The following is a 40493-nucleotide window of genomic DNA, read 5'->3' on the forward strand; positions in this document are numbered from 1 at the left end:
AAGATGATGGGTGCGGTGACCGGCGCCTCGTTCAGCGAACAGGCCACGCCGTATTGAAATGTATGCATGTGAATTTGTTCCTCTTTTCTATTTAGTGTAAGCTGAGGGTTAGTGGATGAAAATGCTCACGGCCATGCACTCCGCCAGAATCACCAGGGAGCTGACGAACTCCGTCATGGTGACGGCTTTCAGGCCGCCCCGCACCGTCAATCCGCAGTTGCTGGTCATGATCCAGAAGCCGGAGTCGTTGACGTGGCCGATGGACATACCGCCGGCGCAGGCCGCCATGGTGATGAACAGCGGGTTGAAACCCATGGCCGCCACGGAGGCCGCCATGATGCTGCAGGAGGTGGTGCAGGCCACGGTGGCGGAGCCCTGGGCCACCCGCAGCACCAGCGCCACCAGATAGGCGATGACGCACATGCCCACGGCGCCCACGTCCATGCTGGTGAGGCCGCCGGTGATGGCGTCGGCCACGCCGCTGTAGCTGAGGACCTTACCGAAGGAGCTGCCGGCGCCGGTGATCAGCAGCACCAGGCCGGAGGAGGCCAGAGCCCGGAGGGCGGAGTCGGAGATGACGCTCCACTCCATGCGGCTCTTGCCGATGATCATGGCCACGAACACGCCCATCAGCATGGAGATGGTCTTGCTGCCCAAAAAGCCCACCAGGGCGGGCACGCCGTCCGGCGCGATCAGGGTCCACACGGTGTTCAGCAGCAGCAGGACCACGGGGGTCAGAATGGGCAGCATGGACACGAAGGCGCCGGGGGCCTTGCTTTCATCCGCCATCAGGGGCGGCACGAAGTCGCTCTCCTTCATCTCGCCGGTCTCGTCGGCGGCGGGATTCCAGTGGGAAACGCTGCCGTCGGCCCGCTCCTTGAAGAAGGCGAACATGACCTTCAAGGTGACCAGCATGGCGATGGCGCCCACCACCACGCCCACCAGGATCATCAGGCCCGTGTCCACGCCCATGATGCCCGCGCAGGCCAGAGGGCCGGAGGTGGGCGGCACGCAGGTGTGGGTGATGACGCCGCCGGCGGTCAGAGCCGTGACCACCAGGAAGATGGGCTTTTTCATCTCCCGGGCCATGGCGATGGCCAGCGGGGCCAGGAGGATGAAGGTCACGTCATAGAATACGGGGATGGAGATGATGAAGGCCGCCACAGCCAGGGCGTAAAACGCCTTCTGCTTGGAAAAGGCCCGCAGCACGGAGCGGGCGATGCTGTTGGCCCCGCCGTAGTCGTACAGCAGCTGGCCCATGATGATGCCCAGGCCGATGGAAAGGCCGGTGCTCTGCATAAAGCTGCCGAAGCCCTCGTCAATGGCGGCGGCCACGTCGGAGAGGCTCATGCCGGAGCCGATGCCCATCACCAGGCAGGCCACCAGCAGGCTCACCGCGGGGTTCATCTTCAGTTTCATGACCAGGACCAGAATGACGGCGATGGATGCTACCAGCAATACGATCAATCCTATGTTACTCATCATGTTCCCTCCATTTTTTGACTTAATCCGCCACGCTGATTGCTTGGATGCTTGTCATACAGGTTATGGGGTAAAAAAGCAACCTGCTTCTCAACAGGGCGGTCCGCTCCCTCCGCGGCCCCGCGGCGGCCACTTTGTGCTTTTACTATAGCAGTCCCATCTGGGGATTTCAAGAAAAATTTCCTAGGAGGCGTCAAACTGTCAAAAACCACCTTTCAGAATATATCCGCCGCATTTTTTCCAGATTTTCCCCTCTTTTTTCATATTTCTGCATTTTATTGAAAACCTCCCGCATTTTTTTGGCCAGTGCTTTTGGGGGAAACGCCGAAATCCGACACAATCTTTATGCAGTTTTAACAGGGACATTCTGCCGCCCCCGCTCTTGCAACCCGCCCCCTTCCGGCTTATACTATTCACAATGACTGCTTGTCATACCACCAACCCGTTCCGGAGAAAGCGAGGAGAACCGCCATGAGCCTGAAGCCCGTCCAGCGCGTCAAGCTGTCCGCCCAGATCGAGGAGCAGATGAAGCAGCAGATTCTGGAGGGAAAGTGGAGGGCCGGGGAGCGGCTGCCCTCCGAGCACGAGCTGTCCGACATCTTCCAGGTCAGCCGGGTCTCCATCCGGCAGGCCCTCCAGGCCCTTTCCGCCCAGGGGCTGATTGAAACCCGCAGCGGCGACGGCTCCTTCGTCAAGCAGCCGGGCCTCCGGGACCTGGTTCTGGGCTCCATTCCCGACATCTATCTGGCAGAGGACTCCCTCCGCTCCGTGATGGAGTTCCGGCGGCTGTTCGAGGGGCCGGTGGCGGAGCTGGCGGCCACCCGGGCCACCGACGCCCAGCTCCGCCAGATGGAGGCCCTGTACCGCCGGATGCAGGAGACCGCCGCCGGCAACATCAAGGAGCACTCCGGCTTCGACTTTGAATTTCACATGCTGATCGGAACCATGACCCAAAACCCCATGGTGGAGGCCATCTACCGCGTGCAGAACAGCGTCATGCGCAGCTGCTGGCACAACATCGGCACCACCAAGGGCACCGCCAGCGGCCTCTACTACCACGGGCTGCTGCTGGATGCCTTCCGCCGCCGGGACGCCGCCGCCTGCCGCCGGACGATGGAGGCGCACGTGGAGGCCACCTGGAACATGTTCTTTCAATAAATCCAAAAATCAAAGCGCCCGGATATCCTGACGGATATCCGGGCGCTGTTTGCTTGGGGGAATCAGGGGAGGTAGTTCAGCGGATTTTTGGCCACGCCGTTGTACCGCACCTCAAAGTGGCAGTGGTTGCCGGTGGAGTTGCCGGTGGAGCCCATCCGGGCCACCTGCTGGCCCTTGTAGACGTGCTGGCCCACGGAGACGATCAGGCTGCTGTTGTGGCCGTAATAAGTCACGTAGCCGTTGCCATGGTCGATCTGCACCAGGTAGCCGTAGCCGCCCATCCAGCCCGCGTAGGTGACGGTGCCGCCGTCCGCGGCGTAGATGGGGCTGCCGTACCGGCCGGCGATGTCGATGCCCTTGTGGTTGGTGGAGCCGATGCCGCCGGGGGACTTCCGCCCGCCGAAGGAGGAGGTGATGCGGCCGGTGGTGGGCCAGCGGAAGGTGCCGGTGGGATGCCAGGTGGGCCGCTCCTTGGTGCCCCGGAGCCGCTGCTCCGTCACGGGCTCCCGCAGCGTCACGGAGGAGAGAATGGTCCGCTCCGTCTCCTCGCCGTTGACGTAGGTGACGTTGGCCACCACGTCGGCGGCGCCGTACTGTCCGGCGGAGGTCACCTTCTCATCGCCCTTCCACATGTCGGCGCTGTCGGTGTACACGATGTCGAAGTTCACGTCGTCCACGTACCGCTCCCGCTCCACCACCGTCAGCGTCAGGTAGGGCACGGAGGCGGACAGGGTCAGCACTTCGCCGATTTGCAGCTTGTTGATGTTGTAGCCGGGGTTCAGGGCCAGCAGCTCCTTGGAGGTGAGGTCGTGGCTGTTGGCGATCTGGGACCAGGTGTCCCCCTTCTTCACCTCGTAGGTCACCTCGGCGGTCTTGGTGCTGTACAGCGTCTCCGCCAGATAGCCCAGGTTCATGATCTCGTCGGTGGGGACGTACTCCTGCTTGATCTCCACCGACTCGGCAAACTCGCAGGAGATGGTACCCTCGTTGGTGGAGGCGCTCTTGAGCTGCTTGAGCAGCTCCTCCAGCGCGCCCTCGTAGGGGGTGGCGCCGATGCGCTCCCCGTCCACATACAGGCAGTAGGCCGCGGTCACCAGGCCGATCTGCTGGGAGAGGTCCTCCTCGAAGGTGTCCTCATCCACCACCTCCTGCCGCCGCAGCAGGCCGGAGGAGTACTGGATGAGGGAATCGTCAATGGTGAATCGCTCCCCCAGCGTCCGGGTAGTCACCTGCTCCAGGTCGGAGCGGACCGTCTCCGCCGCGCTCTCGGAGCTGACGGCGGCGATCACCTCGCCGTTGTAGCGGACGGTGGTGCCCACGGTGTAGACGGAGCAGAACATGGCCACGGCGGCCAGGGCGCAGGCGCCGCCCAAAAAGGCGGCGGGGTGGAGCTTGTGGGCATCCAGCCAGAGCCGCGCCGCGGACTTCTGGTGGGCGGCCCGCCGGCGGCGGCCCCAGGTGTGCTCCCGCAGCACGCTGCCCAGCATGGGCAGCATGCACCAGCCGAACAGCAGCAGCTGAATGGGCAGCCGCTCCGACTCCGGGAAGTTGTGGGCCCGCTTCTCCCGGACGATGTGGCGCCAGCGGCGCTTGGCCCGGGTCATCTCGTGTTCCGCCGCCAGGTAGAGGGCCACCAGGGGGTGGAGCTCCTTCCGGGGCTTCCGCCGGGGGCGCTCCGGGCCGGTCCCGGCCAGTTCCGCCTCGGGCCGTTTCCGCCCCGCTGTCCGCTCCATGCCCCGGCTCTGTTCCGCCGGCCGCTCCTTGACGGCGGTCTGGGCGGCGGCGCGGGTCTTCTCCCGGCGCTCTTCCCGCCGGGCGGGGTCGGCCCGCGGGGGCTCCTGGGCGTGGCGGCCCTGTTCCTGGGCCAGCCGCTTGCCGCCCCGGGGGGGCGTCTCGTTTCGCTTCTTCAAATCCTGACTCATATGACTCCTATCAGATCATCAGACGACCAGAGGGTTTCCAAAATAGTTACAATTTGTTACCGTTTGTAATCATACCTCTTTTTCCCCGTTCCGTCAACCCTCTTTTCTATCAAAAAGTTCTCTATTTCTTGTGTTTTAAGGGGTTTCCCCCACACATTATCTAGGATGGGCTTGATGGCTTTTGCACATTTGCCCGAAGGAGCGGCCGGCAGATCGCAAATTTTTGTAAAGAAGCTCTCATTTTTAGATTGACCCCACACCCCAGTCGTGTATAATGAACATAGTATGAATTTTTCCCAATTTTGACACATTTGGAGGAAATGAAGCATGTTTGAGTTTCTCATCAAGAAGCTGAAGGCCCATCCCCGCAAGATCGTGTTCACCGAGGGCACCGATCCCCGCATCCTGGAGGCCTCCGCCCGCCTGCTGTCCGGAACCTTCCTGACCCCGGTTCTGGTGGGCAACGCGGAGGAGGTGCAGCGGATCGCCGAGGAGATCGGCTTCAACATCCGCGGCGCCGAGATCATCGACCCCGAGAACTTTGAGGGCATGGACGCCATGGTGGACACCATGGTGGCCCTGCGCAAGGGCAAGATGACCCCGGAGCAGTGCCGCGCCGCCCTGAAGCAGGGCAACTACTTCGGCACCATGCTGGTGAAGATGGGCTACGCCGACGCCCTGCTGGGCGGCGCCACCTACTCCACCGCCGACACCGTCCGCCCCGCCCTGCAGATCATCAAGACCAAGCCGGGCAGCAAGATCGTCTCCTCCTGCTTCATTCTGGTCCGTCCCTCCGCCACCGGCGACCGGGAGGTGCTGGCCATGGGCGACTGCGCCATCAACATCAAGCCCACCGACGATGAGCTGGTGGAGATCGCCCTGGAGACCGCCGCCACCGCCAAGCTCTTCGGCATCGACCCGAAGATCGCCTTCCTGAGCTACTCCACCCTGGGCTCCGGCAAGGGCGAGGACGTGGACAAGATGCGCAGCGCCTTCGAGAAGGCCCGCGCCGCCGCCCCCGACCTGGTGATGGAGGGCGAGCTGCAGTTCGACGCCGCCGTCTCCCCCACCGTGGCCCACACCAAGTGCCCCGACTCCGCCGTGGCCGGCCACGCCAACACCTTCATCTTCCCCGACATCAACGCCGGCAACATCGGCTATAAGATCTGCCAGCGCATGGGCGCGTTTGACGCCTACGGCCCCATCCTGCAGGGCCTGAACGCCCCCATCAACGACCTCTCCCGGGGCTGCAACGCCCAGGAGGTCTACTCCATGGCCATCATCACCGCCGGCCTGTGCGAGGACTGAGTACTTACATCAAACAGCGAGGGAGAACGCCCGGCGGGCGTTCTCCCTCGTCTTTTTTATCCCCGGCGCCGCCGGGGCGGCTCACTTCAGGTTTTCCGCCTCAATCGCCTGGAGGCGCTCAAAGAGGCCGCCCACAAAGCATGCCCGCTCCGGCGCAAACCCGCCGCAGAAGCTGGCGTCCAGCCACGCGTCCACCATCTCGCAGGCGTTTGCCGGCCCAATGGCCCGGCCGCCCATGGCCAGCACGTTGGCGTGATTCAAAACCGCCGATTTGGGCGCCGTGAAGAGGCTCTCGCAGGCCACGCAGTAAATCCCCTTGAATTTGTTGGCCAGGATGCTGACGCCGCCGCCGGTGCCGCACATCACGATGCCCCGCTCGCAGGCCCCGCTCTGCACGGCTCTGGCCAGGTTGGCCGCCGCGTCCACGTAGACCATCTCCTGGTCCGCCGTCTGCTGTCCCAGGTCCACCACCTCATGGCCCCTCTCCACCAGATGCGCCTTGACCGCCTCTTTGAGGGAGAAGCCCGCAAAATCCGAAGCAACTGCCAGTTTCATAGATTCCATTCCTTTCTCCAGGCGCCCGCAAGCAGCGGTTTTTTCAGGGGGAGGGGCCCTCGCGGCGGCGGGCGCAATCCGCCGGTCCGAGCCTCCCTCCCCGTCAGGCGAACATCGTCACCAGCGTGGGGCAGAACACCACCACCATCAAAACCACGAAGAAGCAGCCCAGGTAGGGCAGTTCGCCCTTGCTGATCTCCCCCATGGGCAGGCCGGTGAAGGTGCTGCAGGCAAAGATGTTGTTCGCCACCGGCGGCGTCATGCAGCCCATGACGTTGGTCATGGTCACGATCATGCCCAGGTGCAGCGCGTCGATGCCCACGGCGGTGGCAATCGGCAAAAACAGCGGAATCAGCATGGTCACCGTGGCGATGCCCTCCAGGAAGAAGCCGAAGATCAGCAGCACAACGGTGATGATCAGCAGCACGGGGTAGTACCCGAGGCCCGCCTCCTGCACCGTGGAGACGATCCAGCCGGAAATGCCGCTGACCGTAAACAGCCAGGAGAACACGGTGGAGGTCCCCATGATGAAGAGGATGACGGAGCAGGAGACCGCAGAGGTCTTGAAGATCTTCAGCAGATCCCGCCACGTCAGCGTCCGGTACACGAACACGGCCACCCCCAGGGAGTAGAACACGGAAACCGCGCCGGCCTCCGTGGCGGTGAACAGTCCGGAGTAGATGCCGCCCAGGACGATGACCGGCATCATCAGCGCCAGGATGGAGTGGCGGAAGGACCGCCACACCTTTTGGACGGAGAAGGTGTCCCCGCTGATGGGCCAGTTGTGCTTCTTGGACATGAACCCGGAGATCAGGCACATGGCGAGAATCAGCAGGGCGCCCACCACAAAGCCGGCGGAGAACAGGCTGGCGATGTTGGTCTGGGTGATCGTGCAGTAGACCACCATGATGATGCTGGGCGGGATAATGGGCCCCAGGCCCCCGGCCACCGACACCAGTCCGGCCACCTGGTACTTGGGATAGCCCCGCTTCACCATCTCAGGATACATCATGCTGCCGATGGCCACCACGGTGGCGGGGCCGGAGCCGGACAGCGCGGCGAAGAACGCACAGGCCAGAATGACCACAAAGGCCAACCCGCCCCGGATATTGCCCACCAGGGACTCGCAGAATTCAATGAGCCGTTTGGAGATGCCGCCCTCGGACATGATGTTTCCGCCCAGGATAAAAAGCGGAATCGCCATGATGGAAAACGAGTTTAGCGCGTTGAAAATTTTCTGGCTGACCACCGTCAGCGGATAGCCCAGCACAAGCAGGCAGACGGTGCTGGCAATGCCCAGGCAGTAGGAGACCGGCACCTTCATCACCATCAGCAGGGCAAACAGGCCGAACAGCAGCAGCGCAAGCGTTCCTGTCGACATTTACAGACCGCCTCCCTCTTCCGTCGTCTCCTGCCGGGGCGGGTCCTCCCGCCTGCGCAGCAGCGTGCGGCCAAAGTCCCACACCTCAAAGGCAGCCATCAGGATCAGGCTCACCGGCAGGATCAGGTAGACCGCCCACATGGGCCAGTTCATGGCGCTGGAGAGCTGCCCGTTTTGGTACGTGGTGATGACAAACTGAATGGCATAGTAGCCGGAGACGCCGGCAAACGCGGCGCTGATGAGGCAGCCGAAGCACTCCACGATCTTTTTGGGCAGAAACGGCAGGTGGGCCACCACGGCGTCCACGCTCATCTGCTTGCCCATCCGCAGGCCGATCTCCGAGCCCAGCAGCGCCATCCAGATCATGGCAAAGCGGGAGAGCTCCTCCGTCCAGCTCAGGGGAATCTTGAAGATGTTGCGGTTGAGCACCTGGAAAAAGCACCCGCAGGCCATGACGATGAAGCAGATGACGCAGATCATCGACTCAAAGTCCGACAAGAATTTCATGATTTTTTTCATTGGCAAAGCTCCTATCCCGGCACCGCAGGGTACCCGCCGCGGGGCGGGCACCCTGCCGCACGTTTTACGCCTGTGTATCCTCGATGGACTGCATGATGGCCGGATCCAGCTTGTCGCCATAGCTGCTGTACACGTTCTGAACGGCCTCCCGCAGGGCGTCGCGGTCCAGGTCGATGAACTCCACGCCCTTGCCCTCCAGCGTTGCAACCGCATCGGTGTTCTGCTGCTCCATCAGCTCTCTCTGGAACACCACGCTGTTCTCCGCCGCGGTGGTCACCACCGCCTGCTGCTCCGGCGTCATGGACTGGTACACGCTGTCGGAGATCATGATGACGCAGAAGGCGAAGAAGTGGCCAGTGTTGATGATGTAGGGGCAGACCTCGTACATGGACTGGTTGACCACGTAGGAGTAGCAGTTCTCGGCGGCGTCAATGGTCTTCTGGGACAGCGCCGTGTAGACCTCGGAGGAGGACATGGGGGTGGGCAGGCAGCCCAGGGCCTCAAAGGTGGCGGTGTGCAGGTCGGATTGCATGGTGCGGATCTTCAGGCCCTTGAGATCGTCGATGGACCGGATTTCCTTCGTGGTGTAGATGTTGCGGAAGCCCGTGTCGTACCAGCCCAGCACCCGGATGCCCTGCTGGTCCAGGCAGGCCTGGGCAATCGTGTCGCCGATCTCCCCGTCCACCACGGCGTGGGCGTGGTCCGCATCCCGGAAGATGAAGGGGGCGTCCACATAGTAGAACTCCGGCACAAACGCGGAGACGGCGGCGGTGGAGGCGAACACGCACTCAATCGTCCCCAACTGCATGCCCTCGATGGTGTCCGTGGCGTTGCCCAGCGCCGCGTCACCGTACAGCTCCACGGCAATCGAACCGCCGGACTTCTCCTCCACCTCTTTCTTGAACTCCTCCAGCGCGATGTAGTAAGAGGAGGTGGTCGTGTCGTCGCAGGCAAATTTCAGCACAATCTGCTCACCGCTCGGTTCGGAAGTGCCCGCGTTGCCGGAGTCTGCGGGGGCCGAGGGGCCGCCGCCGGATTTTCCGCAGGACGCCAGGCTGAGCGCCATCCCCAAAGCCAGCAGCAAAGAGACCAGTTTTTTCATGTTGATTCCTCCATTTTTTATTGATCAGGCCTTCCACGGCCCAATTCACACAAAGTTGTCCGTCATCCAACGGCGGCGTCCAGGGACAGGCCCCGCAGCAGCGCCACCCGCTCCGCCAGTTCCTCCTCCGTCAGGGGCATCCGCTCCCGGGGCGTCCGGCCCAGGAAGCACTTGGCGTACTTGGGAACGCCCAGCTTGTGGAAGTTCAGAACCTCCACCCGCCGAATGCCGCAGGATGCGAGAAACCGCCCGATCTCCAGGACCTCTTCCCGGTCCGTATTGAAGCCCGGAATCATGGGGACCCGGGCGACGATCGTCCCGCCGCTCTCCGCCAGGCGCCGGATGTTGCCCAGCAGCACCTGGGCGTCGCCCCCCGTCTCCGCCCGCAGCTTCTCCGGGTCGGTGTGCTTGACGTCGCACAAATAGGTGTCCACATAGGGCAGCGTGCGCCGGATGCTCTCCCAGCCGCAGGCGCTGCACGTCTCCAGCGCAGTGTCAATGCCCGTCTCCTTGCACCGGCGCAGCAGCTCCACCAAAAATTCGCCCTGCATCACCGCCTCGCCGCCGGAGATGGTGATGCCGCCGCCGGAGCGGCTGAAAAACACGGCGTCCCGCTGGACGAGGCGGACAATCTCCTCGGCGGAGTACGCCCTTCCCGCCATGGTCAGCGCCGTGGAGCAGCACGCCGCGGCGCAGGCCCGGGTCTGGCAGCGGGCGCAGCGGGCGCTGTCGATGCGGTAGGCCGGCTCCAGGAAGACGGCCCCCTCCGGGCAGGCGGCGGCGCAGCGCCCGCAGTGCAGGCACTTCTTCTCGTCGTACATCGGCTGGGGATACGGGCTCTGGGACTCCGGGTTGCTGCACCACTCGCAATGGAGGGGGCAGCCCTTAAAGAACACGTTGGTCCGGATTCCCCGGCCGTCGTGTACGGAAAAGCGCTGGATGTCAAAGATGATGCCTTCCATGTCCGCACCTTGTCCTCAGCAGCAGGTGTGCTGGGTCCTCTCGATGATGTCGTTTTGCAGCACCACGTCCAGCGCGGTGAAAAGCACGCTGAATCCCGCCACCCGCACCACCAGGTCCCCGTACTTCTCCGGGTGCTTCTGGGCGTCCCGCAGCACCTCGCTGTCCACCACGTTGTACTGGACGTGCTGGGCCCCCAGCGTGAAGAAGGCGTCGGTCAGGGCGCACAGGTTTTCCAGCCCCGCCTCTCCCCGCACCGCCGTGGGGTGGAATTTGACGTTGAGCAGCGCCCCGTTGGTGGCCTCAAAGTGGTTCAGCTTCGCCACGGACAGCATCTCCGCCGTGGGTCCGCAGAGGTCGCGTCCCTGGGCCGGGGACACGCCGCCGTCGGAGACCAGCATCTCCTTTGTGCGGCCGTCTGGGGTGGCCCCCAGGCTGCCCACAAACAGCGCGTGGGCGGAGATGCTCTGTAGGCCCGGCTGGAAGGAGGCGCCGCGGTAGCCGGTGTACTGCTTAAAATCCCGGCAGTAGTCCTCCCCGCACCGCCGGGCCATGGCGTCCGCCTCGTCGTTGTCGTTGCCGTACTTGGGCACGTCGTGCAATAACTCCTGCCGCACGGTCTCATACCCCGCAAAGTTGCAGCGCAGCATGGTCCGCAGCTCGTCCATGGAGTACTTCCGCTCCTGGAAGACCTTGCGCTGGATGACCAGCATGGAGTCCCCCAGATTGGCCAGGCCCACGGCGTTGGGGGAGGTGTAGTTGTAGTGGGCGCCGCCGTGGCGGATGTCCTTTCCCCGCTCGATGCAGTCCTCCACAAAGCAGGACACCAGCGGCGTGGGGCACATGGCGCTGTGGGCGTACTCCACGGCGTTCACGCACAGTGCGTGCAGGTCCATGAAGTGGCGCTGCTGCCGCCGGTAGGCGTTGTAGAAGTCGTGAAAGTCCTCGAACGCCTCCCCCGTGGGAATGCCGATCCGTTTGCCGCTGACGGGGTCCTCCCCGTTGAAAATCGTCAACTCCAGGATTTTGCACAGGTTGGTGAAGCCGGTGGAGTACATCCCCTCCATTTTCCCGGCCACGTGAGGCTCCACGCAGCCCACCTCACAGTAGTCCCGGGCCTCCTCCAGCGAGCAGCCGATGTTCCGCAGGATGGGGATGATGGCCTCGTCGTTGAAGTACGCCGGCATCCCGATGCCCGACCGGGCCACCTCCGCCGCCGCCCGCTTCAGGGCCTCCGACCCGTTTTTGTGCCACCGGACGGACAGGGACGGCTGGGCCAGCTTCAGCTCCGCCGTGACTTTGCAGCAAAGCAGGGAGACGGGGTTGGCCGCGTCCCGCCCCTGGGCGTCCACGCCGCCCACAATCAGATTCTGAAACATGGGATAGCCGCCGAAGGCCAGGGAGCCGGTGTAGTCGCGCAGCTTGCTGATCTCCGCAAATTTGATCCACAGGCATCCCAGCAGCTCCTCCGCACGGGCCTCGGAGCCGCCGTGGGTCAGGTCGTACTGATAGCAGCGCAGGGTGTACTGGTCGAACCGCCCGGGGGACATGCTGTGCCCGTTGGACTCCAATTGCAGGCAGAGGTGCAGAAACCAGAAGCTCTGCAGCGCCTCCTGAAACGTCTCCGCCCGCCTGGCCGGCACCTTCCGGCAGACCCGGGCGATTTCCAGCAGCTCCGCCTGTCTCTCCGGCGCCGCCTGCCGGGCCTGCTCCTCCGCCAGCGCCGCAAAGCGCCCGGCAAAGGCGATCATCGCCCGGCAGACCACCAGGCAGGCGTCGTAAAAGACGCTCCGCTCCAGATCCGCCGCGTTCTGCGGCAGGCAGTGGGCCCTCCGCTCCTCCAGCTCGTCGATGATGGCGTCCAGCCCCCGGTCGATGAGAGTCTCATAGCTGACGCTGATGTGCCCCAGCCCGCAGGAGAGGGGGGAGAGCAAGAACGCCTGGCAGGCCATGGCCTCCTTTGCCTCCTGGGGAATGACGCTCAGCGCCCGGTCCTTCACCGTTCTCCCCGCCCACTTGGGCAGGAGCTCCCGCAGCACTGCCTTGTTCTCCTCCGACAGGCGGTAGCGGTTGGAGGGGCGCTGCTCAAATTCGTCCAATTCGCGGAGGATCCAGTCCACGGAAAACTCCGGGAAGATGGGCGTGCCCTTGGCCATGGCGGCCTGGTTGCCCACAATCAGCTCGTCCTCCGCAATCCAGATGGACATCTCCGCCAGAAGCTTTTCCAGGGTCCTGGCCCGCAGCAGCGGCGCCGGGAGGTCCCGAAATGCCTCGTAGGCCTCCGTCACAATAGCCGCCCGCTGGCTGCAAATCTCCGGGGTCTGGGCCAAATTTTTGCTCCGCAGGCGCTGTACTCTCTGGTTCATCCCTCGCTCACTCCTTTTCCTTTGGATCGGCCCCGCCGGAGCGCCGGGCCTGCCGGCAGGCGGCCCACTGCTTTTCGGCGGCGTCGGTGATTTTCAAAGAGCGCATGGCGGCGGCCAGGGTGCTGGTGCAGGCGCCGCAGCCCCGCAGCTCGTCCACGATGTCCTGAATCTGCTCGGTGCCCACGTTGGGGTGAACAAAGGGGGTGATCCGCCGGACGCCCGCCGCCGTCTCCAGGGTGATGGGGTCCGTGTTCTTCCCGTACGAAAACTGGACCGTGCCGCCGTCGCCGAAAATCACCACCCGGTCCAGCGCCTCCCAGGCGGCATAGCACCAGAGGCCCGAGACCATGACCCCCGTCTCCGTCAGCATGGAGAGGGAGACCACGTCCTCCCCCCGGTAATACCCGGTCTCGTTGGAGACCTGGAGCTGAAACGTCTTGGCCGGCCCCACCAGGTAGTCCGCCAGGTCCAGCATGTGGATGTCCCCTTCAAAGAAGTGGCTGCCGCCGGACACCCCGCTGCGCACCCGCCAGGGCTTCTCCGCCTCCGGGAGGCGCTCCTCCGGCGTCTGCACCTGGGTGCGGAGGATCTGCATTCCCCGTACCTTGCCGACGGCCCCCTCCGCCAGCAGCCGCCGCAGCTCCTTGTAGCGGCTCATGCCCCGGCGGTAATGGGCCACAAAAATCCGCGTGCCGCTGGCCTCAAAGGCCCTCCGGATGTCCTCCGCCTCCTCATAGGACAATGCCACCGGCTTTTCCAGATAGCAGTGCTTGCCCGCCTCCGCGCAGGCGATGGCGTACTGCCTGTGGGTGTCCGGCGTGGTGGCCACATAGACAATGTCGATCCGGGGCTCCCGCAGCAGCGCCTCCACGCTCTCGTACACGCTGCCCGCCCCGTGGCGCCGCACCCAGTCCTCCGCCCGGGAGCGGGTCCGGTTGGTCACCCCCACCAGGCGGGAGTGGGCCGCCTGGTAGAGCCCCGGGCCGTTTTTCTCCTCCGTGACATCCCCGCAGCCGATCATTCCCCAGCCAATCACATCATCCGCCATGGCGGCAGCCTCCTTTATCTCCGTCGTTTTCCATCGGATTCCGGGCCGGAATCCCCGTCTTGCCTGTGCGCCGTTGTAAAACTGTACAACCATCTGCGCGTTTTTGTTTTTCGGATTGTGCTTTTAGCATAGTGTCGTGTTTAGATTTTGCAAAGAGTCTAATTCTTCGATTCTGCGCATTTTTTACGTTTTTCGACCGGCGCGGCCCCTTTCAGAAAATATTTTTCAGTCCCGATTGAAAGATTTGTTCACTCCGCTCCGCCGGAGGGTGGGCAAAAACCCACAACGGCAGCGGAAAACCGCCGCCGTTGTGAATTTGTAAAAGCAACCAGCCTATGCTATAATGAAGAACGCAATTTCGACATACGCCTATGATTTTCATCCGCGCCACGCGGGACAGATAGACGGAGGCAGCCCTATGAAGCGGTGGTATTTGGACACAATCCATACGATCAGGCAGTTCAAGCTCAAAAGCGTCTTTTTCCTGTTCTACTTTTTGCTGATTCTCTTCGCCATGCTGTTCATCGGCATCTTCTCCGCCTACATCTACCGCATGTACTTTCAGAACTTTTCAAAGACCCAGGAGCTGACCCTGAACTCCTACCTGTCGCAGGTCTCGGAAAAGCTGGACAACTCCATCTACTTCCTCAGCGAATCGGTGATCACCCTGTCCCGAAACGACAATGTGGTGAACGCCATCGTGGTCCCCACCCTCAGCGACGTGACCCGGAATTTTGAGATCATGTCCCTGCTGCGCTCCACCGTGGACAGCTCCGCCTACCTGGATTACATCTGCCTCTACGAGACCACCAACCAGGGCCTGCTGACCTCCCGCTACACCCTTCCCAACAAAGCGGACTCCTACTACGCGGATGTGCTGGCCTACTGTCTGGACGAGGACAACTGGACGCTGCTCAGCGACGTCAAAAACCGCCAGCGCTCCGGGCTGGTGGTCTACCAAGACGCCATCTTCCTGACCCACGGCTTCATCTCCGGCAACGGCCAGTTTCTGGGAATTCTGATTGCCCAGGTGAACGCGGAGCAGCTGTTCTCCCGGCTGGGGGAGACCATCGCCGACACGCCCTACGCGGTGGAGATCCAAACCGCCCAGGGCGCCCGCCTCTACCGCAGCGGCGCGGAGGGCAGCGGCCTGGGGACGGTGCGCCTGCGCTCCGGCTACTCCCAGTGGAGCTATCTCCTCTCCTTCCCCCAGGCCATGCGCTTCTCCGTGGGCACCTATTTCAAGAGCATCCTGCCCTTCCTGCTGATTCTGCTGGCGGTGGGCTTCGTCTGCTCCCTGCTGATCGCCCAGCAGTTCTACAAGCCCATCAACCAGCTCCTGCTGTCGGTCACCCGGGACCGCCTGCCCTCCCGGGCCAGCGCGCCGGCGGACCGGGCAGGGCGCAGCGAGGTGGAGATGCTGACCCTCACCTACCAGCAGATGCAAAACGACCAGCGGGCCGCCCGGGACTTCATCTTACAGGCGCGGCCGGAGCTGGAATCCAATCTGCTGCTGGATCTGATCGCGGGCCGGGCCCCCCAGGGCGCCGCGCTGGACCAGCAGCTCCACGCCATGCAGAGCGCGCTGGTCTCCCAAGGCGCCTACCAGTGCTTCATCATGAAATCCCTCCACACGCTGGAGAGCGGAAATTTGGTGAACTACATTTTCTTCCGGCAGGTGCAGGCGGTGTTGCTGCAGACCATCCGGCCGGAGTGGGGCACCCTGTACTTCCTGCGGCCGGACAGCGACCGGAACATCTTCGTGCTGCAATACGCCCCGAACTTCTCCGCCGCCAAGATGAACCAGATCAAAAAGCAGTTTCTCTCCGAGGCCCAGCAGCAATTGCGCACCGTCAGCGAGGGGATTCTCCTCTCCTGCGGGGAGATCTGCCAGACATTGAGCGATCTCAGCCTCTCCTATCACGAGGCCAAGGAGACCCTCCGGAAGACCCTCTACTACGCAGCCGAGGGCGGCCCGGAGGGCCACGGGGAGCCCGCGGGCGAGGAGGACGGCGACAGCCAGGCCGCCTACTTCGCCTCCCAGGCGGAGCGGTTCGACGCCTATCTCTCCCGGCACGACTTTGTGCTGGCCCAGACCCTGCTGACCCAGATGCTGAAGGAGGTGTGCGTCCCCTCCCGGGAGCTGCCCTTCATCCGGCAGACCTGCGTCCGCATCCTGGACCTTCTGGTGGAGCGGACGCTGAACATGCCCGCGGCCCTCGTCCCCAAAAGCGGCGCGGGCAGCGGCGCCACCTTCCGCCAGCTGGACGGCCTGTCGGACCCCGGCGACATCTACCGCTTCATGACGGAGCAGACCTCCGGCCTGCTGGACACCATCCAGAAGGGGCTGAAAAACCGGCAGCTGCGGCTGTCTCTCCAGGCCAAGGAGTACATGCAGCAAAATTACAGCGACAGCAGCCTCTCCATCCGCCAGATCGCAGACGCCATCGGCATCAGCGAAACGTACCTCAGCAGCATCTTCGCCGAGTGCACGGGGGAGAATCTCATCACCTATCTGAACATCTACCGCATCCAGATCGCAAAGGACCTGCTGATCCGCACCCGCATCATGATCAAGGAGATCGGCTTCAAAACGGGCTTCAACACCATCCAAAACTTCAACCGTGTGTTCAAAAAGGTGGTGGGCCTCACCCCCGGCGAGTACCGCAAGCAGTACCGGACCCCCGACGAGCAGGACTTCGACTGACCGGCCTCCCGCCGCGCAAAACACCCCCCTGATGCAGAGGAGGACCTTGCATCAGGGGGGTGCTGCGCTGTCTGCCGCCGGTTCGGCGTACGCCGGCCGTCTCCCGGCGGGGACTTACTTCTTGCTCTCGGCCACGGCGACGGCCACCGCCACGGTGGCGCCCACCATGGGGTTGTTGCCCATGCCCAGGAAGCCCATCATCTCCACGTGGGCGGGGACGGAGGAGGACCCGGCAAACTGGGCGTCGGAGTGCATCCGGCCCATGGTGTCGGTCATGCCGTAGCTGGCGGGGCCGGCGGCCATGTTGTCGGGGTGCAGGGTGCGGCCGGTGCCGCCGCCGGAGGCCACGGAGAAGTACCTCTTCCCCTGCTCGATGCACTCCTTCTTATAGGTGCCGGCCACCGGATGCTGGAACCGGGTGGGGTTGGTGGAGTTGCCGGTGATGGACACGTCCACCCCCTCCTTGTGCATGATGGCCACGCCCTCCCGGACGTCGTCGGCGCCGTAGCAGCGGACGTTCGCCCGCTCGCCCTCGGAGTAGCGGATCTCCTGAACCACGCGCAGCTCGCCGGTATAGTAGTCAAACTGGGTCTGCACGTAGGTGAAGCCGTTGATGCGGGAGATGATCTGGGCGGCGTCCTTGCCCAGGCCGTTGAGGATGACCCGCAGGGGCTCCCGCCGGGCCTTGTTGGCGTTGCGGACGATGCCGATGGCGCCCTCGGCGGCGGCGAAGGACTCGTGTCCCGCCAGGAAGGCGAAGCACTTGGTCTCGTCCCGCAGCAGCATAGCGCCCAGGTTGCCGTGACCCAGGCCCACCTTCCGGTCCTCGGCAACAGACCCGGGGATGCAGAAGGCCTGCAGCCCCTCGCCGATGCACTCGGCGGCCTCGGCGGCGGTCTGCACGCCCTTCTTCAGGGCGATGGCGGCGCCCACGCAGTAGGCCCAGCAGGCGTTTTCAAAGCAGATGGGCTGAATGCCCTTGACAATCTCATAGGGGTCGAAGCCGGCGGCGGTGCAGAGCTCCCGGCATTCCTCCACGCTGGAAATTCCATATTGGGACAGGACGGACTGAATTTTGTCGATCCGTCTCTCGTAGCTTTCAAACAGAGCCATGATTCTCAACTCCTTCCTTTCTCACTCGTGGCGGGGGTCGATGTACTTGGCGGCATTTTCAAACTGGCCGTAGTGCCCCTTGGCCTTCTCCATGGCCTCGTTGGCGTCCACGCCCTTTTTGATGCTGTCCATCATCTTGCCCAGGTTGATAAACTCGTATCCAACGATCTCGTCGCTGCCGTTCAGCGCCACCCGGGTCACGTAGCCCTCGGCCATCTCCAGGTAGCGGGGGCCCTTGGCCTTGGTGGCGAACATGGTGCCCACCTGGCTCCGCAGGCCCTTGCCCAAGTCCTCCAGAGAGGCGCCCACAGGCAGCCCCCCCTCGGAGAAGGCGGTCTGGGTGCGGCCATAGACGATCTGTAAAAACAGCTCCCGCATGGCGGTGTTGATGGCGTCGCACACCAGGTCGGTGTTCAGCGCCTCCAGCAGCGTCTTGCCGATGAGGATCTCGCTGGCCATGGCGGCGGAGTGGGTCATGCCGGAGCAGCCCAGCGTCTCCACCAGCGCCTCCTCGATGATGCCGTCCTTCACGTTCAGCGTCAGCTTGCAGGCGCCCTGCTGGGGGGCGCACCAGCCCACGCCGTGGGTCAGGCCGGAGATGTCCTTGATTTCCTTGGCCTGGACCCATTTGCCCTCCTCGGGGATGGGCGCCGGACCATGGTACGCGCCCTTGGCCACAGGGCACATATTCTGCACTTCGGTAGAGTAGATCATGTTCGTGCATTCCTTTCCTTACATGTATTGTTCGGAGCGCCGTTTTTCCCGGCTTCCGCAGGTTTTCCGTGTTAATTATATCGGTAAACGATTACCTTGTCAAGCGACGGGAGACGGTTCCGGCGAATTTCCAGCCGTTAATTTTTGCCCGTTTTTCCTGCGGCAACAATGGCCGCTCCGTCATGCCCGCCCCACCGCGGCGGAATAGGGCCGGTCCCGGCGCACCGGCGGCGTGCACCGCAGCACACCGGCGTCCCGCAGGGCCAGAAGCCGCAGATAGAGCCACCCGTCCCCCACCCCGGGCAGGCCGCCGAGCACCCGGCCCAGAAGTGGGCCGATTGGCACCGTCTCCCCCGCAGGCAGGGCCGCCAGCAGGGCGAAATCGTAAAAATCTGCCGGTACGCTCACCAGCTCCCCGTTGACCACCGCCCGCAGAGGGGCGTTCTCCTCCGCCAGGCGGCGCCACTCTATGGCCCGGGCCAGACGCTGGGACGGCGCCAGCACCGCCTCCCCCGCCGAGAGGGGCGCCAGGGCCTCCGGCGCCACCTCACCCAGTCCCCGGTAGACGCAGGCGGCGCCGTCCCCCCGCACCCGCTCCCGGGGCAGGCAGACCTGGCTGACAGGGACATCCGCGCCCTCCAGCAGGCGGCAGGCAAAGGCCACGCCGCAGCGGTCCTCCGGGCACCAGGGGGCATACCACATCCGGACGGCCTCTCCCGCCCGGATCGCCGCCTTCAACCGCTCCAGCTCCGCCAGCCGCCGCTGCCAGTCCTCCCCGAAGTCCGCCTCCGACCGGAAGGCGCTCCACAGCCCCTCCAGAACCGCCCGCCGCTCCGACAGCAACGGGTCCTCCATACCGGAGAGGCGGCCCATGGACAACCCCAGGGACAGGCACACCACCTCACCCGGGCCGCCGCCCAAATCCGGGCCGAGCCAGACCCGCTCCTCCCACCGAGGGGCGGGCGCCTTCAGCGGAGGCGCCCCTTCCTCCGCCGGCCGGAGGACCGGGCTCCAGCCCACCGTCTCCCGGTCCCCGGGGCGGTGGCTTTTGGCCTGTCGCAGGCTTCCTGCGGCGCTCTCGTCAAATACCAATTCCATCACGGCGATCCCTCCCCTGTTTTCTCGATCGTATCACGGTCCCGGCAACGGCACAAGCCGCCCGCCCCTCCGGGGCGGGCGGCTTGGCAAAACCGCATCTTACAGCAGGTTCATCAGATTGAAGGTGAGAATCAATCCGGAGAACACGATGGACACGGTGGAGCACAGCTTGATGAGAATGTTCAGCGAGGGGCCGGAGGTGTCCTTGAAGGGGTCGCCCACGGTGTCGCCCACCACGGCCGCCTTGTGCTGGGGAGAGCCCTTGCCGCCGTGGTGGCCGCCCTCGATATACTTCTTGGCGTTGTCCCAGGCGCCGCCGGCGTTGGACATGAACACCGCCATGGCAAAGCCGGTGACGGACACGCCGCCCAGCAGACCCACCACGCCCACCGGCCCCAGCAGGAAGCCGGTGAGGATGGGCACCACGATGGCCAGCAGGGCCGGGGCCACCATCTCCCGCAAGGCGCCCTTGGTGCACAGGGCCACGCAGGTGGCGTACTCTGGGTCCGTCTGGTAGTCCATGATGCCGGCGATCTCCCGGAACTGGCGGCGGACCTCCACCACGATGTCCTGGGCCGCCCGCTGCACGGCGCTCATGGTGAAGGCGGAGAAGATGAAGGTCAGCATGGCGCCCAGGAACAACCCCACCAGAATCAGCGGGTTGGTCAGCGACAGGTCCAGCACCTCCTCCGTGCCGGTCTGGACGATGTTCACATAGCTCACCAGCAGGGCCAGGGCGGTGAGGGAGGCAGAGCCGATGGCGAAGCCCTTGCCGGTGGCGGCGGTGGTGTTGCCCAGGGAGTCCAGGGCGTCGGTCCGCTGGCGGACCTCCTCCGGCAGGCCGCTCATCTCCGCGATGCCGCCGGCGTTGTCCGCCACGGGGCCGTAGGCGTCCGTGGCCAGGGTGATGCCCAGGGTGGACAGCATGCCCACGGCGGTGATGCCGATGCCGTAGAGCCCGGCGTTGAAGGAGGCGGCGCCGCCGCTGGCGAAGAAGCTGATGAGGGTGGCCGCCGCCACGATGAGGATGGAGGCCATGGTGGATTTGAGGCCCAGGGAGATGCCGCCGATGATGATGGTGGCGGAGCCGGTCTCAGAGGCCGCCGCCAGCTCCTGGGTGGGACGGTAGCTGTCGGAGGTGTAGTACTCCGTGAAGTAGCCGATGGCGCAGCCCCCCGCAAGACCGCAGAGAATGGCCACGTACACCCCCCAGTTGCCCACGGTGAAGTAGGTCAGCGGCGCGGCGGCCAGGGCGGAGAGAATGGCCGCCAGGTACGTCCCGGTGCGCAGGGAGCGCAGCAGGGACATCTGGTCCGCATCCTCCTTGGTGCGGACGAAGAAGGAGCCGACGAGGGAGCAGACGATGCCCACCGCCGCCAGGGAGAGGGGCAGCAGCATGCCGGCAAAGCCGTAACCGCCGGCGGCGCCCAGGGCGAAGGTGGCCAGGATGGAGCCCACATAGGACTCGTACAGGTCCGCGCCCATGCCGGCCACGTCGCCCACGTTGTCACCTACGTTGTCGGCGATGGTGGCGGGGTTCCGGGGGTCGTCCTCCGGGATGCCGGCCTCCACCTTGCCCACCAGGTCCGCGCCCACGTCGGCGGCCTTGGTGTAGATGCCGCCGCCCACCCGGGCGAACAGGGCCATGAAGGAGGCGCCCATGCCGTTCATCACCATGATGTTGCCCAGCTCCAGGGGGTCCGTGACGCCGAAGCCCCAGCGCAGGAGGAAGAACCACATGGTGACGTCCAGCATCCCCAGGGCCACCACGGTGAAGCCCATGACGGAGCCGGAGGAGAAGGCCACCCGCAGTCCCCGGTTCAGGCTCTCCGAGGCGGCCTGGGCCGTGCGGGCGTTGGCGTTGGTGGCGATTTTCATGCCGATGAAGCCGGCCAGCAGCGAGAACACGCCGCCGGTGACGAAGGCGAACGGGGTGAACCGGGAGAGCATCCGCCCGCCGGAGCCGAAGGCGATGGCCAGCAGAATCACAAACACCACGGCAAACACCTTGCACACGGTGCTGTACTGCTGGCGCAGGTAGGCGTTGGCCCCCGCGCGGATGCTGGCCGCGATCTTCTGCATTCTCTCGGTGCCCTCGGAATAGGCCAGTACCTTCTTTGCCTGCGCCCAGGCAAACGCGCCGGCGATCACCGCCCCCGCAAATCCGATCCAGAACAGGTTGTCCATGTTCTCCACTCCTCCATTGTTGTTTGATGGGATGGGTTTTTTCCATTCTAGCATAGCTGGCCGGTTTTTCAAGGAATATTTTCCCGTTTGTTGCGTAACCATACGTGGTTTTCTGTTTTGACCAAAAACTTTTTGCAATCTTCTTACAAGATTTCTATTGCATTTTCCCCCATTGGCCAAAAAGCGCCCCGGGACGAGCCGTCCCGGGGCGCTCTGCCGCTCAGTATACCAATCGGAAATCCGTGAACACCCAGCGGTCTCCGGTGAAGACGTAGGGGAAGGACCAGTACTCCAGGCCGGTGACGGTGGCCTGATCCCCGTCCAGCAGTTCCACCGTCACATGGACGGAGTACTCCCCCGGGGCCACCTCCTCCGGCAAGACCTGGACGGCGCCCTTGCCGGCATCCCGGCTGCGGCCGGTGCCGGTCACGTACAGTGCGCCGTCAATGTCCCGGTACATGGGCCGCTCGTCCCCGGCGGCCAGCAGCCGCTCCGTCACCTCCGGGGAGAAGCTGCCGTTCAGATAGGTCCGCAGATCCTCCAGCTCCTCCATCCCCCGGAAGGCCACCCGGCGGTAGGCCGCGCCGTCCTGGAGCACCACCTCGCCCGTATCCGGCAGCGGCGTGAGGACAAACCAGCCGTAGGCTGTCACCGCCCGGTTGTAGGCGGTGACGATCTCCTCCTCCGACAGCGGCCGGGGCGCCGCCGCGATCTGGGCGGCGGACAGCGGCTCTCCGCCGCGGGCAGCCTCCGGCCCGGGGACCGATCCGGTCTCCGCCGGTGCGCCCCGCTCCGCTCCGGTCCCATCCGCGGCGGGCGCCTGCCCCGCACAGCCCGCCAGCAGCAGCGCCGAGAGCAGCAGCGCCGGCAGGAACACTCTTCGTTTCATACCCTTCCCCTCCTCCAAAGACCGTCCGCCCACACCAGCGGCCCCAGCCCGTAAAGGGTGCTTCTTCCCATTTCAGCGTACCACATTTGTTTGTAAAATGCCATGGCATTTTTGCTTTTTTTCGACCGGTTTCCCCTTTTTGGCCGGAAAAAGCCGCCCGGCCTCAGCCGGACGGCGGGACGTATCGTCAACGGGCTCTGCCCCGGTGCTTCTCACGCTGTGCCCAAAAAAAGAAAAACCCACGCCTGCCGGGCGTGGTTCTGTCTTTGTTTGCCTCTTACCGCTCACTGGAGCTCCAGGTATCGCCGCTGAAGATCAGATCGTCCACATCGCTGCTGCGAAACATCGCATTCATCATTCATTCACGCCTCCTCTCTTTGATTGTTGATCTTATCATACCAGATCGCGCCGAAAAACGCAAGGCCCGTTTTGGCGTATTGTATGAAGTTTGTGTTAATTTTTTGTAGAATCTGCTGATTTTGGGGTGAGCGTGTGCAAAACGCCCGGAAGACGCGGAATTTCCCGGGAAAGTTGCGAACTCTTTGTATATTTTTTCTCTCGCCCTGTAAATACTTCCTATGTTATAATACGTTACGATTTTCAACGGTTTGATTTTACGCGCCTTCCGGCGCGTTTTCCGCCCGGCGGCGAAGGGGGCCGCCCTGTCATGAGAAAACACGCCCATACGCGCCGCCCCCTGCGGGCGGCTTTGACGCTGCTGCTCCTGGCCCTGGCGGCGGCCGCCTTCCTCCGCTGGAGCAACACGGCCCTCCAGGTCGCGTCCTTTGATCCGGTCTTCTCCGCCCTGCCGGAGGGCTTCGACGGCTGCCGGATCGTGGTGCTGGGGGACCTGCACACCGCCCGTTTCGGTGAGGGGAACGAGGCCCTGCTGGAGACCGTCCGGGCCCAGTCTCCGGAGTACATTTTCCTCATGGGGGACCTGCTGGACTCCCTCCACGACGTGCCGCCGGGCTACGCCGCCCAGGTGACCGGGGACCTGGCCGCCATTGCCCCCACCTACTACGTCACCGGCAACCACGAGTGGGCCATCGGGGACGTGCCGGAGCTGAAGGAGCTCCTGTCCGCCTGCGGCGTCACGGTCCTATCCAACCGGGCCCTGGCCCTGGAGCGGAACGGGGACACCTTGGTGCTGGCGGGCATCGACGACCCCAACGGCTACGCCGACCAGAAGACCCCGGCGGAGGTGGCGGCGGAGGTCTACGCCGCCTGGGGCGACCCCTTCTGGATCCTGCTGGCCCACCGGAACAACTACTTTCCAGAGGTGTACAGCCCGCTGGGGGCCGATCTGGTGGTCTCCGCCCACGGCCACGGCGGGCTGGTGCGCCTGCCCTTTACCGACGGGCTGGTGTCCACGGACCACACCCTCTTCCCCTCCTACACCGCGGGGCTCTATGAGAAAAACGGATCCACCCTCTTCGTCACCCGGGGCCTGGGCAACTCCGGCTCCACCTTCCGGCTGTTCAACCGGCCGGAAGTCGCCGTTTTGACACTGCACAAAGGATGATCGCATGACGGAATTTTTTGCCGGACAATTTGATATCGCCGTGGTGGGCGCGGGCCACGCCGGCATCGAGGCCGCCCTGGCCGCCGCCCGGCTGGGGATGGAGACCGTGGTCTTCACCATCAACCTGGACGCCGTGGGCAACATGCCCTGCAACCCCGCCATCGGCGGCACCGGCAAGGGCCACCTGGTCCGGGAGCTGGACGCCCTGGGCGGCGAGATGGCCCGGGCCGCCGACGCCTGCTGTATCCAGTACCGCCTGCTGAACAGGGGCAAGGGCCCCGCCGTGTGGAGCCTCCGGGCCCAGGCGGACCGCCGAAAATATCAGGAGCGGATGAAGCGGACCCTGGAGCGCCAGGATCACCTCACCCTCCGCCAGGGCGAGGTGGTGGAGATTCGGACAGAGAACGGCGCGGTGCGCCACGTGGTGCTGTCTACGGGGGCGGTGTTCTCCGTCCGGGCCGTGATTCTGGCCACCGGCACCTATCTCTCCGGGCGCACCATCGTGGGCGAGTGCGTGGAGGACTCCGGCCCCGACGGAATGCACGCCGCCCGCCGCCTGACGGACTCCCTCCGGGATCTGGGCCTGCCCCTGCGGCGGTTCAAAACCGGCACGCCGCCCCGGGTCAATGCCCGCACCGTGGACTTTGACGAGATGGAGCTCCAGCCCGGCGACGCGCTGCCGGTGCCCTTTTCCTACGCCACCCCGACGGCGCCGGAGAACCGGGCGGTGTGTTACCTCACCTGGACCACGGAGGAGACCCGGCGCATCGTCCGGGAGAACCTCCACCGGGCCCCCATGTACTCCGGCCTCATCGAAGGGGTCGGCCCCCGGTACTGTCCCTCCTTCGAGACGAAAATCGTCCGCTTCCCGGACAAGCTCCGCCACCAGCTGTTTGTGGAGCCCATGGGGCTGGAGACCGAGGAGCTGTACATCCAGGGCTTCTCCTCCTCTTTGCCGGAGGACGTCCAAATCGACATGCTGCACAGCGTACCGGGCCTGCGCCGCGCCGTCATGACCCGCCCGGCCTACGCCATTGAGTACGACTGCATTGACCCCCTGGCCCTCCGGGCCACCCTGGAGTGCAAGGCCGTGGCCGGGCTCTACGGCGCCGGACAGTTCAACGGCTCCTCCGGCTACGAGGAGGCGGCGGTCCAGGGCTTTGTGGCGGGGGTCAACGCCGTCCGGCGGCTGCGGGGCCAGGGGGACTTCCTCCTCTCCCGCAGCGAGAGTTACATCGGCACCCTCATCGACGATCTGGTGACCAAGGGCACCGGCGAGCCCTACCGCATCATGACCTCCCGCAGCGAGTACCGCCTGCTGCTGCGCCAGGACAACGCGGACCAGCGGCTGACCCGGCGGGGCTTTGAGATCGGCCTGGTTCCGGCCCAGCGGCTCCAGGCTGTGGAGGAGAAGTACGAGGCCGTGCGCCGGGAAATCCGGCGCCTGACCCACACCGGCGCCTCTCCCTCCCCCGCCCTCTCCGCCTTCCTGGCGGAAAAGGGCACGGCGGACGCCCCCGACGGCTGTCCCCTGATCGCCCTGCTGCGGCGGCCGCAGCTCCACTACGGCGAGCTGGCCCCCTTCGACCCCGGTCGGCCGGCGCTGCCGCCGGAGGTCTGCGAGCAGGTGGAGATCAGCGTGAAGTACGAGGGGTACATTCAGCGCCAGCAAAAGCAGGTGGAGGACTTCCGGAAAATGGAGTCTCACAAGCTGCCCCCCGAGCTGGATTATGGGTCTATCCAGGGCTTGCGGCTGGAGGCCCGGGAGAAGCTGGCGGCAGTGCGGCCCCTGGATCTGGGACAGGCGTCCCGGATTTCCGGAGTCTCCCCGGCGGATATCGCGGCACTGATGATCTATCTGGAGAGATAGAAGGGGCGCCCTGCGGAGCAGCATCCGCCCACCCGCACCGCCGCGCGGCATTTCCCTTTCCCCCATAGAAATAGACAAAGGAAGGACTTCATTTCCATATGATGATCGATCTGACGCATACCATCACGCCGGAGATGCCCATGTACCCCGGCTGTGAGGCCCCGTCCCTGACGGCCACCGGCACCCTCACCCGGGCCGGATACCGGGAGACCCGTCTCTCCCTGGTGTCCCACACCGGCACCCATATGGACGCCCCCGCCCACATGCTGCGCCACGGCGCCTCCCTGGAGGTGCTGCCGGTGTCCCAGTTCTGCGGCCGGGCCGTGGTGCTAGACGTCTCCGGCTTCGCCCCCGGCAGCATCATCACCGCCGACTTCCTCCGGGAGCAGAACGGCCGCCTCCGCTCCGCGGACTTCGCCCTCCTCTACACCGGCTGGGAGAAAAAGTGGGGCACCGACGCCTATTTCGACGATACCTACCCCATCCCCGACGAGGCCGCCGCCAAGTACCTGGTCTCCTGCGGCCTCAAGGGCGTGGGCACCGACGCCCTCAGCGTCGACACGCTCCGGGACCCGGAGTTCCTCGCCCACAAGACGCTGCTGGGCGGCGGCCTGGTGATTTTAGAGAGCCTCTGCCTGAAAAAGGTGGTCAGCCGCGGGGCGTTCATGCTCTTCGCCCTGCCCATGAAATTTCAAAACGCCGACGGCGCCCCCATCCGGGCCGTGGCGGAATTCCGGGATTTTCCCGAGGAGGAGATGGAGCAGCCGTGAGAATGTTTTTGGCCATCCTGGTGTGCAAGCTGGGGCGCTTCGTGGGAAAGCTGGTGGGCAAGGGCAGCTCCCTGCCCGGCAAATTCGCCCTGAAGCTCTGCCCGGACATTTTGCGCCGGGTTCAGATGCCGCCCCACATCATCGCCGTCACCGGTTCCAACGGCAAGACCTCCACCGTGGAGATGATCGCCGCCATCCTCCGGGCCGACGGCCGGCACGTGGTCTACAACGAGGAGGGCTCCAACCAGATCGAGGGCGTCACCACCCTGGTACTGACCCACGCCACCCTGGGGGGCCGGGTGCGGGCCGACGTACTGCTGATTGAGTCCGACGAGCGCTACGCCGCCCACACCTTCCGCTTTTTCCACCCCACGGAGCTGGTGGTCACCAACCTGTACCGGGACCAGCTCACCCGGAACGGCCACCCCGAGTGGGTGTACGATGCCATCCTCCCCGCCATTCACCCGGAGACGGAGCTGGTCCTCAACGCCGACGACCCCCTCTCCAGCTGCTTTGCCCAGGGCCACGAGAAGGCGGTCTGGTTCGGCCTGGACCGCTGCGCCCTCTCCACCGCCGCCCCCACCGGGGTCTACCGCGACGGGGCCTACTGTCCCCTGTGCCACGCTCCCATGGAGTACGACTACGTGCACTACAACCACATCGGCGCCTACCGCTGCACCCGGTGCGGCCACCGGAAGCCCGCCACCGACTACACCGCCACGGCCCTGGACCTGGACGGCGGCACCCTGACCCTGGACGGCGCCGTGACCGTCCAGCTGGCCTTCCGGAGCATTTACAACGTGTACAACATCCTGGCGGCCTACGCCGTCTGCCGCCGCGCCGGCGTGGCGGCGGACACCGCCGCCGGGGTCATCAGCAGCTACGTGCTGAAAAACGGCCGGATGCAGACCTTCCGCCTGGGGGCCCACCACGGCATCCTCCTCACCAGCAAGCACGAAAACTCCATCGCCTACGACACGAACCTGCGCTACATCGCCTCCACCCAGGCGGCGTGCACGGTGCTGGTGATCGTGGACGCGGTGAGCCGGAAGTACTTCACCAGCGAGACCAGCTGGCTGTGGGACATCGACTTCGAGCAGCTGAACGTCCCCCACGTGAAAAAAATCCTCCTCTCCGGCCGGTACGGCAACGACTTGGCGGAGCGGTTCTCCTTCACCGGCATCCCTCAGACGGTCTGGTCCCTTCAGATGGACATCGGCGCCGCGGTGGAGGCGCTGCGGGCGGAGGGGGACGAAGACGTGTACGTGGTGACCTGCTTCTCCGACCGGGAGAAGCTGCTCTCCCGCGTGGAAAAGGAGGCCTGAGCCATGGACATGAAGCTCCTTCATTTTTATCCCGATCTGATGAGCCTCTATGGTAGCTACGCCAACCTCTCCGTATTAAAGCGGCTGCTGGGGGCCCTGGGCCACACCGTGGCCGTGGAGGCCGTGGTTCCGGGCTGGGAGGCGGATCTCTCCGGTGCCGACTTCCTCTTCATGGGCGCCGGCACGGAGCGGCAGCAGAAGGCCGCCCTGGCGGACTTCCGGCGGTTCGGCGAGGCGGTGAAGGCCGCCGCGGCGGCGGGGCTGCCCATGCTCTTCGCCGGCACCGCCATGGAGCTGCTGGGCGCCACCATCACCGACGCCGGCGGCGCCGTGTACGAGGGTATCGGCCTGGCGGACTTCACCTCCCAGCAGGGCAAGCAGCGGTTTGTGGAGGACGTCTACGGCACCACAGACCTGTACCCGGAGGCGGTGGTGGGCTTTTTGAACACCTGCGCCGTCATCCGCGGCGTGGAGACGCCGCTGCTGCGCACCCTCCTTCTGGGCCGCGGCAACGAGGGGCCCCTCACCCCCGAGGGCTTCCACCGGGAAAACGTCTTCGCCTCCCAGCTCACCGGCCCCCTGTTGGTGAAAAACCCCCGGATGCTGGAGGCGGTGGCCGCCGCCGTCTGCCGCCGCCGGGGGGCGGAGTGGCCGGAGCAGCCGCCCCGGGCCCCCTGGGCAGAGGCGGGCTACGCCGTCACGGCGGAGCAGCTCCGCCTGCGGAGCGGGCAGCCAGGCTGAATCCCCCCATCCGACAAAAACCCCACCGCCTCTTTCGAGGCGGTGGGGTTTTTTCAGGGCCGTCACTCCGTGTCGCTGAGAATCTCCCGGTGCTTATCCACCACCCGGATGGACAGGTCTCCGGGGGCCGCGCCGCTCAGGTCCTCCTTCACCTGGAGGAGCCAGGGGGAGAGGTAGACGGTGTGCAGCGCATCCCCGTCCAGCGTCACCTGGCAGTAGGGGGTGAAGTTCTCCCCGGCCAGATACCACACGTCCCCCCGGTGGCTCAGGCTCCGGATGGCGATGGGGGCCATGCCCATCGCCATGTCCATGGGCGGATAGGGGTTCTTCCCGCTGTACAGGTACTTCCTTCCGTAGAGCACGTCGTATTGCAGCAGCCGCAGGTCCCGGCGGTAGACGCCCTCCGTCCGGCAGAACTGGTGGAATTGGTTCAAAAAGCCGTTGGTGATGCCCAGCCGCCCCAGCACCACCGCGGAGAGCTGAAAGGCGGACAGGTCCTGGTCCTCCTTCTCCAGGCCGAAGTTGTCCCAGATCACATATTCGGTGTGGTACAGCGTGCTGCTCCGCATGTCCGCCCCCCTCAGCCCCAGGGAGGGCAGGTGATCCCCGTACAGCACCAGCACCGTCCGCTCCTGCCGGTCCGCCAGCGCCGCCGTCAGCTCCGCCACAAACTGGTCCATCTCATGGACCTGGCTCACATAATACTCATAGGCGCTGTGCAGGTCCTCGTCTGGGCAGGCGGTGACAGTGACGGCCGGGTCCTCCAGCACCGGCTCGGTGGGGTACTTGCCGTGGCCCTGGACGGACACGGTGTACACCAGGTCCGGCTGGTCCGGCGTCACGTCCAGCGCCTTGAGAATCTGACCGGTGAGCACGCCGTCCTTGGCCCAGTCCCTGGGCGTCACCTCCACCCGGGGCATGTACTCCAGGGAGGTGAAATCTTCAAAGCCCAGGTTGGCGTAAACCTGGTTCCGGCTGTAAAAGGTCGCCCGGTGGTTGTGGATGGCGTGGGTGGCGTACCCGTTTTCCGCCAGATTGTAGGCCACGGATTCGGCGGTCCGGTCCTTCAGCCGGGTCTGGTAGGGGTACTCCCCGGGGCCGAAGAACCGGGTGCTCATCCCCGTGAGGACCTCGCACTCCGTGTTGGCGGTGCCGGCCCCCACCACCGGCACCCGCAGATAGCCGGAGGAGTACCGCTCCGTCAGGGCGGTCCAGGTGGGCACCGGGTCCTCCGACAGCTCCAGCCCCAGAATCTCCCCGGGGTCCACAAAGGACTCCAGCTGGACGTAGACCACGTTCACGTCCGTCTGGGCGGGACCGGGGTCCACGAAGTGCTCCTCCACCAGCGTCTGGATCTCCCGGACGGCCCCGGCGCCGTAGCCCGGGGGCTGAGGGATGCCCTTGTTCAGCCAGGTCTGGAAAAAGCAGTAGGAGAAGCCGTAGTCCTCATAGGCGGTGGCCAGGTTGGAAAAGACGCTGGACAACTGCCCCAGCCGGAAGGCCAGGGCCCAGGCGCCGCAGAGGGCCCCCAGGCTCACCAGCAGGGCCAGAATACCAGTAAACAGCCGCTGCCGGGGCGGCCGCCCATTCCGCGGCCCCTTCCACAGCAACACCGCCAGCCCCGCCGCCGCCAGCGCCAGGACGGCAACCAGCAGCGCGATATACCCCGGCGAGAGGTAGTTGGGCAGGGTGTCCAGCCCGGTGTTCACCACCGTCAGGTCCGCCACGGTGAAGGGGGTCATCCGGTTGAGCAAAATGAAGCCGTTGACGCCGCCCCCCAGCAGCCACACGGCGGAGGTCAGGGTGCAGTAAAACACCCGCCGCCGGAGAAACACCGCCGGCACCAGCGTCACCAGGACGATCAGCGCATTGACCACAAAGGCCAGGGGCGCCTTGGTCAAAAAGCCCAGAAGAGACCCGGGTCCGTCGGTAAAGGTCTTGTGATTGAACAGCTCCACCGCCAGCGTCACCGCCAGGGCCAGCAGCGGCAGCCACAGTCCTGCGGCCCAGGTCCTCCAGCAGCGGCCGTTTCCGACCGAAATGTTCTCGTCCACAGGTTCACCCTCTTTCTTCAGGCTGTGATTATAGCGCATTTTTCCCGGCACTTCCACCGGCTTTTTCCCAATTCTTTCGTCATCTTCTACAAACTTTTTCCCCGCGGGGAAAAGGAGGACCAGGGAACTCTCCCGCGGTCCGCCGTCTGCCGCCCCCGGCGTTTCGCCTCCGGGGCGGCGAAGACAGCGATCCTCCCGTTCCGCCGCGGCGTGTGCGGGACAGAACCCTTTTTCGGCCCGCAAGCGGGCAGGCGGTGCGCCCACGGCCCACGGCAGCTGCGCGCCGTGGGCCGCACTGTTTCAACAGGCAAAGAGGACCACGGGAAGTTCCCGTGGTCCTCTTTCTTCATTGCTTGGGAGCGGGCTCAGCCCTCGTACATGGCCTTCAGCTTCTGCAGGTGCTGATAGCGCTCCATGGCGGCCTTCTCGTTGCGCTGGAAGAGCTCGCTGGCGCGGTCGGGGAACTCCCGGGTCAGACGGGAGTAGCGGGCCTCGTTCATCAGGAACTCCTGATAGCCGCCCTTGGGCTCCTTGGAGTCCAGGGTGAACTTGGGACCCTCGGCGGCGGGGTTGAACCGGAACAGGTTCCAGTACCCGCACTCCACGGCCTTCTTCATCTCCTTCTGGCAGTTCATCATGCCGCCCTTGATGCTGTGCATCTCGCAGGGGGAGTAGCCGATGATGAGGGAGGGGCCGGGATAGGCCTCGGCCTCCTTGATGGCCTTCAGGGTCTGGGCGGGGTTGGCGCCCATGGCGATCTGGGCCACATAGATGTAGCCGTAGCTCATGGCGATCTCCGCCAGGGACTTCTTCTTGATCTCCTTGCCGGCGGCCGCAAACTGGGCCACCTGGCCGATGTTGGAGGCCTTGGAGGCCTGCCCGCCGGTGTTGGAGTACACCTCGGTGTCGAACACGAAGATGTTCACGTCGGTGCCGGAGGCCAGGACGTGGTCCACGCCGCCGAAGCCGATGTCGTAGGCCCAGCCGTCGCCGCCGAAAATCCACAGGGACTTCTTGCTCAGGTACTCCTTGTCCTTCAGGATTTCCGCAGCCAGGGCGCAGGCCGGGCAGTCGCAGTGCTCCGCGCCGGAGGCCTTCAGCGCCTCGGCGTGGGCCTTCATCTCGCCCAGCTTGTCGCCGAAGACGCCCTTGGCGGCGGGGCTGGCGATAAAGGCCAGGCACTGGTCCACGCTCATCAGGCCCTCCTCCAGGGCGGCCACATAGGCCTTGGAGGCCTCGGCGTTGGCGGCGCTGTCGTTCATGGTGTCCAGCCACTTCTGGGCGGCGTCCTTCAGACCGGTCCAGGCGTGGGGCACGGCGATCAGCTGGCGGCTCAGGTCCGCCAGGCGCTCCCGCACCGCCTGCTGGCCCAGATACATGCCCAGGCCGTGCTCGGCGTTGTCCTCAAACAGGGAGTTGGACCAGGCGGGGCCGTGGCCGTCCTTGTTGGTGCAGTAGGGAGAGGTGGCCGCGGGACCGCCCCAGATGGAGGAGCAGCCGGTGGCGTTGGAGATGTACATGCGGTCGCCGAACAGCTGGGTGACGAGACGGGCGTAGCTGGTCTCGGCGCAGCCGGCGCAGGAGCCGGAGAACTCCAGCAGGGGCTGCTTGAACTGGCTGCCCTTCACGGTGTCGTCCTGCATATCCTTCTTCTCGGAGACCTGGTCCACGCAGTAGTTGAAGACCTCCTGCTGGGCGGCCTCCTGCTCCTGGGGCACCATGGTCAGGGCACCCACGGGGCACTGGCCCACGCACACGGCGCAGCCCATGCAGTCCAGCGGGGAGACGGCCATGGTGTACTGGTAGACACCCTTGCCCTTGCCGGCCTTCACGTCCACGATCTTGGCGGCGGCGGGGGCGTTCTTGGCCTCCTCCGCCGTCAGGGCGTAGGGGCGGATGGTGGCGTGGGGGCAGACATAGGAGCAGTTGTTGCACTGGATGCACTTGGTGGAGTCCCAGGTGGGCACAGTGACGGCCACGCCCCGCTTCTCATAGGCGGCGGCGCCCAGCTCGAACTGGCCGTCCACATGCTTGACGAAGGCGGAGACGGGCAGGCTGTCGCCGTCCATCTTGCCCACGGGGTCCAGGATGCTCTTCACCTGCTCCACCAGGGCGGGCTTGCCGGCCAGCGGCCGGTCCTCGGCCTCGTCGGCGGCGTTGGCCCAGTCGGCGGGCACGTCAAACTTCGTAAAGGCGGTGGCGCCGGCGTCGATGGCCTTGTGGTTCATATCCACCACGTCCTGGCCCTTCTTCAGGTAGGAGTGGGTGGCGGCGTCCTTCATGTACTGGATGGCCTCGGCGGCGGGCAGGACGTTGGCCAGGGCGAAGAAGGCGGACTGGAGAATGGTGTTGGTCCGCTTGCCCATGCCGATCTCCTTGGCCAGGTCGATGGCGTTGATGGTGTAGACCTGGATGTTGTTGGCGGCGATGTAGCGCTTGGAGGCGGCGTCCAGATGGTGGTTCAGCTCCTCGCCGCTCCACTGGCAGTTGATGAGGAAGGTGCCGCCGGGCTTCACGTCGCGGACGATGGGGAAGTGCTTGGTCACATAGGAGGGCACGTGGCAGGCCACGAAGTCCGCCTTGTTGATGTAGTAAGAGGACTTGATGGGCTTGTCGCCGAAGCGCAGATGGCTGACGGTAACGCCGCCGGTCTTCTTGGAGTCGTACTGGAAGTAGGCCTGTACGTACTTGTCGGTGTGGTCGCCGATGATCTTGATGGAGTTCTTGTTGGCGCCCACGGTGCCGTCGCCGCCCAGGCCCCAGAACTTGCAGGCGATGGTGCCGGCGGGGGCCACCAGGGGAGCGGGCTTCTCCTCCAGGCTCAGGTGGGTCACGTCGTCCACGATGCCGATGGTGAACTGGCGCTTCATCTCCGCCTTGTTCAGCTCGTCATAGACGGCGAACACGCTGCGGGGCGGGGTGTCCTTGCTGCCCAGGCCGTAGCGGCCGCCGATGACCCGGATATCGCCTCTGCCGGCGTTGGCCAGGGCGGTGACCACGTCCATGTACAGCGGCTCGCCCAGGGCGCCGGGCTCCTTGGTGCGGTCCAGCACGGCGATCTTCTTGCAGGTGGCGGGGATGGCGGCAATCAGCTTGTCCGCCCGGAAGGGACGGTACAGCCGGACCATGATCATGCCCACCTTCTCGCCCTGGGCGGTCATGTAGTCGATGACCTCCTGGGCCACGTTGCAGATGGAGCCCATGGCGATGATGACCCGCTCGGCGTCGGGGGCGCCGTAGTAGTTGAACAGCTGGTAGTCGGTGCCCAGCTTCTCGTTGATCTTGCCCATGTACTTCTCCACCACGTCGGGCAGAGCGTCGTAATAGGGGTTGCAGGCCTCCCGGTGCTGGAAGAAGATGTCGCCGTTTTCGTGGGAGCCCCGCATATTGGGCCGCTCGGGATTCAGCGCGTGCTTGCGGAACGCGTCCACGGCGTCCATGTCGCACATCTCTTTCAGATCGTCGTAATCCCACACGGCCACCTTCTGGACCTCGTGGGAGGTGCGGAAGCCGTCGAAGAAGTTGATGAAGGGAACGCGGCCCTCGATGGCGGCCAGATGGGCCACGGGAGCCAGGTCCATGATCTCCTGGGGATCGTTCTCGCACAGCATGGCGAAGCCGGTCTGGCGGCAGGCCATGACGTCGGAGTGATCGCCGAAGATGTTCAGCGCGTGGGTGGAGACGGTGCGGGCGGAGACGTGGAACACGCAGGGCAGCAGCTCGCCGGCGATCTTGTACATGTTGGGGATCATCAGCAGCAGACCCTGGGAGGCGGTATAGGTGGTGGTCATCGCACCGGCGGCCAAAGAGCCGTGCACCGTGCCGGAGGCGCCCGCCTCGGACTGCATCTCACACACCTTCACGGTGGTGCCGAAAATATTCTTCTGGCCAGCGGCAGCCCACTGGTCCACCAAGTCTGCCATGGGGGAGGACGGGGTGATCGGATAGATCCCCGCCACTTCGGTAAACGCATAGCTGACGTATGCAGCAGCGTTGTTGCCGTCCATGGACTTGAACTTTCTTGCCATAAACTCTTACCTCCTATAATTTGCCGCCCCGGGCGGCAATCTTGCCAAACACGAAAAACCGGACTCTCTCCCCCGATTACTCATGTATCGTCATTATAACACCTGCGCTCCCGGCTGTAAACCTCGACTTTGTTATTTTTTGCACAAATTTTTACCGTTGCCGCGGGCAAAGTGACACGATTGGGATTTTTCCGGTATTTTTAACGGGAAGTGTTTCCACCAGGCGGTTTTTGTGATAGAATCCGGGTGATATCCGGCCGGTTTCGGCCGTGCAATGGAGGAGGCGGCGCCATGGTGGTCACCATTCGGTCCCTGGGGCTCAGCGGAATAACGGGATATGAGGTCAGCGCGGAGTGCTTCCTCTCCGGGGGCCTGCCGGCCTTCGACGTGGTGGGCCTGCCGGACACCGCCGTGCGGGAGGCCCGGGAGCGGGTCCGGGCGGCGGTAAAGAACTGCGGCGCCAAGTTCCCCGTCAGCCGCATCACCGTGAACCTGGCCCCCGCCGGGCAGAAGAAGGCGGGCACCCTGTACGACCTGCCCATCTTCGTGGGGCTGCTGGCCGCCGCCGGGGAGCTGCCGCCGCCTCCGGCGGACGCGGCCTTTCTGGGGGAGCTGTCCCTCACCGGCGCCCTGCGGGGCGTGGCCGGCGTGCTGCCCATGGCCCTGGCGGCCCGGGAGGCGGGCATCCGCACACTGTTCGTCCCGGCGGAAAACGCCGCCGAGGCCACCCTCGCCGGCGGCCTCACCGTCTACGGCGTGACGGACGTGGCGGCCCTGGCCGCCCATTTGAAGGGGTCGGCCCCCCTCTCCCCCGCCCCCGCCTGGGCGCCGGAGGCAGACGGCGCCCCCTGCCCGGACCTGCGGGACGTGATGGGGCAGGAGAATGTGCGCCGGGCGCTGGAGGTGGCCGCCGCCGGCGGGCACAACCTGCTGCTCATCGGCTCCCCCGGCGCGGGCAAGTCCATGCTGGCCAAACGGCTGCCCTCCATCCTGCCGGACATGGACCGGAGCGAGGCGCTGGAGGTCTCCGGCATCTGGTCTGTGGCGGGGCTGGCGGACCCGGGCCGTCCGCTGCTGACCCGCCGCCCCTTCCGCAGCCCCCACCACACCGCCTCCGCCGCGGCCCTCACCGGCGGCGGCCCCGCCATGCGGCCCGGGGAGATCTCCCTGGCCCACAACGGCGTGCTGTTTCTGGACGAGCTGCCGGAGTTCCGCCGGGACGTGCTGGAGGCCATGCGCCAGCCCCTGGAGGACGGGGAGGTGACGGTGGCCCGGGCCGGGGGCACGCTGCGCCTGCCCGCCCGCTTCCAGCTGGTGTGCGCCATGAACCCCTGCCGCTGCGGCTGGCGGGGACACCCCTCCGGGCGGTGCACCTGCTCGGACCGGGAGGTGGAGAAGTACGTGGAGAAGATCTCCGGCCCCCTGCTGGACCGCATGGATCTCCACGTCAGCGTCCCCTCGGTGGAGTACGAGGCCATGCGCCGCCGGGCGGAGCCGGAGTCCTCCGCCGCCGTCAAGGCCCGGGTGGACGCCGCCCGGGCCCTGCAAACCGCCCGGTTCCAGGGCACCGGCGTCCCCTGCAACGCCCGCATGTCCCCGGACCAGATCGCCCGCTTCTGCCGCCTGGACGGCGCCGGGGAGGCCCTGATGAAAACGGCCTTCGCCCGGATGGGCCTCACCGCCCGCTCTCACGACCGCATCCTCCGGGTGGCCCGGACCGTGGCGGACCTGGACGGGGCGGCATCCATCGGCCCGGAGCACCTGGCGGAGGCCATCCAGTACCGAAACACGGACATTTTAAAGGGATAGACCCCACTCCACGAAGCGTTGATTGCGCGCCCCGCCGCGATCCGTTACACTCTTTTCAGCCGGTTTACCGGCAAAAAAGGAGGAACGGACCATGAACGACCCCAACACCGCCTTTCACCCCATCGACCTGGAGACCTGGGACCGGAGACAGTACTTCTACTACTTCACCCAGCTGCTGCCCACCGGCTATTCCCTGAGCGTGGAGGTGGATGTGACCAATACCTACCGCCAGGCCAAGGAGCGGGGCATCCGGTTTTTCCCCGCCTATCTCTACCTGATGACCCGGCTGCTCAACGAGCGGCCCTGCTTCCGCATCGCCCAGCGGGACGGCCAGCTGGGCTTCTATGAGCGGCTGCATCCGTCCTACACCGTGTTTCACCAGGGCGACAAAACCATGTCCAGCCTGTGGACCTGGTACAGCCCCCGGTTCTCCGATTTTTACGCCGGCTATCTGGAGGACCAAGCGCAATACGCCCAAAACCACGGACCCTCCGCAAAGCCGGAGGCGCCGCCGCCCAACAGCTACCTGGCCGGGATGCTGCCCTGGGTGCGCTTTACCGCCTATACCCCCGTCCCCTTCGCGCCGCTGGCCTATCTTCCCGTGGTGCAGGCGGGGCAGCGTTTTTCCCGGGACGGGCGGCTGCTGATGCCCTTCTCCTTCACTATTCACCATGCCGTGGCCGACGGCTACCACACGGCGGACTTTCTCCAGGCCCTGGCCGACGGCATGGCCCATCCGGAGGGCTGGATGGACGCATAAGAACACGGGAGAGGCGCGCCAAATGGCGCGCCTCTCCCGTGTTTGGGACCGCTCTCTTATTTCAAAAGGCCGTCCGTCACGGACGCCGGGATGGTGAACTCCGGCATCCCCATGTAGCCCGCGGCCACGGTGTACTCATCAAACACCAGTACCAGCGCCCCGTCGGCGTTGAAGTAGAAATTCTGCTCCGGGTCGATGGCGGTGAACTCCTCCGGCAGGTAGCCCAGAGCGTCGTCTTCCGCCATCTGGTCCTCCATCTGCCGCAGCACCTCGGCGCTGAGGGCCGTCACGTAGTCCGCCCCCTCCCGGAACAGGCCGCTGAGGGTCACCACCTGCCCGGTGGCCTTGTCGATGTGGTAGAAGCGGCTGAAGCTGTAGCCGCTGGCCTGGGTCTGGGTGGCGTCCACCCGGAGGGTGAACCACTCGTCGCTGTCCGTCACCACGCGGCTCGCCACGTCCAGCCCCTGATAGCCCTCGCCGATGGTCTGGCAGTCCTCCTGGAACTGGGCGATGAGCTGGTCCGTGTAGGCCTTCACCTGGTCGCTGACCTCCTGGGCGGCGGCGCCGCCCTCCAGCTCCGGCACCTGCACGTCCGCGGCGCTGTGGCCGTCGTCATAGGTGTAGCTGCGGAAGGTGACGATCTCCACCAGGGCCCCCAGCACGGGGATGTCCGCCATGGCGGCGGCCGCCGCCGGGGAGAGATTCGGCACCGCGATAAACACCGCCAGGGCCGCGGCAATCCAGCCGCCATAGCGGAACAGGGTCTTCTTTGGTTTCTGTTGGGTCTGCATAGCTGTCTCCTCCAAAGCGGCGCAGGTGGCAAACACCCGTCCGGCATAGTCCTCCGGCAGGGGAAAGGGCTCCCGCTCTGCCCGCTCTCTCATGTTTTTATCAAATTGATCCATCATGTTACCTCACGCTTCCCGCAGCAGCTGCCGCAGCCGCGCCCGTCCCCGGGAGAGCCGGGTCTTCACCGCCGCCTCGCTGATGCCCAGAATGGTCCCGATCTCCCGGATGGAGAGGCCGTCGTAATAAAACAGCGTGACGGCGGCCCGTAGATCGTCTCCCAGGGACATGACCGCCTGCCACAGAGTCATCCGGTCCGTGGGGTCCGTCCCGGCGGCGGGCAGGTAGTCCTGCACCTCCTCCAGGTCCACGGTGGGCCGCCGCTTGCGGCAGGTGTCGTAGCATTTGTTGGCCAGGATGCGCAGAATCCAGGGCTTGAATTTCTCCTCGTCCCGCAGTCCGCCCCGGGCGGCGAAGGCGGAGCAGATGGCCTCCTGCACCGCGTCCTCCGCGTCCTCATCCTGCCGCAAAATGGCCTTGGCGGCACGGAACATGGCGTCCTGATGCCGGATGACCTGCGCGCAGAAGGCTTCTTTGTCCAGAACCGTTTGCTGCATGCTCCGTGTGGCTCCTCTCTGGTTTTTTTGACCGGTCACTCTTTATGATGGCCCGGTGGGGCAAAAGGTTACCGCCCTTTTCAAAGTTTTCTGAAATTTCCCCGGAGAACGGGCTTTTTCTCGCCGGGAAACTATTGTATAATAGGTCATCTGTTAATTCTACACTTCGAAGGAGATTCCATCATGAACAATCAAGAGATGCTGCTGCTGAAGCTGGGAGAGGTGGTGCTCAAGGGGCTGAACCGCCGCTCCTTCGAGGACAAGCTGGTGTCCAACGTGCGGCGGCGGCTGAAGGGCTGCGGCAGCTTCCAGATCTACGTCCGGCAGAGCACCATCTACGTGGAGCCCCAGGGGGAATCGTGCGACATGGAGGCGGCCTTCGCCGCCTGCCGCCAGGTGTTCGGCATCGCCGCCGTGGCCCGGGCCGTGCCCTGCGAGAAGACGGTTCCCGCCATTGTGGAGACCGCCCGGGCCTACCTGGGCGAGGCCTTCGCCGCGGCCAGGACCTTCAAGGTGGAGAGCAAACGGGCGGACAAGCTCTTCCCCATGACCTCCATCCAGCTCAGCCAGGCCGTGGGCGGCGATCTGGCGGAGTGCTTCCCCGCCGTGGCGGTGGACGTCCACCATCCGGACCTCACCGTGTACGTGGAAATCCGGGAGAAGTCCGCCTACGTCCACGCCCCCGCCGTCCCCGGCGCCGGCGGGCTGCCGGTGGGCATGGGGGGACGGGCGGTCAGCCTGCTCTCCGGCGGGCTGGACAGCCCAGTCTCCTCCTGGATGATGGCCCGCCGGGGGGTGGAGCTGGAGATGGTCCACTTCGTCTCCCCGCCCTACACCTCCCAGCAGGCCCAGGACAAGGTGCTGGAGCTGGCCCGCCTGCTGACGGCCTACTGCGGGCGGATGATCGTCCACATCGTGCCCTTCACCCGCATCCAGGAGGAGATCCGCAAAAACTGCCCGGAGGAGTACTTCACCCTCATCATGCGCCGCTTTATGATGCGCCTCAGCGAGGCCGTGGCGAAAAAGGCGGGGGCCAAGGCCCTGGTCACCGGGGAGTCCCTGGGCCAGGTGGCCAGCCAGACCATGATGGCCCTGGGCGTGACGGAGGATGTGACCACCATGCCCGTTTTGCGGCCCCTCATCGGCATGGACAAGGTGGAGATCATCCGTATCTCCCGGGAGATCGGCACCTACGACACCTCCATCCTCCCCTACGAGGATTGCTGCACGGTGTTCACCCCCCGCCACCCCGCCACCCGGCCCAACCTGGAGGACGTCCGGGCGGCGGAGACCAAGCTGGATGTGGAGGGGCTGGTGGAGGAGGCCCTGGCCGGGGAGAGCTGGATTCGGGTGAAGGCGTAAGGTTTTGACGGCGCAGGCCGCCGGGCGGGAAGCGGTGCGGGACGTGTTCTGCCCGCAGGGCAGGGATGGGGATGATTTTGTCCCCTGTGGGACGCGGGAGTCTGCCCCTGGGGCGGGGACGGAAAGAATTCCACCGTCTGGCGGGGTCGAGGAGACGCCGCCCCGCAGGGCAGGAGAGACGTCCACGCCCCGGCGCGGGGACGGGGGGATGTGCCGCTTTGCGGCACGGAATGCATCCTCATGGCGTCGTCGCAAAGTCCACTTGCCTCCGTTTCCGTCTGCGGCGAAAACTGCGCCCGCTCCCTTGCTCCTCCGCTCCCCGCAGAGACCGCTTCGC

At 65.2% G+C, this 40493-nt stretch carries 30 protein-coding genes; 12 read left to right on the plus strand and 18 right to left on the minus strand.

Annotation, left to right across the window (positions count from 1 at the left end):
* Positions 1-108: 108 nt before the first annotated feature.
* A complete protein-coding gene (locus tag QZS21_RS06330) occupies positions 109-1485 on the minus strand; it encodes a GntP family permease (protein ID WP_295581454.1) in 1377 nt (458 codons plus the stop codon).
* Positions 1486-1953: 468 nt separating this feature from the next.
* Here QZS21_RS06330 and QZS21_RS06335 point away from each other — a divergent pair, with 468 nt between their 5' ends.
* Complete coding sequence (locus QZS21_RS06335; protein WP_295581456.1) at positions 1954-2640, plus strand: FadR/GntR family transcriptional regulator; 687 nt, start codon at positions 1954-1956, stop codon at positions 2638-2640.
* A 62-nt stretch (positions 2641-2702) separates the two neighbouring features.
* Here QZS21_RS06335 and QZS21_RS06340 read toward each other — a convergent pair whose 3' ends face one another.
* Positions 2703-4562, minus strand: a complete 1860-nt coding sequence (locus QZS21_RS06340; RefSeq protein ID WP_295581459.1) for a M23 family metallopeptidase — start codon at positions 4560-4562, stop codon at positions 2703-2705.
* A 327-nt stretch (positions 4563-4889) separates the two neighbouring features.
* Here QZS21_RS06340 and pta point away from each other — a divergent pair, with 327 nt between their 5' ends.
* Positions 4890-5870 carry a phosphate acetyltransferase gene (gene pta / locus QZS21_RS06345; protein WP_295581461.1) on the plus strand — a complete coding sequence of 327 codons (981 nt, stop codon included), beginning with the start codon at positions 4890-4892 and terminating at the stop codon, positions 5868-5870.
* Positions 5871-5951: 81 nt separating this feature from the next.
* On the opposite strand, the gene QZS21_RS06350 is transcribed toward pta, so the two are convergent.
* The 7 genes from QZS21_RS06350 to QZS21_RS06380 form a co-directional block, all read right to left on the minus strand.
* Complete coding sequence (locus QZS21_RS06350) at positions 5952-6425, minus strand: RpiB/LacA/LacB family sugar-phosphate isomerase (protein ID WP_295581463.1); 474 nt, start codon at positions 6423-6425, stop codon at positions 5952-5954.
* Between the two features lie 103 nt (positions 6426-6528).
* Positions 6529-7806 carry a TRAP transporter large permease gene (locus QZS21_RS06355; RefSeq protein ID WP_295581465.1) on the minus strand — a complete coding sequence of 426 codons (1278 nt, stop codon included), beginning with the start codon at positions 7804-7806 and terminating at the stop codon, positions 6529-6531.
* A complete protein-coding gene (locus QZS21_RS06360; RefSeq protein ID WP_295581467.1) occupies positions 7807-8325 on the minus strand; it encodes a TRAP transporter small permease in 519 nt (172 codons plus the stop codon). It abuts the gene before it with no gap.
* Positions 8326-8389: 64 nt separating this feature from the next.
* Positions 8390-9427 carry a TRAP transporter substrate-binding protein gene (locus tag QZS21_RS06365; RefSeq protein WP_295581469.1) on the minus strand — a complete coding sequence of 346 codons (1038 nt, stop codon included), beginning with the start codon at positions 9425-9427 and terminating at the stop codon, positions 8390-8392.
* A gap of 62 nt (positions 9428-9489) precedes the next feature.
* Complete coding sequence (locus QZS21_RS06370; RefSeq protein ID WP_295581471.1) at positions 9490-10389, minus strand: glycyl-radical enzyme activating protein; 900 nt, start codon at positions 10387-10389, stop codon at positions 9490-9492.
* A gap of 15 nt (positions 10390-10404) precedes the next feature.
* On the minus strand, positions 10405-12753 hold the full coding sequence (locus tag QZS21_RS06375; RefSeq protein WP_295581473.1) for a formate C-acetyltransferase/glycerol dehydratase family glycyl radical enzyme: 2349 nt from the start codon (positions 12751-12753) through the stop codon (positions 10405-10407).
* A 7-nt stretch (positions 12754-12760) separates the two neighbouring features.
* A complete protein-coding gene (locus tag QZS21_RS06380) occupies positions 12761-13801 on the minus strand; it encodes a Gfo/Idh/MocA family protein (RefSeq protein WP_295581475.1) in 1041 nt (346 codons plus the stop codon).
* Positions 13802-14219: 418 nt separating this feature from the next.
* On the opposite strand from QZS21_RS06380, the gene QZS21_RS06385 reads away from it, so the two are divergent.
* Positions 14220-16508: a helix-turn-helix domain-containing protein gene (locus tag QZS21_RS06385; protein WP_295581477.1), complete on the plus strand. Its 2289-nt coding sequence runs from the start codon at positions 14220-14222 to the stop codon at positions 16506-16508.
* Positions 16509-16622: 114 nt separating this feature from the next.
* Here the strand turns inward: QZS21_RS06385 and QZS21_RS06390 are convergent, their stop codons facing one another.
* The 5 genes from QZS21_RS06390 to QZS21_RS06410 all read right to left on the minus strand — a co-directional run bounded on the left by QZS21_RS06390 (position 16623) and on the right by QZS21_RS06410 (position 22509).
* The gene (locus QZS21_RS06390) at positions 16623-17621 is read right to left on the minus strand and encodes a GGGtGRT protein (RefSeq protein WP_295581480.1); all 999 of its coding nucleotides are present in this window, start codon (positions 17619-17621) and stop codon (positions 16623-16625) included.
* A 21-nt stretch (positions 17622-17642) separates the two neighbouring features.
* Positions 17643-18335 (minus strand): iron-sulfur cluster assembly scaffold protein, encoded by a 693-nt coding sequence (locus QZS21_RS06395; RefSeq protein WP_295581482.1) that lies wholly within the window; start codon positions 18333-18335, stop codon positions 17643-17645.
* 180 nt (positions 18336-18515) lie between these two features.
* Positions 18516-19433 carry a DUF3658 domain-containing protein gene (locus tag QZS21_RS06400; protein WP_295581516.1) on the minus strand — a complete coding sequence of 306 codons (918 nt, stop codon included), beginning with the start codon at positions 19431-19433 and terminating at the stop codon, positions 18516-18518.
* A 99-nt stretch (positions 19434-19532) separates the two neighbouring features.
* Positions 19533-21620 carry a sodium-translocating pyrophosphatase gene (locus QZS21_RS06405; RefSeq protein ID WP_295581484.1) on the minus strand — a complete coding sequence of 696 codons (2088 nt, stop codon included), beginning with the start codon at positions 21618-21620 and terminating at the stop codon, positions 19533-19535.
* 220 nt (positions 21621-21840) lie between these two features.
* On the minus strand, positions 21841-22509 hold the full coding sequence (locus QZS21_RS06410; protein WP_295581486.1) for a hypothetical protein: 669 nt from the start codon (positions 22507-22509) through the stop codon (positions 21841-21843).
* Between the two features lie 86 nt (positions 22510-22595).
* Between QZS21_RS06410 and QZS21_RS06415 the strand changes: the two genes are divergently transcribed.
* From QZS21_RS06415 to QZS21_RS06440, 6 genes are all read left to right on the plus strand, one after another.
* Complete coding sequence (locus tag QZS21_RS06415) at positions 22596-22976, plus strand: hypothetical protein (protein ID WP_295581488.1); 381 nt, start codon at positions 22596-22598, stop codon at positions 22974-22976.
* A gap of 200 nt (positions 22977-23176) precedes the next feature.
* A complete protein-coding gene (locus tag QZS21_RS06420) occupies positions 23177-24034 on the plus strand; it encodes a metallophosphoesterase (protein WP_295581490.1) in 858 nt (285 codons plus the stop codon).
* 4 nt (positions 24035-24038) lie between these two features.
* Positions 24039-25904, plus strand: a complete 1866-nt coding sequence (mnmG, locus tag QZS21_RS06425) for a tRNA uridine-5-carboxymethylaminomethyl(34) synthesis enzyme MnmG (RefSeq protein WP_295581492.1) — start codon at positions 24039-24041, stop codon at positions 25902-25904.
* Positions 25905-26002: 98 nt separating this feature from the next.
* Positions 26003-26674 carry a cyclase family protein gene (locus tag QZS21_RS06430; protein ID WP_295581494.1) on the plus strand — a complete coding sequence of 224 codons (672 nt, stop codon included), beginning with the start codon at positions 26003-26005 and terminating at the stop codon, positions 26672-26674.
* Between the two features lie 2 nt (positions 26675-26676).
* Complete coding sequence (locus QZS21_RS06435; protein ID WP_308589192.1) at positions 26677-27999, plus strand: MurT ligase domain-containing protein; 1323 nt, start codon at positions 26677-26679, stop codon at positions 27997-27999.
* Positions 28000-28002: 3 nt separating this feature from the next.
* Complete coding sequence (locus QZS21_RS06440) at positions 28003-28740, plus strand: hypothetical protein (RefSeq protein ID WP_295581498.1); 738 nt, start codon at positions 28003-28005, stop codon at positions 28738-28740.
* A 62-nt stretch (positions 28741-28802) separates the two neighbouring features.
* Here QZS21_RS06440 and QZS21_RS06445 read toward each other — a convergent pair whose 3' ends face one another.
* Together QZS21_RS06445 and nifJ are read right to left on the minus strand one after the other, a co-directional pair.
* Positions 28803-30794, minus strand: coding sequence for an LTA synthase family protein (locus tag QZS21_RS06445; RefSeq protein ID WP_295581501.1), 1992 nt, complete (start codon positions 30792-30794; stop codon positions 28803-28805).
* A gap of 365 nt (positions 30795-31159) precedes the next feature.
* Positions 31160-34822 carry a pyruvate:ferredoxin (flavodoxin) oxidoreductase gene (gene nifJ, locus QZS21_RS06450; protein ID WP_295581503.1) on the minus strand — a complete coding sequence of 1221 codons (3663 nt, stop codon included), beginning with the start codon at positions 34820-34822 and terminating at the stop codon, positions 31160-31162.
* A gap of 291 nt (positions 34823-35113) precedes the next feature.
* Between nifJ and QZS21_RS06455 the strand changes: the two genes are divergently transcribed.
* Both QZS21_RS06455 and QZS21_RS06460 read left to right on the plus strand, forming a co-directional pair.
* Positions 35114-36631 carry a YifB family Mg chelatase-like AAA ATPase gene (locus tag QZS21_RS06455; protein ID WP_295581505.1) on the plus strand — a complete coding sequence of 506 codons (1518 nt, stop codon included), beginning with the start codon at positions 35114-35116 and terminating at the stop codon, positions 36629-36631.
* 91 nt (positions 36632-36722) lie between these two features.
* Positions 36723-37391 (plus strand): chloramphenicol acetyltransferase, encoded by a 669-nt coding sequence (locus QZS21_RS06460; RefSeq protein ID WP_295581507.1) that lies wholly within the window; start codon positions 36723-36725, stop codon positions 37389-37391.
* 56 nt (positions 37392-37447) lie between these two features.
* Here QZS21_RS06460 and QZS21_RS06465 read toward each other — a convergent pair whose 3' ends face one another.
* Together QZS21_RS06465 and QZS21_RS06470 are read right to left on the minus strand one after the other, a co-directional pair.
* On the minus strand, positions 37448-38275 hold the full coding sequence (locus tag QZS21_RS06465) for an RsiV family protein (protein ID WP_295581509.1): 828 nt from the start codon (positions 38273-38275) through the stop codon (positions 37448-37450).
* A gap of 30 nt (positions 38276-38305) precedes the next feature.
* Entirely contained in the window at positions 38306-38794 is a 489-nt protein-coding gene (locus QZS21_RS06470) for an RNA polymerase sigma factor (RefSeq protein ID WP_295581511.1), read from the minus strand.
* 183 nt (positions 38795-38977) lie between these two features.
* Here QZS21_RS06470 and thiI point away from each other — a divergent pair, with 183 nt between their 5' ends.
* On the plus strand, positions 38978-40156 hold the full coding sequence (gene thiI, locus QZS21_RS06475) for a tRNA uracil 4-sulfurtransferase ThiI (protein WP_295581513.1): 1179 nt from the start codon (positions 38978-38980) through the stop codon (positions 40154-40156).
* The last annotated feature ends 337 nt before the right edge of the window (positions 40157-40493 follow it).

The sequence above is a fragment of the uncultured Oscillibacter sp. genome (assembly GCF_900544955.1).
In the GTDB taxonomy this organism is placed as follows: domain Bacteria; phylum Bacillota; class Clostridia; order Oscillospirales; family Oscillospiraceae; genus Oscillibacter.

What these genes read in the sequence shown, in the direction of transcription:
- QZS21_RS06350 (WP_295581463.1), bottom strand. Translation starts at nt 6,425, where the DNA reads ATGAAACTGGCAGTTGCTTCGGATTTTGCGGGCTTCTCCCTCAAAGAG.
- QZS21_RS06385 (WP_295581477.1), top strand. Translation starts at nt 14,220, where the DNA reads ATGAAGCGGTGGTATTTGGACACAATCCATACGATCAGGCAGTTCAAG.
- QZS21_RS06405 (WP_295581484.1), bottom strand. Translation starts at nt 21,620, where the DNA reads ATGGACAACCTGTTCTGGATCGGATTTGCGGGGGCGGTGATCGCCGGC.
- QZS21_RS06420 (WP_295581490.1), top strand. Translation starts at nt 23,177, where the DNA reads ATGAGAAAACACGCCCATACGCGCCGCCCCCTGCGGGCGGCTTTGACG.
- QZS21_RS06410 (WP_295581486.1), bottom strand. Translation starts at nt 22,509, where the DNA reads ATGAAACGAAGAGTGTTCCTGCCGGCGCTGCTGCTCTCGGCGCTGCTG.
- pta (WP_295581461.1), top strand. Translation starts at nt 4,890, where the DNA reads ATGTTTGAGTTTCTCATCAAGAAGCTGAAGGCCCATCCCCGCAAGATC.
- QZS21_RS06390 (WP_295581480.1), bottom strand. Translation starts at nt 17,621, where the DNA reads ATGGCTCTGTTTGAAAGCTACGAGAGACGGATCGACAAAATTCAGTCC.
- QZS21_RS06365 (WP_295581469.1), bottom strand. Translation starts at nt 9,427, where the DNA reads ATGAAAAAACTGGTCTCTTTGCTGCTGGCTTTGGGGATGGCGCTCAGC.
- QZS21_RS06465 (WP_295581509.1), bottom strand. Translation starts at nt 38,275, where the DNA reads ATGAGAGAGCGGGCAGAGCGGGAGCCCTTTCCCCTGCCGGAGGACTAT.
- QZS21_RS06335 (WP_295581456.1), top strand. Translation starts at nt 1,954, where the DNA reads ATGAGCCTGAAGCCCGTCCAGCGCGTCAAGCTGTCCGCCCAGATCGAG.
- QZS21_RS06375 (WP_295581473.1), bottom strand. Translation starts at nt 12,753, where the DNA reads ATGAACCAGAGAGTACAGCGCCTGCGGAGCAAAAATTTGGCCCAGACC.
- QZS21_RS06330 (WP_295581454.1), bottom strand. Translation starts at nt 1,485, where the DNA reads ATGATGAGTAACATAGGATTGATCGTATTGCTGGTAGCATCCATCGCC.
- QZS21_RS06435 (WP_308589192.1), top strand. Translation starts at nt 26,677, where the DNA reads ATGTTTTTGGCCATCCTGGTGTGCAAGCTGGGGCGCTTCGTGGGAAAG.
- QZS21_RS06370 (WP_295581471.1), bottom strand. Translation starts at nt 10,389, where the DNA reads ATGGAAGGCATCATCTTTGACATCCAGCGCTTTTCCGTACACGACGGC.
- QZS21_RS06430 (WP_295581494.1), top strand. Translation starts at nt 26,003, where the DNA reads ATGATGATCGATCTGACGCATACCATCACGCCGGAGATGCCCATGTAC.
- QZS21_RS06400 (WP_295581516.1), bottom strand. Translation starts at nt 19,433, where the DNA reads ATGGAATTGGTATTTGACGAGAGCGCCGCAGGAAGCCTGCGACAGGCC.
- QZS21_RS06360 (WP_295581467.1), bottom strand. Translation starts at nt 8,325, where the DNA reads ATGAAAAAAATCATGAAATTCTTGTCGGACTTTGAGTCGATGATCTGC.
- thiI (WP_295581513.1), top strand. Translation starts at nt 38,978, where the DNA reads ATGAACAATCAAGAGATGCTGCTGCTGAAGCTGGGAGAGGTGGTGCTC.
- QZS21_RS06470 (WP_295581511.1), bottom strand. Translation starts at nt 38,794, where the DNA reads ATGCAGCAAACGGTTCTGGACAAAGAAGCCTTCTGCGCGCAGGTCATC.
- nifJ (WP_295581503.1), bottom strand. Translation starts at nt 34,822, where the DNA reads ATGGCAAGAAAGTTCAAGTCCATGGACGGCAACAACGCTGCTGCATAC.
- QZS21_RS06355 (WP_295581465.1), bottom strand. Translation starts at nt 7,806, where the DNA reads ATGTCGACAGGAACGCTTGCGCTGCTGCTGTTCGGCCTGTTTGCCCTG.
- QZS21_RS06380 (WP_295581475.1), bottom strand. Translation starts at nt 13,801, where the DNA reads ATGGCGGATGATGTGATTGGCTGGGGAATGATCGGCTGCGGGGATGTC.
- QZS21_RS06440 (WP_295581498.1), top strand. Translation starts at nt 28,003, where the DNA reads ATGGACATGAAGCTCCTTCATTTTTATCCCGATCTGATGAGCCTCTAT.
- QZS21_RS06395 (WP_295581482.1), bottom strand. Translation starts at nt 18,335, where the DNA reads ATGATCTACTCTACCGAAGTGCAGAATATGTGCCCTGTGGCCAAGGGC.
- QZS21_RS06340 (WP_295581459.1), bottom strand. Translation starts at nt 4,562, where the DNA reads ATGAGTCAGGATTTGAAGAAGCGAAACGAGACGCCCCCCCGGGGCGGC.
- mnmG (WP_295581492.1), top strand. Translation starts at nt 24,039, where the DNA reads ATGACGGAATTTTTTGCCGGACAATTTGATATCGCCGTGGTGGGCGCG.
- QZS21_RS06455 (WP_295581505.1), top strand. Translation starts at nt 35,114, where the DNA reads ATGGTGGTCACCATTCGGTCCCTGGGGCTCAGCGGAATAACGGGATAT.
- QZS21_RS06460 (WP_295581507.1), top strand. Translation starts at nt 36,723, where the DNA reads ATGAACGACCCCAACACCGCCTTTCACCCCATCGACCTGGAGACCTGG.